This window comes from Barnesiella propionica (assembly GCF_025567045.1).
GTDB classification, from domain to species: Bacteria; Bacteroidota; Bacteroidia; order Bacteroidales; family Barnesiellaceae; genus Barnesiella_B; species Barnesiella_B propionica.
This window is the reverse complement of the sequence record NZ_JAOQJK010000003.1, coordinates 173,015-230,685: the sequence shown is the minus strand read 5'-3', so window position 1 is coordinate 230,685 and position 57,671 is coordinate 173,015. Positions and strand designations below refer to the sequence as shown.

Here is a 57,671-nt window from a genome sequence, read left to right as displayed (position 1 = left end):
TACTGTTTGCTGCTATGTCAGGGTCTTTGACCCGGCCGGAACCTTCTTCCGGTACATAGCCTAAATGGGAAAGCGCCACTATTATGTCGGCTCCTTCTTTTTTTAGTTTGGAAGCAGTGCGGTTTGCACTTTCAATGGGATCAATAAATTTAATGCCATCGTAATTCTTTTTTGAAATCAGGTTCTCCGGATCTACTGTAAGTGCTAAAATACCTATTTTTAATCCGCCTATTTCTTTTATAATATAAGGTTTGATTATTCCTTCCAACGGCGTCCCTGATACGTCATAGTTTGAGGAAATAATATCGTAATTTGCTTTTTTCAATAATGAAGCGAGGGAGTCGATACCGTTGTCGAATTCATGGTTTCCCAAAGTTCCCGCATCATATCCCATCCGGTTCATGGTCATCATTTCCACTTCTCCTTTATAAATAGTGAAATAGGGCGTTCCCTGTAATACATCACCGGCATCGACCAGCAAAACATTTTTTTCGGCTTGCCTTACGCTGTCTATCAATGCTTTTCTCCGTACGACGCCACCCATATCCGGTGCTTTTTTATCACTCGGCGGTAATGGTTCTATCTGGCTATGTGTGTCGTTGGTGTGCAGTATGACTATTTTGTCCGGATATTTTTGCGCGGCCAGCATACAGCTTGTTCCGTAGCAAAATAAAAGAAGAAGAGAAAGATAGATATTTTTCATAAGTCAATGTGTTTTTGGTATGATAATGCCCGTTTTCACCGTTATATTTACGCGAAAATAACGAATTTTGCCGGAATCGGGAAGTCGCTTTAGTTTATTAACGTTATTTTATTACAGGATTGTTGCAAGGAAGGTATTGTTGCATTTGTTATTAAAAATAAAAGTATTATGCTTGTTTATTACTGAAAAAAATTGTTACTTTGCACCGCTTTTCGTAATCTCTGGCAGGACAAGTTGCCTGTTATATTACGTTTCATTATGAACATTTTAAATAGCTATTAAAAATGGATTTAGTTAAGATTGCAGAAGAAGCATTCGCAACAGGTAAAGAACATCCCTCGTTTAAGAGTGGTGATACTGTTACTGTTGCATACCGTATCAAGGAGGGTAATAAAGAACGTATACAGCAGTATCGCGGTGTTGTTATCCGTATATCCGGACACGGTGATAAAAAGCGTTTTACGGTACGTAAGATGTCTGAGAATATCGGGGTGGAAAGAATTTTTCCCATCGAATCTCCTTTCATCGAAAGCATTACTGTAAATAAAGTTGGTAAAGTACGTCGTGCTAAATTGTACTATTTACGTGCGCTTACCGGTAAAAAAGCCCGTATCAAAGAAAAGAGAGTCTAATCTCTGCTCCGAAGGCTATATAAAAACCGTAACAGATTTTCTGTTGCGGTTTTTATTTTGTAAGAATGTTTTTTACTTCGGTAATTTTTTTCTGACTGGTATAAGAGCGGGAAACAGCTTTATACCATTTTTAAAGGCTTGCGGATTACTGGCTATAATGACAGTCGTTACGGCGACCAGTGTGATTGCAATACCTGTAAACTGCGGAATTCCACATGGTTCGTGCAAGAAGAGCACTCCCATACTTACGGCGGTTACCGGTTCCATGCATCCGAGTACGGCCGTTGTGGTGGAACCTATGCGCTGTACGGCCAGTATTAAAGTGAAATCGGATACGAGAGTGGGAATTAAAGCCAGCAGAATAATATCGGCCCATGCTTTTGCCGAAGGTATGCCCGATATAAATCCATCCCGTATGACTGCGTTGATGAGGAATATGACAGCACATGAAAAAAGAACATAAAAGGTCATTTTTAGTCCGTCCATTTTATTAACGCATGATTTATTAACCCCTATGATGTAAAATGCATACATGATAACGGTTATGAGTGCCAGGATAATTCCTGTCATATGGACAGAACCGCTTCCCTCTCCTCTACTTAACAGATAGACCCCTGTGACGGCTAATGCTGTTGCAATTATTACCGGGACGGAAGCCTTATCTTTAAAAAATAATATCATAATAAGGGTAACGACGACCGGATACAGAAAATGTATGGTGGTTGCTACTCCACTTGGTATGTAAAAATATGCTTCGGTCAGTAATAAGGCTGTGCCGGCGTAGAAAAATCCTAAAATAAATACCGTGATAAATTCTTTTAGTGTGATGCGTAAGTCGGTTTTTCTGAAAAGGAGGATTACGCCTACAACAGCGGCGGAAATAAAGAAACGATAGAATAAAACGGAATTGAGGGCTACGCCTGCCTGAATGGCGGGGATAGCGAATAAAGGAATGAGACCGAATGTGGCAGAGGAGACAATAGCAAACAATAATCCTTTGATAGATTTCATGTAATTATAATTTTCATTTTGGCCTGCAAAGATAGTTAATTCTATTTTTTTCTTTTACTTACGGTTTCCTGAATCAAGATATTTTATTACTTTTTTTCTTACCTTTGTGCCGTCAATGCTGAATGGTATTGATATGTTGAAGTAATATTTATGGAGAAGCTGTTTGTTAATGCCCACCCTTTTGAATGAAGAAGTTTATCGGGAATTTAGAAGGTTTCATTCTCGCCGGTGTAAGGTGATGAAAGGTTTATGGCTTGTGTATATTCTTCATTGTTAGTCTTGGTTGTTCTGTCTATCCTACAGGACGAAGGAAGTTTGTTGAACACAATGAGGCATTTTTTTCATTGTTGGTATTTTCTTTTCACGGGATGTGGAAATCACGAAGGCTTTCTCCTGAATATTTTTTGAAAATGTGTGAAGGCGGGGCTTTTCCTGTGTATAAGGAATATTATTTTTATGAAGGTTTTTAACGGTTTCCGGTGGCGGGGTTTTAGTACAAGAGAAGTACAAAAATCTGAGTAAGATATATGAAACAGGTAAATATTTTTATTTATATCTCAATAAAATGTTCGCTTATATTATTTTCAAAGAGGAATTTTTACGGGGAAACGTCAGGCCTCTTTAGCCTTTTTATTAAGGGGTAAACGGGTGATGATTTTATATGTAAAGTGAAACACAAAAAATAATGATATATTAAATTTAAAGATTATGGGTAAAAAAGCACTTTTAATGATTCTTGACGGATGGGGAATAGGTAACCATTCCGAATCGGATGTTATATTTAATACTTCTACTCCTTATTGGGATTACCTTTTGAAAACATATCCCAATTCCCAGCTACAGGCGAGTGGGGAGAATGTAGGATTGCCCGACGGCCAGATGGGAAACTCCGAAGTAGGTCACCTGAATATAGGTGCGGGACGTGTCGTATATCAGGACCTGGTTAAGATAAACAAGGCTTGTGCTGATAATTCGATTTTAAAAAATAAGGAGATTGTATCGGCTTTTTCCTATGCGAAAGAAAAGGGAAAGAACATACATTTTATGGGACTGACTTCGGACGGAGGGGTACACAGCTCTTTAGATCATTTGTTTAAATTATGTGATATTGCCAAGGAATATGGTCTGGAAAACGCTTTCATCCATTGTTTTATGGATGGTCGTGATACCGATCCGAAAAGTGGAAAAGGGTTTATAGAAGAATTGGAAGCCTATTGCGCCAAATCAACGGGTAAAATAGCTTCTATTATAGGCCGTTATTATGCAATGGACCGGGATAAACGCTGGGAACGTGTAAAAGAAGCTTATGACCTTCTTGTTAACGGTAAGGGTACTGCTGCTTCCGATATGGTAAAAGCTATGCAGGATTCTTATGATGCCGGGGTTACGGACGAGTTTGTGAAACCGATAGTCAATGCCGGCTTCGACGGAACTATCAAAGAAGGTGATGTAGTTATATTTTTTAATTACCGTAACGACAGGGCTAAAGAGCTGACTATTGTTCTTACGCAGCAGGATATGCCGGATGCGGGGATGCATACGATTCCCGGATTGCAATACTATTGTATGACTCCTTATGATGCATCTTTTAAAGGTGTTCATATTCTTTTCGATAAAGAGAATGTTCAAAATACATTAGGCGAATATCTTTCGAAAGAGAAAAAGTCACAGTTGCATATAGCAGAAACAGAAAAATATGCTCATGTGACCTTCTTCTTTAACGGTGGCCGTGAAACTCCTTATGAGGGAGAAGAACGTATTTTGGTTGCTTCTCCTAAAGTCGCTACGTATGATTTAAAACCGGAAATGAGTGCATACGAAGTAAAAGATAAATTAGTTGCTGCTATAAATGAGAATAAATATGACTTTATCGTAGTGAATTATGCTAATGGAGATATGGTAGGTCACACCGGAGTTTATGAAGCTATTGAGAAAGCAGTTGTTGCTGTAGATGCTTGTGTGAAAGATACGGTGGAAGCTGCGAAAGCAAACGGGTATGAAGTTATTATTATAGCTGATCATGGTAATGCGGACAATGCTGTAAATGCAGACGGTACGCCGAATACGGCTCACTCTTTGAATCCGGTTCCTTGTGTATATGTGACCGAAAATAAAGATGCCCGGATATCTGACGGCATCTTGGCAGATGTAGCCCCTTCGGTATTGCATATTATGGGAATGGATCAGCCTTCTGAAATGACAGGGAAGAATCTTATAAAATAGAAGACGGGCAGTATGCCGGAGATAACAAGGCTGTCGTTCGGCAGCCTTGTTTTTTCTTCTCATCATTGTATAATCTTTTTAGAAATGATATATTTGTGGAAACTACATCTGAAGAATTCATGTTGCAAATCAAAGATACTCTTGTGAGCTTGGACGTTATCGAACGTTTTTTTATCTGTAATCTGGAAAAATGTTTGGGTGCATGCTGTATCGAAGGGGATGCCGGTGCTCCTTTGGGAGAAGATGAGCGCAGAAAGATACAGGAGATACTTCCCGTTATTTGGGATGATCTTACACCGGCAGCAAAAGCTGTCATTGAAAAACAGGGCGTAGCCTATATTGATGAAGAAGGAGATCTGGTTACCTCTATCGTCAATGGTAAAGATTGTGTTTTTACTTGTTACGAACCGGATGGAGTGTGCAAATGTGCTATCGAAAAAGCTTATAAGGAAGGTAAAATAGATTTTTATAAACCTATATCCTGCCATCTTTATCCGATCCGTTGTAAACGTTATGCAGATTTTACAGCCGTTAATTATAACCGATGGAAAATATGTAAAGCTGCGGAAGTTCTCGGAAGACAGGAAAAGATAAGAGTATACGAGTTTTTGAAAGAGCCGCTTATTCGTAAGTTTGGTAAAAGCTGGTATGATGAATTGGCCGAAGCTGCTGATGTTTATTTAGAGGAATACGGTAAATAAACTGTCGTATCAGAGAAAATAATTCAACAATAAAAATATTAAGATATTTTTTAAATAAAAATGAGGCCCTTTGTTTCACAACAATAGGCCTCTTTGGGTATAAAATAAGTTGTGTGCATGACAGTCTCTGTCAGGCGTTTTTTCCTAATTCAGTAGGATTTCAGATATATAATTCATTCATTGGAATGAATTGCAAAGATATAAAAATATATCTTATAAATGCAAACAAATTTTGAAAATATTTGAATCGTATTCAGATAATCTGTGTTTTTACTCAACTTTTATCTCACTTATTTGTCGTATTTTTATATGATGGAATTGAGTAATATATATATAGGTGAGATTATAAAAAGAAAAATGATAGAAAGGCAGGTAACAAAAGCAGAACTTGCCAGAAGATTGTTTGTTAAACCTCAAAGTATTGATTATATGCTGACTCGCAAAAGTATAGATACCGATACTTTGTATAAAGTTTCTTTGGCTTTGGATTATGATTTTGCCCAGTTATATTCGATTCGTAAGAATCAGATAAATTCTGATAAGACAAATTTTGCTGGCAAGAAGGCTAAAACGAAGGTAATGATCGAGATGGAATTGGATGAGGAAGATATTGAACGGCTAAGATTAAAAGATAAAATAAAGCAGGCATTTACGAATAAAAAATGAGGTGTAAGATAAGATTCCGAAGTTCGAAAGTGTTTTTTTAATACATAATGTGTATATAGTAAATTGTCGTTATAAAATAATCATAATAAAAAACTCGTCTAATTTAGACGAGTTTTTTATGTACTAAATGTTCCTGATCGGTTTTTAACCGTGTTCTGGCATTTATATCGTTATCTTTATTTATAGTATGACTTTTATGGCTTTACCGTTTCCTTTAATCATATATATCTGATGGGCAGGCAATTTTATTTCTTCTTTTTCCCGAATTGCCGAGAATTTCTTTATCAATATACCTGACTCGTTGTAAATTGATATTTTATCATTGATGTGAAGATTCTCGATGATTAATTTACCGTAGGCAGAATAAACTTTCATATCGCTATATGCAGGAATATGAGCGGTTCCGCCGGTATTTTCAAATGTAACGTTTAAATATGAATTTTCGCTTATGGAAGGAGTTGTAAAAATATTGTCTTCAGTAAGTTCATCCGTAACGATATTTCCGTTAAAGGTAACGCTATGTATACGCCAGTTTTCGGCCGGGATGATTTGATAGGAATATGAATCTCCTTTTTGAACGATCTGTTTTATTTGTCCGTTATCGGCATGTTGAAAGAAAAGATAGACTGGGAGTTCCCTGAACATAATGTTGAATGCAAGATCTTCATTAATGGACGATAGGGTGTAAGTCTGATTTTTTATTTCGGCAGTAATATTTTTTCCGTTTAATATTACCCGGTCAATTTCATGCTCCTTGTCGGGGACGATTTTTATTGAAACGGCTTCTCCTTTTTTTATGTTTGCAGAGCTTACTGTCTGGTCACCAATCAGAATAGTGCCTCCGCGGTTTGTGGAAACAGATACACGGAAATGGATGTCATAATCTCCTTGTTCTTCTTCAACAATATCCATTTTTTCCCAACCTCTGGCAAGCCAATAGGATGGATATGATCCTTTAGGAACATAAAGTTTTATGTTCTGGGGAATTAAATAAAAATATTCATTTACGACGGGAGGTACAGAACTTAAACAATGTATCTCTTGCAGGCCTAAACAACCAGAAAAAGCGCTGTTACTGATTGTTTTTATGTTTTGAGGAATGATCAATGCAGTTAATTTTGCACAATTCCGGAAAAGATACTCTTTGAGGGAAGATATACTACTACCGAAAGTTACGGAAGCTAATTCTGAACAATTGTAAAAAGCGCCTTCTCCTAAATCCGATACGCTATTCGGGACATTTACCGAAGTTAAATTGGTACATCCGGAGAATGTATAATCTCCGATGGTCTTTACATGGTCCGGTATGTTTAACGTCACTAAACCGCTGCATTCCATAAATGCTTGATTCTGGATATTTTCAACACTGTTCGGAATCGTAACAGATTTTAGTTTAGAAGAGTTTAAAAAGGCTGTTTCGGCAATAGTTGTAACGCTGTTGGGAATAGTATATTCAGTAGAGTGTGCAGCAGGATAAGTTATAAGTGTTTTTTTGTCTTTTGAGAACAGAACACCATCTATGGAACAATAACTGGTGTTTCCTCCTTTTACGATAAATTGGGTCAGATTTTCTAACCCACAAAATTGATTGGCAGGTTCAATAGTCGTGACATTATTTCCTATTTCTATGGTTCTCAATGCTGAACAGTCATTGAAGACAGATGTTTCGAGCGTAATAATATTGTCGGGGATGGATATACTCTCCAAGCTGTTACAACCGCTGAATGTTTCTTTCTTCAAGATTTTAATTCCTCCCGGAATGGATATTGAGGTTAAACTATTACAGTAAGAAAAAGCACTTTCTCCCAGTTCTTCCAGATTTTGTGGCAGGGAAATTGTAGTCATATTTGAACAACGGGTGAAAACTGCTTTTTGTATTTTTTTTACTCCGGGAGGAATAATTATAGATTTTAGTCCTGTGCAGGATTCAAATGCGTGGGGTGCGATAGCTTTTATACTTTCCGGTAAAATCAGTTCGGTTAGTTGTTTGCAATAATAAAACATATATCCGCCGATGACGTCATCTGATGTCTCATAATACTCACCGTCACCGAAATTAAGCCCGAAAACAACGTAATAGTTTCCACCCTCTACTATTCGGGCGTTTGATAAGTTTAGCCTTGTGAGTTTTCCGGATGTATTATGGTCTTCTTTATCTTTACCGATCATTTCACGGATAAACCGAATGTCGGTTCCGTTTATGGGTCCTGTAATAGTGAGATCTGTGATCAGGTCCTTTTTATCCGCCGGGATTTTTGATGGTAATGTGCCGGCTTCATCCATTTGTATGGTTATTGCCGGAATTTCATTTGCATATATCTGTTGATGCATTGAGAAAAGAAGTATAAATATTATACCTGAAATTGATAATGTACGCATGATACCTGAATTAAAAAAATGAATAATTATTTGAATTTGTAAATTTAAAGATTCCGATATTATTTTTGTGTTAAAATACCCTTTTTATTAATTTGAAAATGAGATAAATATGTTTTAATTATATATATTATTCCCTGATTTTACGTTCTGGAGGTTATTTTACATTTGGATTCTTTGAAGGAAAAATGATAGAGATTATATATCTGGAATTTTATGTGTTTTTTAATATAACGTATATTGCGGGCTATACTTAAGCTGGCAATGCCGTTATAGATTGACAGAATAAATGAAAAGGATATACCTGATATTTTATTTACCAGTCTATCCTTTTCCGGAATTATAAAATTAATTATCGGGGTAAAATATTTATCTTTAATTTTTTGTAGGCTCTATCCGCCTTTGCCCGGGCGTTTTCTACTGTGTCTGCTAAAGCAAGAATAACACCGAATCTACGGTGTCCTGTTACTTCCGGCTTTCCAAATATACGAATTTGTACATCTTCTTCGCTCAAGACATTTTCCAGGTTATCAAACTCTACTTTATCCGTATCTCCTTCAATAACAATTGCCCGTGAAGCAGAGGGGCCGTAGAAACGTATTCCCGGTACTGGTAATCCGAGTATGGCTTTTGCATGTAATGCAAACTCTGATTGATCTTGTGAGATCATTGTAACCATTCCTGTATCATGGGGTCGTGGAGAAACTTCACTGAACAAGACATCTTCTCCTTGTATAAAAAGTTCGACTCCGAAAATTCCGAATCCTCCCAAGGCATCCGTTACTTTTTTTGCAATTTCCTGTGCTTTTTTTAATGCTATAGGAGACATCGCCTGCGGTTGCCAGGACTCCCGGTAATCTCCGTCAACCTGAATATGACCAATAGGTTTGAGAAATGAGGTTCCGGCAGAATGCCTTACTGTAAGTAACGTGATCTCGTAGTCGAATTTTACGAATCCTTCTACGATAACACGGCCGGCTCCGGCTCGTCCTCCTTCTTGTGCATAATGCCAGGAATTATCAATGTCTTCGGTAGAACGTATAACGCTTTGGCCGTGCCCCGATGAACTCATGATGGGCTTTACAACACATGGAATTCCTACGGTCCTGACGGCCTCTTCAAATTCTTCGCGTGTGGATGCGAAACGATAAGGGGATGTGGGTATTTTTAATTCTTCGGCAGCTAATCTGCGTATGCCTTCCCGGTTCATGGTGAGATATGCAGCCCGGGCTGTTGGTGATACAGAAAATCCTTCTTTTTCCAAGGCGACCAATGTGTCGGTAGCAATAGCTTCTACTTCCGGGATGATATGGTCCGGATGTTCTTTTTCAATAATTTCCCGTAATTTTTTACCGTCCAGCATAGAAATTACGTAATTGCGGTGGGCTATTTGCATAGCTGGTGCATGGGGGTATTTATCGAGGGCTATCACCTCTACTCCGTAACGTTGCAACTCGATAGCTACTTCTTTACCTAATTCGCCGGAACCGCATAACAGAGCTTTTTTTCCGACACTTGTCAAGACTGATCCTATTTTTGCCATATTTCGTTTGGGAAGAATTAATAATATCCAACAAATATACTTGAAAATATAAAAATTCGTATTGTTTATGCGGGAAAGTTTTTTTAGCTCTTTTTGTCAAAGAGCAATTTCGTTACACATAAGCCGATATTTGTTTTTTATGCCGGAGAAATATGATAAAGCGATGTCTAAAAATATGGTTATTCGAAATAGAAAGTAAGGACAACCATATTGGAGGCGGCCTTTTTTAAGGCATCTGTATATTTTATATTTAGCGGGTCTGTCAGGTCTTTCCGCTTATGATTGATCACATCGGTGAGGCCGAAACAAAATTTCAGTTCAGGAATAAGTTTAAAGAATGGAAGGTATAAGTCACATCCGAATCCTATGCTCAAATAAAAGTCAAATGTATTGAGCTTCAGGTATTCACTCCGTTTTTTCGAAACATCGAATGTTCCCATGATACCTCCTGTCAGGTAAGGTCTGTAATTGTTATATCGTTTGGAGCTGAATTTTATATCCACAGGTAAAACTACATAATTAGATTTTATGTCCTGAATAACATATTCGCCGGATGTTTCTTCTCTCATTTTGACGGTCTTGTTGCCGAAATACATACCTGGTGTAAACCGAAGGTTTAAATGATCACACAAATACAGGTCTCCGGTAAGGTTTACAGAAAATCCCGGAGAGAATTCGGGTACTTCCATGAACCAGACTTCTCCGTTCCCATTCATATTCCCGGAATGTGTGAATGTGAGGTCTTGTATGTGAGTTCCTACTGAAAATCCCAGATGAATGCGTTTTAAATCGGCGTATGGCAAATTCTGCACTTTCCTATTCTGGGCAAAAGTACAAAACGGCAATAGTACCGTCAGAATTAAAACAGTATATCGGGATACATTCATTGTATATAAGTTACTAACAATAGAACGGTTCGAAGTTTGAATTATTGCGCTTAATTTAAATGCTGCCAATAAAAAATGCCGTTCTTTAGAATTAACGGCATTTTTTAATCGGTTATTATTTTTTCCTTTTGAGAAAGGAAAATAATCCTTTTTTCTTATGTTGGTGTTCGTTTCCATATCCGTATCCATACCCGTAACCATATCCGTACCCATACCCGTAACCGTATCCATATCCCGTACGGCCGAATTTGATTCCGTTCAGTATGATGCACATATTGGTAAATTTGTGCTCAGTATATAATCTTTCTATTTCAGGAAGCTGACGTCGATCCATAAGTCCTTGACGAATAACATATATGGTCAGATCACTTACTCTATTTACTATAGCGGCATCGGCAACCATTGTAGATGGTACGTTATCCAGAATTATATATTCGAATTGCGTTTTGAGTTCGGCAATAAGATCTTCCAGTTTTTTACTTAGTAGAAGTTCTGCCGGATTCGGAGGCAAAGGCCCTGCGTTAATTACGTAAAGATTCTCGTGCTCGCCCTTATGGAGAATATCATTAATGCTGGCTTGTCCTGAAAGATAACTGGTTATACCGTTTTTACTGCTTTTTAAAGATTTACTCAGAGTCCTTTTACGTAAATCGAGGTCGATTATGACGACTTTTTTGGAAGATAAAGCTAATGTCATGGCTAGGTTCGACGCTACGAATGTTTTACCTGAACCCGGATTGGCCGAAGTAAACTGAATAACTTTCATATCATGGGACATCTTCATGAATTCCATATTGGTACGGATAATACGGAATGCTTCCGATGTACTGTCTATGCCGTTTTCTTTTACAACTATATTGTCATCGGAAGAACCATCTGCCATAGGTACTTCTCCCAGAAACGGTACGGATAGTTTATCTTCTATATCTTTTCGGGAACGGACTGTATTGTTGAGAATGATACGTAAATAGATAATAGCGGCAGGAATAATACATCCTATGATTAACGCAGCTAACAGAACAACAGCTTTTTTAGGGGCAATAGGCGTGTTACTGCCAGCGGCTTCGTCTATAATACGGGCGTTGTTCTCTGTAATAGCCATGCTCAGGGCATTTTCTTCCCGTTTATTTAACAGATAAAGGTATAATTCTTCTTTGATTTTTTGCTGACGCGTAATACTGATAACAGCTTTTTCCTGGGAAGGTACGGATGCGATACGGTTCATCGTACGGTTTTCTTGTTCCCGGATTTGTTCCATAGAAATTTTCAGTGATGCCAGTAGATTGTCTACAGACCGCAATAAGCTCTTGCGCATTGAAACCAATGAGCTATTTAAATCCTGAACGACAGGGCTGTTATTTCCGGAATTGGCTATCAGTCTGTCTCTGTTTAATAAAAGGGTGTTATATTCTTTTATTTGTTCGTTAATTCCCAAATCGGCAACACCCGTATTTGCAGGTAAAAGTTCTGAGACATGTTTTTCGTCGGACAGATACTCTTTTATAAATAAAGCCAGATTTATTTGATTTTCCAGACTAAGTCCCTCTTTCTTAAACGCGGAACTTTGTTGTAATTGAGATTGTGCCTCGGAGGAAATATCCGTAAGTTTGTTTGTACTTTTAAAGTTGGCTATCTCACTATCTACTTCTCCGAGTTCTTTGCCGATGATAAGCAAGCGCTCGTCAATGAAATTTGCCGTACTTTCAGCCACCTTTTTTTTGTCATTCGTGCCGTCCAGGTTGTAAACGTCTATGAGTGTGTTTATGACATCTTCAGCCCGCTTGGGATTCGGATCTTGTAAGGTAATGGAGACGGAGCTGGTCGTCTTGCCAATAAGGGAAACATTCATTCTTCCTTTGTAAGACGCGGCGACTGCTTTTACGGGGTTTTTGCTTATTCTTATTTCATTTTTCCAGGAGTCGAAGTAAGGAGTGGGTTTGATAACCAATTTTCCGATGGGAGTGGATATTGTATCATAAAGAGATGCTTTGATTGTTAAATCACGGTCTATGTCGGATACTTGTGCTGACGTACGGAGATCGGACAGATAGATTTCTTTTCCTTTCTTTTTGGCTGTGAATCCGGAGTAGCTTTTATCATCGTCATCTACAAAAGATACTTCAATAGGAGTATTACGGTATAAATCTATTGTCTGTAATCCCATATCTTCGGTATAATTGACGTCTAATTTTAATAGACGGACGACTTCTTCCATTAATCTTTTCGATTCGAAAAGAAGTATTTCGTTATCTACGTTGCTTTTGATATTAAATGCTCCCAACTCCTGAAATGCTGCAGATTCGGTGATAGCGCCTCCCCGTCGGTCGTCCTTAATCATTACAGAGGCTGTACGGGTATAAATGGGGGTGGCTTGCTTCAAATATAAAAAGGCTATTCCCAAACAAATACAGATCGACAGTGCAAACCATTTCCATTGGGAGATCAGCAGATCGAGTATGTCGCGCAGATTTATTTCTTCTTCAGCCGGTGCGTTTTGTTGAGGTTGATTTATATTTTGTTCGCTCATGGTTGGAAGTTATTTAAAAATGAGAATTCCTAGTGTTGTTAAGAATGAAAGTATGGATATCCATACCCCAATACTGTTATTTTGGTTGATGTTTTGTTGTTCTGCTTTTCTGCTATTCGGCTCTACGTATATAACGTCGTTTTGTTGTAAATAATAAGTGGGGGACTTAAACAGATCGGTATTTCTCAAATCGTTATAGGTAATGGACCGTTTGCCGTCAATTTCTCTTATTACTGCAACACGGTCGCGTTTCCCATAAATTGTTAGATCTCCTGCCATACTTAAGGCGTCGAGTATGGTTACTCTTTCATTGGAGATAGGGAAAGAGCCGGGTTGGTTTACTTCTCCAATTACCGATATTTTAAAATTGAGGAACTTTACAGTGACTACCGGGTCTTTTATGTAGTTCCCGTTTTTTAGCTTTTGTTCCAATAAATGCGTCAGCTGGCTACGGGTGAGACCTTCTACATGAATAGTGCCCAGTATCGGAAAATTTATATTTCCCTGTTCGTCTACCAGATACCCTTGTAGGGCCTGAGTCCCGGATACATTTCCGTTTGTGCCTGCCTGATAAGCAACAGTCGGCATATTGAAAGGAAGTGCCAATTCTGCATTTTTACTGTTTACTGTAATTCCTAACAGATCGTTTTGTTGTATGTGAATTTCTTGAGGAACTATTTCTTCAATTTTCATTGTATCCCCGTTTTGCAGGTATATTACTTTTTTTGAGGAATTGCATGCTGTCGTAATCAGCAAAAATAAACCGATTACATATAGGTATGATTTCATATCTTCGGCATTTTAATTTTAGTCATAACAAAGTTTCTTTTAACAATATCGCTAAAAGCTCATGAAATTAACGCATGTTTTTAAAATGATAGCAAGGTTAAGGGCAGTTTTTAATGATTATTCACAATTTCGGCCTTTTCTTCTTTTTTATCATATTGTTCATAGACTGAATTTCTTGATTTAAATTCGGGAACAATTTCTTTCATTTTGCGGACTGTTGCCGGAATATTGACTATTCTTGCATATTCTTCTACAATTTCTATTTCTTTTGAAACGATGGGATAATCATATTCACGTACGTGTGCAATCCGTATCTTAGGATGGCGCGTCGGTTTTGTATTTTCTTCATCGCTCAGTAATTCTTCATATAATTTTTCACCCGGGCGCAGTCCTGTATATTTTATTTTGATGTCGATATCGGGTTCGAATCCGGCCAGTTCTATCATACGGCGTGCCATATCGGCTATTTTAACGGGCTCTCCCATTTCAAAAATAAATATCTCCGCACCTTTTCCCATGGTGGCGGCTTCCATAACCAGGCGGCACGCTTCGGGAATGGTCATAAAATATCGAATAATATCAGGATGGGTTACAGTAACAGGGCCTCCTTCATTTATTTGTGCCCGGAAGCGAGGAATGACAGATCCGTTGCTTCCTAATACATTACCGAAACGTGTTGTAATGAATTTGGTCTCACCTTCGATTTTTCCTTCTCCTATTGCAATGCTAAGACTTTGTATATATATTTCAGCCAAACGTTTAGATGCTCCCATAATGTTGGACGGATTAACGGCTTTATCTGTGGAAACCATAATGAAGCGTTTTACTCCGTATTTTACAGCGAGGTCGGCTACGTTGCGTGTGCCATGAACATTTACCCGAATGGCTTCGCAGGGGTTTTCTTCCATTAAAGGGACGTGTTTATAGGCGGCAGCGTGAAATACGATGTCAGGACGATATTTACGGTAAGCAAAATCGACTCGTGCGAGGAGGCGTACGTCACCGATACAAGGGACAAAATTGAGCTCGGGATATTTTTCTTCCAATTCCAGGCGAAATGTATGCATTGGCGTTTCGGCTGAATCGAAGAGAATAAGTTTTTTTATGCCAAATGTGGCTAACTGACGGCATAATTCGCTTCCGATAGAACCTGCAGCTCCCGTTACCATGACGGTTTTATCTTTGAAATTGGAGATTATTTCCTCCATAGTGACTTTTATTTCTTCACGTCCCAGAAGGTCTTCGATACGTATTTCCCGAATGTTGTGAGTTACGTTTTTTCCCGTTTTAAGTTCGTCCAGTTCGGGAACAACCAATACCTGTATTTTGAGTTCTTTGCAATAGCTTAGAATATGTTCTTTTTCATTTCTTGCTACTTTGTTGCTTGAGAAAAGTATAGCTTGTATGTTTTGTCCTTTTATTAGCCGTTTGAAAGAGTCGGCGTCATTCGCTTGATAAACATTGAAGCCCGAGATGTTGAGAGCGGATGTTTTGCCGTCGGTATTCAAAAAACCGGCGATCGTATATCCCTGGATGGGAGAGTGTCTGAATCCTGAGGCTATGCTGGCGGCTTCATTGTCGGTCCCGAATATCAAAATCCTCTTTTGCCGCGGATGATTTGAAGAATGAGAAATGACGAAATCATATAGTGCTATAAGCCCTACCCGAAGTCCCAAAAGCAGGAACAGGGATATCATAAAATCTATTATAGCAAATAATATTATCCAATGATATGATATGCTGCTGACTGAATAAACGGCAACTATAAAAAAGAGCAGGTCTTTGGTGAATAAGGATATGGCTGTTTTCCATATCTCCTTAAAAGTGCTGTGCCTTATTATACTGCGATATGTTCTCCAGAAGAGAAAAGAAAGCAGGCTACATAATATAGACAATCCCATAATGCCGAAAATGTATTTATGCGGGATAATGTTTCCGGCAACATAAGTGATAAGCAGGTAAGCGGATAATGTACTTAATAACGATAGAAATATGTCTACGAATAAAATAATCCAACGATTTAAGTATCTGTGGGCAATAAACTTAGAGAAATAATTTTTAAGAGCCATGTTCTTATTTCTTTTAATTAATCAAAATTACTATATGTTACATTTTTCATCTTTACCAAGACTTATATGTAAACACTTTATACAGAATTCCTGTTTTAGTTTTGTATATATAAGAAAATCAATGTCGCCACTGATAATGCAACCTCTTTATAAAATAATAAAAAACGCTTTATAAACTTCGTTGCAAAAATAATGAAAATTCTAATACTATATATATTAAATGTATTTTTTTTTGGAGGTTGGTTTTTAAAGTTTACAGAACTTGCAAATTATAGCTTTTTTTTACATCTTGTTATATAGAAAAATATAAATATAAAGAATATGAAATAAAAAAGAAAAATAGTTTTGTATGGGATCAATAGAGTTATAATTTATGAGAAAATAGCAGCTTTTATTTCTTTGTAAAAAGAAAACTATTATTTTTGCGCTACAATATAAGAACTAAATATAACACTTAAAATTTTAAACAATGGCTTACGTAATTACAGATGACTGCGTTGCATGCGGATCATGCATCAGCGAATGTCCTCAGGATGCAATTTCTGAAGGCGATATTTATTCAATTGATCCTAACAAATGTATTGATTGCGGTTCTTGCGCATCGGTATGTCCTCAGGAAGCAATCCACGAAGCATAATCGGGTTGAAAAATAGAAAAGGCGCATTCATTGAATGCGCCTTTTTCATGTCCGTATAAGTTTACCCGATTCGGGATACCATATAATTCCTTCGACTTGCGGATAGCCTATTTTTTTTATCAGGTCTATATAATTGCGGATTTGTTTCATATATTTTGAATTTTCCGATTGACCGAATTTATAGTCAATGACTGTGACCTTATCATTCCCGATTATAACCCTGTCGGGCCGGTAGAAACTGCCTTCTTTCTGTAAGATGCCTGTTTCTGTCAATATTTCTTTTCGGGGATCGAACCATTCTGAAACTTCGGGAGATGATATCCATTGAAAAATTTGTTTTTTCACATTTATTGCTTGCTCTTTTGACAGGATTCCTGATAATGTGTACCGGTCTACAACTTCTCCGATATCTTCATGTGAATGAATGGAACTGAGTAATTCATGCATCAGCGTCCCGTATTCCCGGATATTTTGTCCCTGGAAAAGACTTTTTCCTTGTAATCTCAGGTGTAATCTTTTGCCGGGAAGAATTGTCAAGTATTCAGGAAGCTTATTTTCTTTTATTTGTTTTTCGGCAGGATGGGGAGCGAGAGATATTTTTTCTCCTAAAGTGAGGGTAATGACGTCATCTTCTTGTTCGGTTATATAGTCTTTTAGTGTTATCAGTGCTTGAGTTGCTTGTGAGCGGCAGTTGGTGTTGCCGGAAAAAATGCATTCGTATAATAAGTGCCCTATATTTATGGTTGTACTTTTGGGAGCAGGAAAAGGTGAGAATATAAATAATTCTTCTTGTGCCCTGGTGAAGGCTACGTAGGCCAGATTTAAATTGTCAATGTATGCATGGAGTTTTTCCAGATAATAATCTTCGGCGTATTGTGTTAAACTCAGATTATTTCCATATTTTAACGGGACTACCGGTAATTCGTTGAACGGAGCTTCATGTGTCCGGCACCATATCAGGTTCGTTTTGTTCGTATCGTGGTCAATACTCCAATCACAAAAAGGTATGATCACGGTTTTAAATTCCAGCCCTTTAGATTTATGTATCGTTATGACTTGTATCGCATCTTGGGACTCCGGCGTGCTGATGGCTCGTGAACTTCCGGTATGGTTCCACCATTGAAGAAAAGAGTAGAGATCGGCTGGATGGGATGACGTATATTCCAGTATCATATCTTGGAATGCTTGTATATATACGTTTTCTTCGGACTTTAAACTGTTTTTGGTGAATAATTCAATAATTTGTTCGCACATTTCGAATAGAGGTTCCTGGCTTATTACTATTAATCTGTCCGAAACTTCTTTATCGAAAACAGGTTCTTTATGTTCTTTTCTTCGGAAATAATTTTTTATAGCGGTTTCTGCTGTGCTCTTTTTTCTCGATATTTCATATTCGAAAAAGGCGAGAATGCAGTTTAATTCGTTATCTGGATTCTGAAGATATTGTAAAATCCCCGTAATTAATTTTATAACGGGTGCATTTTTTAATAGAAGAGACTCATTGGATATTACATCAAAACGGTATTTGTCATCGGTATTTTTTGCATTGAGATCCAACAGCAGGTCGACGATTTGTTTACCTTGATTTCCTGTTCGTACCAGGAATGCGATATCTTTGAGCTTTCTTCCTCGGTCCTGCAGTTCTTTTAATATATCCGGTATCCGTTGCAGTACATTTTCCTGATATGAATTTTCAGAGGAATCCGCGAGCATTTTCAGTTCTACATATCCTTCATTATTTCTTTTTTTAGAAGGAATATTTTGATAGATATCCGCATACGCGTCTGTTATGGCAGGAATTTTTTTTTCTTTAGGGTCAATAATTTCGGTTAAATTATTTTGCAATCTGGATGCTGCATTATAAAAAAATGCATTATTAAATCGTATAATATTCGCGCAGCTTCTCCAGTTTGTATCCATGACTTTATCAACCCGTTGAGAAGGCGAAAATTCCTGGGATAGTTCGTTGTTTAGTAATTTCCAGTCGGAGTTTCTCCATCGGTAAATACTTTGTTTTACATCACCTACTATCATGTTGTCGCGATTGTGACTTTGACTTTCATGAATGAGTGGTGCAAAATTTTTCCATTGAAGCCGTGAGGTGTCCTGGAATTCATCGATCATGAAATGGTCGATCTGAGTTCCGGTTTTTTCATATATAAACGGAGTATCGTTTTCATTGATTATACTGTTCAATATTTCAGATGTATCGGACAACAAGAGTATGTTATGTTCTTTTTCGTAATCCTCGATCCGTTTGTCTATATCGATCAGTATTCCCAGCGCATAAAGGTATTTGGATGTTTCAACGGCGGTCATGTATGTTTTATATTCTGTATTGAACAGGAGTAGGGTCTCTTTGACGAGGGGGTTCAATGAAGGATATATGGATAGTATTGCGGCTTTATGGGGAGATGTTTTGACGAACCAGTTGTTCTTTTCGTCTTCCAGGGACGTAAAACGTGCTTTGGGCGGTTCTACAATGTTTTTGTTCCATTTTTTTTCGGCCATTTTGTTGAAGAAATTACAACCAGAGGTCGCGCCGTTCTTGAAATCTGAGGTTTTTAAACCGGCATCGGATATGATGCCGATAGCAGTTGTTCCTATGTCCTGTAATCTTTTCTCGAAATCCAGCCGTATTTTTTTTAATTCTTTTAAATAGTTTCTGAATAAAGATTTGTCGGCGGTCACAGATAATATATATTCCCTGAACAGTTTATAATTCTCTTTTGTCAGTTCGCGTGCAAGTTCTTTAATATCACCTTTATCACTGTCTTTACCATATATATTCCAGCTCTTTCCTCCTTCTACTTTTTCTTCGGAGTATTTCAAAAGCCATTGCAGCAGTTCTTTATGCTCTTCTTCGTCCAATTCGGAGAACATTTTATCTATCGCCGCCGATGTAACGTAATTGTTGTCGAGTTCTATATCGAATCCTCCTTGTAATCCCACTTCCCGGGTAAAGGTCCGCAAGGTTTGCTGGAAGAATGTATCTATAGTGCTGATATTGAAGAAAGAGAAATCATGTAATAAGGTATATAGAGTTTCCTGTGCACAAAAGCGGATTTTTTCCTCATCGCAATGAAAAATGTTTATTAATTCATCGAGATATTCCGATTGGTTCGTATGATGAGCTAAAATGCTAAGTTGCGATATGATGCGGCGTTTCATCTCTTCTGTGGCCTTATTGGTGAAAGTAACGGCCAGGATGCGCCTGTGCGCATCTTTGTATTTATCATACAGAGACAGTTCTGTCGTTCCGTTATCGTTCTCTTTACGATATCCTAACAATAGTTTTATGTATTCCAGCGTTAACTGGTAGGTTTTACCCGAGCCGGCAGAAGCTCTGTAAATATTCAGCATATAGCATTTGTGTTGTGAATGTTATATAATGCGTGCTTTATAACCGGTATTTTGCAGTATTTCCAGAACCTTTTGCCTGAAATCACCTTGAATAAGAATTTCTCCGTCTTTGCTGGAACCTCCTACGCCGCATTTTGTTTTCAGCATTTTAGATAGTTCTTTCAGGTCGTCATCATTTCCCTGGAATCCTGTTATGAGTGTTACCGATTTTCCGTTTCGGTGGCGTTTGTCCAGTTGGATACGAAGTTGTTGTTTGCCCGGAGGCAATGTTTCTGGTATATTTTCTTGTTCACGTTCAAAAGAAAAATCAGGATTCGTAGAATATACGATGTTCAGCCGTTCTTTCCAGTCGTTCTTTTTCATTCTGATATATTAGTTTGTTTTACTCCGGTGGTTTAATTTTCAAATGTAGGACAGATTATACAATTATACAAATTATACGAGCAATGAGAATGTAAAATAATTACAATAAAAGATATATATTGTCCGTTATTTTCAATAATATAGTTTATTATGTCCTTATGCTTTTAGAATGAAAATTATATCTTTGTGGAAAATTGGAATAAATCATATATGAAAAAACATAGAGGTGAAGAAGAACCGGGAAGAAAGATATGTGTGTCTTTTATGTCCAGATTTATTGTATTATTGTTGTTCGTTTTATTTGTTTTTTGTCCGGCAAGGGCTTTAAATCCCGAGCATTATACAAACGAATCGGTATTAGCGACGGGACGTTGGGTGAAAATAAGCGTCACATCTACGGGCATACATGAAATAAGTTTCAAATTATTAAAAGATTGGGGGTTCGCCGATCCATATAAAGTACGGATATATGGATACGGGGGAGCGGATTTGCCTGAGAGTTTTTCTTCTGACGACATAGACGATCTGCCTCAAATCCCTTTTATATATGGAGATAGTAAGTTATTGTTTTATGCTCAGGGTACGATTTCGTGGAAATATGATTCTAAAGAATATGTTCATTCACAGAATACGTATACGAATGAAGGTTATTATTTTCTGACCGATAAAGATATTCCTCTGGTTGAGTTAAAATCCAAAACGTCCGGAAATGTAACGGGAAAAAAGGAGATAACAGAATATCCCGATTACCAGTTACATGAGAAAGAATTATACTCTCCCGGAAAAACAGGGCGTTTGTTTGTAGGAGAGGATTTCCGCTTTTCCGCAGTTCAGAATTTCCCGTTTTCCTTTCCTGGTATTGTAGATGATAGTTCACTGTCAATGACAGTTTCTTTCGGCGCACGTACTACAGCGTCCAGTAATATTAAATTGCATCAGAATGAAAAATTATTGTCTACGAATGTAATTGCGGCAACGAGCCCGGATAATCTGGCTTATAATTTTATAACGATGGTTACTGTCCGACATCAGTTTATAGTTGACAGTGAACAGCAAAATATAAAAGTGAATTTTATTGGAGGAGGTACCGTTTATTTAGCTCGCTTGGATTATATTCGTTTCAATTATAAACGTAAGCTTCAATTGTATGGGGGAAGTGTGGGCTTTCGTAATTCAGATGGTCTTCAGGCAGGCAGCGTGCAGTTTGTGGTGGACGGTGCTACCGAATCTACTAATGTGTGGGACGTAACGACTCCTTGTGCCCCGGTGAGTATAAAAGGAACACTTTCCGAAGGCAAAATGCGTTTTACTCCTGTGGAATCGGGACTTCGCGAATATGTAGCTTTCAATACTTCGTCTTCTTTTCCGTCTCCGGGATATGCCGGGACAGTGGCTAATCAAAACCTTCATGGCATGGATATACCGGAAATGGTGATCATTACTCCTGCCGAATTTCAGGAACAGGCGGAACGTGTAGCCGAACTTCACCGGACGGAAGATAATATGAAAGTTTCGGTAGTAGAGCAGGGGCTTATTTATAATGAGTTTTCTTCCGGAGCGGTGAATGCGACAGCTTACCGTAGGTTCATGAAGATGTTCTATGACCGTGCGGCGGATGAATCGCAGCAGCCGAAATATTTGTTGTTGTTCGGTAACGGTTCTTATGATAACCGGAAAATTACCGAAACGGTGAAACGAAATAATTATCCGGCGTTATGTACTTACCAGTCCGTAGAAGGAAAGTATGAGGAAAAATCATATGTTACAGACGATTATTTCGGATATCTGGATGATAGTTCGACGAACTCCCAGTTTGATCCGGTAGCCTCCCCGAATTATGTTCGTTTAGGAATCGGGCGTTTTCCGGTAAAAACGGTTGAAGAGGCAAAGAATACGGTTAATAAATTGTATTCTTATGTAAAAAATAAAAGTTATGGTGCTTGGAAAAATCAGGTTTGTTTTGTCGCTGATGATGGTAATAATTCAGATCATATGAGCCAGTCGGATATTGCCATAAAGCAATTATTGGAAGAAGATGACGGTTATTTTGCAAATAGAATATATATCGATGCATTTGAAAAGAAAGGGAGTGCTTATCCCGAGGCGAAGAAGAAAATGATGCAGTTGCTGAACGACGGTTTACTTTTGTATAATTATATAGGACATGGTAATACGACAGGTCTTACGGGGGAAGATATGCTGAATATGAGCGATATCAGGCAACTCTATTTAAAGCGTTTACCTTTTATGATAACGTCGACTTGCGATTTCAGCCGTTTTGATTCTGATGATGTGACTGCCGGAGAAGAGTTGTTTTTACATCCTAATGGCGGTGCGATCGCTCTTATCACTTCTACCCGGGTAGTTTGGATTTCTTCCAACCTCGCATGGAATCGCGTGTTGATCAAGTATCTTTTTACCAGAAAAGAAGACGGAACTCATTATCGTTTGGGCGATGTTATCCGGCTGGCTAAAAATGAGAGGAAAGGTAATTCGTTTCTGTTGGATACACGTAATAAGTTGAATTATTCCTTGCTGGGTGATCCCGCTCTGAAACTTGCCTATCCGGAATATCAGGTGAGACTTACAGAAATAAATGGTTCATCTATCGAGAATACGGAGGAAATATTGAGTGCCCGTGCACAGGTGACAATCAAAGGAGAAGTATTAACTCCGAAAAAAGAAAAGGCTACAGATTATACCGGTGTGATAAGTACTTCTCTGTATGATACAGAGAGGTCGGTTACTACGAACGGTAATGCCGATCAAGGTACTCCTTATACTTTTAATGAACGGGATAACCGTTTATACTTGGGACAGGATTCGGTTAAGAACGGGGAATTTACAGTGACATTCAGGATGCCGAAGGATATCAATTTTGCTGATGCTCCAGGTCTTTTTAACTTATATACTTACGATTCGCGGGGAAATGAAGGGAACGGCAGTGAAGACCGGTTTATTGTGGGTGGTATGGATGATACGGCAGAGGATGGAGAAGACGGTCCTTCCATTAATTATATGTATCTGAATTCAGAGAGCTTTCAAAATGGAGATAAGGTCAATGAATCCCCGATGTTGTTAGCGGAGGTGGAATCGCCTGTCGGAATAAATTTGTCTTCGGCGGCGATAGGTCATAATATGACAATAAAAATAGACGATAGCGACGTATATTCAGATGTTAGTAGTTATTTTACGCCGGCTTTGGGCGTATATGGAAAGGGGACGATTTCTTATCCGTTATCCGGGTTGAGTGAGGGCGATCATAAGTTGACCTTTAAAGTCTGGGACGCCGATAATGTATCTTCTGAAGCATCTATTGATTTTAAGGTTAAAAAAGGTCTTAAACCTACGATATACGATTTGTATGCCGATTGCAATCCGGCGCAAAGTTCTACGAATTTTTATTTGCGTCATAATCGTCCCGATGCTTTGCTGTATGTTAAAGTCTCCGTATATAATATGATGGGAGTAGAGGTATGGAGTAAGGAGGAACAAAACCGGGCGGATATGTTTAAGTCCACTCCTATGACTTGGGATTTGAATGATAAAAGTGGTACGCGGGTTCCAGCCGGAATTTATTTGTATAGGGCCTCTGTTTCTACAGACAAAGAACAGGAGACGACAAAATCGAAACGTCTTGTTGTATTGAAACCCTGATAATACCGTTTTTTCAGGTTGGCCAGATATGAACTAAAGTGTAGAAATAAAGACAGAATTATTTAAGAAAAAATTGTATTTTTGCACGTTGCTTAAATAAAAGACTTATGAGCGATCTGGAATCGAAATCAAATATCAAATTACCGGAACCTTCTTTACGGAGGCTTCCTTGGTACTTGGCATATGTGAAGCTGTTGAAAGACAGGGGGGAAGAATATGTTTCCTCTACGCAAATCGCAAAAGAAATCAATGTTGATGCTTCTCAGATCGCTAAGGATTTGTCTTTTATCAATATATCCGGTAAAACTCGTGTGGGGTATGAAGTGAATTCCCTGGTGGATGTCTTGGAAAATTTTCTGGGTTTTACGGCTGTGCATAAAGCTTTCATTTTTGGAGTCGGGAGTCTGGGTGCAGCTTTGTTACAAGATTCGGGATTGTCTCAGTACGGCTTGAAAGTAGTAGCCGGGTTTGATGTCAGATCCGATATTATAGGTAAGGAAGTGAATGGGATACCGGTCTTCCATATTTCCGAATTGTCACGGAAACAAAAGGAATACGGAGCCCAGATAGGAATTCTTACGGTTCCTGTAGATAAAGCTCAATCGACGACCGAGATGATGATTGACGGAGGGATGAAAGCTGTATGGAATTTTACTCCGTATCGTATCCGGGTTCCTAAAAATATCGTTATCCAGAACACTTCCATATATGCTCATTTGGCTGTAATGTTTAACCGGCTTAACAGTTTGAAGAAATAAGGTTCATGAAGATCATCGCCGTAGGTTGGAACTATAAAAATCATAATGAAGAGATGGGGCAGGGTATGCCTTCCGAACCTGTAATTTTTTTGAAACCCGAAACCGCTTTGTTAAAAGACGGAAAACCTTTCTTTTTACCTGATTTTTCACAACGGATCGAGTATGAGGCGGAATTAGTTGTCAAGGTTTGCCGTTTAGGTAAGAATATAGCGGCTCGGTTTGCTTACCGTTATTATAATGAAATAACAGTGGGGATAGATTTTACCGCCAGGGATATTCAGCAAAGACAAAGAGAACAAGGTTCCCCGTGGGAAATAGCCAAAGGTTTTGACGGTTCTGCGGTTATAGGTAATTTTATTCCCGTATCTTCGTTGGCCCCGCATACTCCGTTTTCTCTTCGGGTAAATGATGTAATCGTGCAACAGGGAAGTCCGGAGGATATGATTTTTTCAATAGATGAAATAATTGCGTATGTAAGTCGTTTTTTTACTCTTAAAATAGGCGATCTTATATATACCGGGACACCTTCGGGGGTAGGTCCGGTAAAAATTAATGATCATTTGACAGGCTATATCGGAGATGAAAAACTGCTTGATTTTCGGATAAAATGATTTCTTTCGGCCGATTCGGAAAAAAACAAAAGAGGAAAGACAATAAACAGGGGTTTATTTCTGTTTATTATAAGTATTCAGAGACAAAAAACAAAAATATGAGCAGAATAAGAATCAGTATAGTACTTTTGGTATGTATATTGTCGGCGGTGACGGTCGCTAATGCAAAAGAAAATGCAAATTCGACAAAAAATGAATTCAATCCTATCAGTACGGGGGTAACTTCTCTTAGCATCGCCCCGGACGCGCGTGCCGCAGCTATGGGTGATTTGGGTGCGGCTACCGACCCGGACGTTAATTCCCAATATTGGAATCCTGCCAAGTATGCTTTTGCCTATAGCCAGGCCGGTGTATCTCTTTCCTATACGCCTTGGTTACGTAAGTTGGTCAATGATATTTTCCTGGCCGATGTAGCCGGTTATTGGAAATTAGGCAGTAGTGATTTGCAGGCATTGAGTGCGTCACTTCGCTACTTCTCTTTAGGTGAAATAATAACAAACGATACGGAGGGTAATGCTACGGGTTCTATAAATCCCTATGAAATGGCATTTGACTTGGGATATTCCCGGAAATTGTCGGAGAAATTCTCTATGGGTGTGGTTTTTCGTTATATTTATTCCGATCTTGGTTTTCACTATGACGGGAGCAGTGCTTCAGATGCTTCGGGTGCTTCTGCCTTTTCGGCCGATATTGCCGGTTATTATACGACTTACCCTATAATAGGGAGAAACGAATGTCAATGGTCGTGGGGATTCAATATCTCCAATATAGGTACGAAAATTTCTTATGACAGTGGAAATAACAACGCTTTCCTTCCAACGAATTTGCGTTTAGGAACTTCGTTTCTTTTTCCAATAGCCGAATATAATACGATATCGTTGAATCTTGATTTGAATAAACTTCTGGTTCCGACTCGTCCTCAGAGATCGGACTATGAATCGGATGAAGCTTTTGATGTTGCAGAAGATGAATATCAGGCGATGTCCCCGATTAAGGGAATATTCAAATCTTTTTCCGACGCACCCGGCGGATTCAAAGAGGAACTCCGGGAAATTAATTTTTCTATAGGAGCCGAATATTCTTACAATCAACAGTTTTTTATACGTGCCGGTTATTTCAATGAGAACAAATTTAAAGGGAACCGTAAATTCTTTTCGTTCGGTGCCGGTTTTTCTTTGAATGTCTTAAGAATAGATGCAGCGTATATGGTAGCAACGGCACAGACAAGTCCGTTGGATCAGACCTTACGGTTTACTTTATCTTTCGATATGGACGGATTGAGAGATTTGATAGGACATAGAAGATGAAGATACGGGTAGGATTCGGATTTGACGTACACAAGCTGGTTCCGGGGCGCGAACTCTGGCTGGGAGGTATCCGGATAGAACATACCTCAGGCCTGCAGGGACATTCCGATGCCGACGTACTTATTCATGCTTTATGCGACGCTTTGCTGGGAGCTGCTAATCTGAGAGATATAGGGTATCACTTCCCCGATACATCCGACAAATATGAGAATATTGACAGTAAGATACTTTTACGTGAAACGATGGTTTTGGTGCGGGAGAAAGGATATGAGTTCGGAAATGCCGATATGACCGTTTGTGCCGAACGTCCTAAATTAAAGGCATATATTCCCCGGATGCAGAAAATACTGGCAGAGTGTATGCAGGTAGATGAAGAAGATATCTCTATAAAAGCGACGACAACAGAGAAACTGGGTTATACGGGACGTGAGGAAGGCATGTCGGCCTATGCCGTCGTCTTGTTGCAGAAAATATAACCCGAATGAAAACATTCGGTAAGAAGGGAATATTATTGTAATATTCCTTTTTTTATTTTATAATAGCGTGTTAAGTTATTATTTTTGTGAGAACTATTGATAAAAGATTAGGGATGCGGGAAATGAATAAACGTGTGTTGGTTGGTATGAGCGGTGGTATAGACAGTTCGGCTGTGTGTATGCTCTTGAAGGAGCAGGGTTGTGACGTAATAGGGCTTACCATGCGTATGTGGGATATCCCTTCTCATTTTTCTTTTACCGGCCAGGAAGAGCCTAATCATGTTCTTGAGGCACGTGAATTAGCTTCCCGTCTCGGGATAGAACATTATACGCTGGATGTGCGTTCGGAATTTCGTGCCGGTGTCGTGCAGGAGTTTATCGGTGAATATCTTCGTGGACGTACTCCCAATCCTTGTGTAATGTGTAATCTTCATTTCAAATGGCATTATTTATTGGATGAGGCAGATCGTCTCGGGTGTTCCCGGGTCGCTACCGGCCATTACGCCCGGATTGATTGCGAGAACGGTATTTATATGCTTAAGAGAGGTCTGGATGAAAAAAAAGACCAGTCTTATTTCTTGTGGAAACTGGGACAGCGCGAATTGTCCCGTACTCTGTTTCCTTTAGGGAACTGGACAAAAGAAGAGATCAAACAGTATGTATTGGACCGGGGATATAAGGAAAAGGTCGAGAAAAAAGAGAGTATGGAGGTCTGCTTTATCGAAAAGGATTATCGTGATTTTCTGCGAACAATGCTTCCTGATTTGCAGGAAAGGGTAGAAGGCGGATTTTTTGTAGATCACATAGGACGTAAACTGGGCCGGCATAAAGGTTTTCCTTTCTATACGATAGGTCAGCGTAAAGGATTAGAGATAGCTTTAGGAGAACCGGCTTATGTAACCCGTATCAATCCTGTAAAAAACACTATACGGCTGGGAAATAAAAAGGATCTGCTTGCATCGGAAATGTTGCTTGAAGATGTTCTGATTCACGACAAAAGTTTACTGAGTTCTGCAGAAGAACTGTCGGTACGCATTCGTTACAGGAGTCCGGCGATTGCTGCTGTAGCCAGTCCGGCAGAAGGAGATAAGTGGATCGTTTCTTTCTTAGAAGATGCTTCGGCGGTAACTCCGGGACAATCGGCTGTTTTTTATAAAGGAGATAAAGTTGCCGGCGGTGGAATTATTGCCGATCAGAAGTTTTTGAAGAAATATCATAAAGATACAATATGAAAAATCTGTTCGTTACATTTTTGTTCAGTATATTAATCTGTTTGTCCGGTCAATCGGCATTTAAGTATCGTATATGGTTATCGGATAAGGGAGACACCCCTTATTCACTGGAGTATCCCGAAGCGTATTTGTCGGAAAAAGCGATTGCGAGGCGGGAAAAACAAAATATTTCCGTTGACAGTACCGACTTTCCCGTCTCTCCTGTTTATATAGATCGTATTAAAGATACCGGACTGAAAATACTTGTTACCTCCCGTTGGCTCAATACGGTGACTGTTTATTCCGAAGAAGGAAAAGAAGCGGATGCATTACAAAAATTACCTTTTATAGATAAAGTTGAATGTGTATGGCGGGATGATCTGGAAAATCCGGTGCTACGGAAATCCCGGTATATGGAAAAAACGGAATCTTCCTCCTATGGAGTTTCTTATGAGCAAATAGCTTTACATAACGGGGATAAACTGCATACCGCCGGTTATACAGGTAGCGGCATGACAATCGCCGTTATCGATGCCGGATTCCAGAATGTAGATATGAACAGAACATTTGATCAGGCCCGTATCAAAGGGACGAGAGATTTCGTAACCGGAGTTTTTGATTACCGGAATTCCGATAAACACGGCGCCCAGGTTTTGTCCGCTATGTTAAGCTGCTGGGAAGGCATGTATATGGGTACTGCTCCCGGTGCCGATTACTGGTTGTTGCGTAGTGAGGATAACGATTCGGAATTTCCGGTCGAAGAAGATTATTGGACAGCCGCTATCGAATATGCCGATAGTGTGGGAGTAGATATAGTAACGAGTTCGTTAGGCTATTATACGTTCGATGACACTTCGATGAATCATTGTTGGGATGAATTGGACGGTCGTACGACCTATATCAGCAAGGCAGCCGGAATAGGAGCGTCGAAGGGGCTTCTTATCTTTTCCAGTGCGGGGAATGAAGGTTCTTCATTGTGGCGGAAAATTACATTTCCTGCAGATGTGGAATCTGTAATTACCGTGGGTGCGATCAGCAGAGATTTACGCCCTGCCTATTTTACCGGAGTAGGATTTTGCCAGGACGGCAGAGTGAAGCCCGATGTGACCGGTATCGGGGACCAGACTTTTTTAATAAGTCCGGGAGGGGCTATTGTTACTGAATCCGGGACATCTTTTTCCACTCCTATTATTGCCGGATTATCTGCTTGCCTCTGGCAAGCGCTTCCGCATCTTTCTGCCTCGGAAATGAGAGATGTTATAAGAAAAAGCGGTTCTACTTATTCTGCTCCCGATTCTTTGAGGGGGTATGGTGTTCCGGATTTTTATCAGGCGTATGTAGCTTCGGGTACGGAAGAGATAGGAATTAATATACCTGAGGTGCAGTGTTATGATTCCGGTAATAAACTGACCTTCGTATTAAAGAACTGGAAACACTCCGGGAATGTACGTTTAGGATTGTATTCTCCTGACGGAAGAAACCGGTGTGTGGCGCTTTTTCATGACAATAGTTTGTCTGTTTCGTCTGCAGTCGTTCCTCCGGGAATCTATGTGTGGGCCGTATGGGATGATCTTAATAAAGTACAGGGTAAAATAATAAAACGGTAGGGGGATATGACCGGTAAAATGTATTCTTTATTAGAGCTTAACAGCTTGGTGCGCAGTGTCTTGGCGGATTCTTTGCCGGAACGTTATTGGGTACATGCGGAATTGAGCGAAGTTCATGTCAATTATTCGGGGCATTGTTATGTGGAATTCGTAGAAAAGGATAGCCGCTCGGACCAGATTATTGCGAAAGCCAGGGGAATTATATGGGCTCCCGTTTTCCGGCTCATAAAGGAGGCTTTTGAACAGGAGACAGGTCAGGGTATTATGCCCGGATTGAAAGTTTTGGTGCAGGTGAGTGTCGTGTTTCATGAATTATACGGATATTCTCTTACTGTGCATGATATTGATCCTGTATATACTTTGGGTGATGTCGCCCGTCGCAGAAGAGAAGTCCTTCGTTCTTTGGAAGAAGATGGAGTGGCGGATATGAATAAAGAGCTGAAATGGGTGCCGCTTCCTCAGCGTATTGCGGTTATTTCGTCACCTACAGCCGCAGGGTACGGCGATTTTATGAATCAGTTACATCATAATAAATACGGTTATCGGTTCTATACGGTTTTATTCCCGGCCGTGATGCAGGGCACTCAGACCGAAGAATCGGTCATCGATGCATTGAACCGGATACACCGTCATTTGGAATTGTTCGACGGGGTAGTCATTATCCGGGGGGGAGGCGCTACTTCCGATCTGAGCAGTTTCGACAGTTACCTGTTAGCTTCTAATGTCGCTCAGTTCCCTCTTCCGGTTATAACGGGAATAGGTCATGAAAGAGACGATACCGTGATAGATTGTATATCGAATGTGCGAGTGAAAACTCCTACCGCCGCTGCAGAATGGCTGATAAACCAGGTGGACGAAACCGCAAGATATTTGAATGAATTGCAAATCTCCTGTCTGAAAGGAATCAATGATACGTTATCCCGGGAAAAGGCGTTCTTACAAAAAACGGCTTCAGCCATGCCTGTGCTTGTAGAACGCCGGATAAACGGAGAAAAGAACCGGTTAGTTTTGTTATACCGTGAAATACCGGAAAAGATGCAAGTTCTGTTGCGAAATGAAAAATACAGGCTGGAGCGGTCGGGCGAAAATATCAGGAACGCTGTAAAGTTCCGTATCGAAAAAGAGAAAAACCGGTTGGATATGATGCGGAACGTGATTGACCTGATTTCACCCGAATCGGTACTACGGCGAGGGTATAGCCTTACGTTGAAAGATGGCAAGGTAATAAACTCGGTAAAAGATGTATTGCCCGGTGATAAACTCGAAACCTGGCTGGCCGATGGCAGAATAGAATCTAATGTAGAAAAAATAAAAAAAGATAAGCGATGAAAAAGGACGATAAACCTACTTACGCCAAGGCGATAGCCGAACTGGAGCAGATTGTTTCGCGGTTACAGAACAACGAATGTGAAATAGACGAGCTGAAAGCTTATACGACACGTTCGCTCGAATTGCTTCGTTATTGTAAATCCAGATTATATGAGACCGATGAGGAACTCAAAAAGATGTTGGAAGAGTTGGAAGAATAGGGTCTGTCCCAAAGCTGTATTCTAAAGACCGGGTCCGGTTTTTGATCCCTGTAAGATATTCTGTTGAATCTAAATATATAAAAGGACTGAATATCAAAAAAAAACTATAATTTTGTGACGTTTTTCAAAAATAATCGAGTATGTCGGAAAGAAAAGTACGGGTGCGGTTCGCACCTAGTCCTACGGGAGCTTTACATATAGGTGGTGTGCGTACTGCCCTTTATAATTATTTGTTCGCCCGTCAGCATGGCGGTGATATGATCTTTCGTATAGAAGATACCGATTCCCAGCGTTTTGTTCCGGGAGCGGAAGCGTATATAATCGAATCGCTGGAATGGCTGGGCATCAAATTTGACGAGGGTGTCAGCTACGGAGGAGAATACGGTCCGTACCGCCAGAGCGAACGGAAAGAAATTTATCGTAAGTATGTAGACCGCCTTTTGGAGAACGGTAAAGCTTATATTGCTTTCGATACACCCGAAGAACTGGATGCAAAACGTCAGGAAGTTTCTAATTTTCAATATGATGCTTCTACCCGTATGCAAATGCGCAATTCTTTGACTTTATCGAAAGACGAAGTAAATGCACTTATCGCTGAGGGGAAACAGTATGTTGTACGTTTCAAAATAGAACCGGGAGAAGATATTCAGGTGAATGACCTTATCCGTGGGGAAGTCGTTATTAATTCGTCTGTACTGGACGATAAAGTTTTATATAAATCGGCCGATAATCTGCCGACCTATCATCTGGCTAATATTGTGGATGATCATCTGATGGAAGTTTCTCATGTGATCCGGGGGGAGGAATGGCTGCCTTCGGCTCCGTTGCATGTCTTGCTATACAGGGCTTTCGGGTGGGAGGATACGATGCCGAGATTCGCTCATTTGCCTTTGCTGCTGAAACCGGACGGGAAAGGAAAACTGAGTAAGCGCGACGGAGACCGTCTGGGATTTCCTGTTTTTCCTCTGGAGTGGCACGATCCTAAGACGGGAGAAGTTTCTTCCGGATATCGCGAGTCGGGATATTTGCCCGAAGCTGTCGTAAATTTCCTGGCACTGCTGGGCTGGAATCCCGGGAATGACCAGGAGATCATGTCGATGGATGAGCTCGTCCGGCTTTTCTCTTTGGAGAAATGCAGTAAAAGCGGTGCAAAGTTTGATTATGAAAAAGGAAAATGGTTTAATCATAAATATATACAGTTAAAAAGCGACGAGGAATTGGCGGATTTGTTCTTGCCCCTTCTTGCCGAAAAAGGGATCACGGCCGATAAATCGGTTGTTGCCCGTATTATTTCTCTGGTTAAAGGCCGGGTAAGTTTCGTAAAAGAATTATGGGACCAGACAGCGTTTTTCTTCATAGCTCCCGATACCTATGAGGAGAAGTCGGTAAAGAAGCGCTGGAAAGAGGAAACTCCTGCGCAAATGACGGAACTTATAGATATTCTGGAATCTCTTCCCGACTTTACTTCAGCTCCTGCAGAAAAAGAAGTATTAACCTGGATAGAAGGGAAAGGTTATCATCTGGGAAATGTAATGAATGCTTTCCGCTTGGCTGTAGTGGGGGAATGTAAAGGTCCGCATATGTTCGATATAACGGAGATCATGGGTAAAGATGAAACAATCTCCCGTATCAGAAAGGCAATAGAACGGCTGTCATGAAAAAGAAAATAGCAATCAGGTGTGCAATGATATTTGCTTGTCTTTTATGGACGGCGGTATCTCCGGCCCAGAAATTTTTGTGGGATGTCGATTTTGCCGGTTTTTTTGACAACCGGGAGTACGGTTATAAAGGCGTAATTCCTCAAACGATATTCGCTACCCGGCTGGCTCCTGAGGTCGGGCTGGCTTTGTCGGATGACACGCTCCACACTATTATGGGAGGTGTGAACTGGATACAGCCTATCGGGACGAAAAGCAAAGAGGCGAAGTTCGTACCTACGGTTTATTATCGTTACAGGGGTGACCGTTTTCGCATGTCATTCGGTTTCTTTCCCCGTACCCAGCTGATAGAAAATGCTCCTTCCTATTTACAATATGATTCGTTGACTTATTTCCGGCCGAATATACAGGGAGCTTTGTTCCAGTATGTGGCGCCGAAAGGATTTGTCGAAATGTATGTGGACTGGAGAAGAATGCAGACTAATACCGATCGCGAAGCTTTTATGGTAGCAGGTAACGGCCGTTGGCAGCCTGTCTCCTTGTTTTTTATGGGAGGCCGTGCCGTCATGAATCATCTGGCCCGTGCCCGTAAATCTCCCGAGTCGGAAACAGTTACCGATGATATTATATTTAATCCTTATGTAGGACTGGATTTATCCTGCCGTACCGGGCTGGATTCGCTTACTCTGAAATGCGGTTATTTGTTGAGTCTGGAACGCCGGAGAGGAACCGACGACGGATGGAAACGTCCGCAGGGAATATTGATAGACTTGTTGGCCGAATGGCGTTTTCTCGGACTCAAAAACACATTTTACCATGGCGGTGTGCAAATGCCTTATTATGAACAGTTCGGAACTCTTCTGAACCAGGGAGACCCTTTCTTCCAGTCCCGTACCTATAACCGCACCGATGTGTATGCTTATATATTCAGGAATGGTTTTGTAAACTGTATGGCCTCCCTTAATCTCCATTATACGCCCGGATATCTGGATTTCCAGCAGCAGTTGATTGTCCGTGTCAATATAGGCAATTACGGTAATAAAGACCGCAGAAAAGGGAAATATCTGAAAAATATACTATAACCCGTATTATTTGCCATATGGACGGGAAAAGAATTCTGTGTACATGAGACTATTATATAATTTTGGTATTTATTGTTACAAACAAGCTGTTTCATTAGTAGCAGCGCGTAATCCCAAAGCCCGTAAATTATCCGACGGGCAGAAAAACATTTTTGCTTATCTGGAAAAAAATGTCGATCTTCAGGGAGGATACTTGTGGATACACGCATCTTCTTTGGGGGAATTCGAACAGGGACGTCCGATGATCGAAGCGGTGAAGAAAGCCTATCCCGAAAAAAAAATACTGATTACATTTTTTTCCCCTTCGGGTTATGAAGTAAGGAAAGATTATCGAGGAGCCGACCTTATTTGTTATCTGCCTTTTGACCTGCCCGGGAATGTGGAACGTTTCCTCGATCTGGTAAAACCTTCCCAGGCTATCTTTATCAAATATGAATTCTGGGCGAATTATCTCAATGCGCTTAAGAGACGGGGTGTCCCCACATATATAATCTCTGCGATATTCCGTCCTTCCCAGATATTCTTTCGTCCTTACGGAGGATATTTCCGCCGGATATTGCGGAATTTTACACATCTTTATGTTCAGGACGAAGCATCCCGTACGCTGCTTTCGGGTATAGGTGTGAATGCTGTGTCGGTAGTCGGGGATACCCGGTTCGACCGGGTAATGGATATCCGTTTGCAGGCAAAGAAACTTCCTGTAGTGGAGGCTTTTGTGAAAGGGTGTGATAAAGTTCTGGTGGCCGGTAGTTCATGGCCTAAGGACGAGGATATATTTATCGATTATTTCAACCGCCATCCCGAAATGAAGTTGATATTGGCTCCTCACGAGATACATGAAGCTCATCTTCATTCCATCCGGACCAAGCTTAAACGCCCATACGTTCTTTATAGTCAGGCGACCGAACAGAGTGCAGTAAATGCCGATTGTCTTATTATCGATTGTTTCGGGTTGTTATCGTCGATGTATCCTTACGGCCGGATGGCTTATGTAGGGGGAGGATTCGGTGCCGGAATACATAATATCGCGGAGGCTGCGGTTTATGGAGTTCCTGTTATTTTCGGCCCTAATTATCACCGCTTTAAGGAAGCCCGGGATCTTATTTCCCTGCGCGGAGGCTTTACGGTTTCGGAACCTCAGACTTTTAAACGGCTGATGGATAAATTTTTACTGGATAGTGCTTACCTGAAATCGTCCGGGGATATTGCCGTGCGTTATATAGAATCTCATGCAGGTGCTACGAAAAAGATACTGGCACATTTGTTCGATATAAAATAAACTATAGTTGTTGCCGGAATAAACGTTAGAAAACTCCGGTTGCGTATGATTATTTTTTTATAGTTGCATAAATGATATGAGAAAAATAATATTTGTGTAGGTCGCTGTGTTCTTATCCGTCGGTCTTCCGGGACAAAATTCCGTTAAACAGTGGGATTTCAGCGGACGGTGGAATTGGGAATATGTACCCGATTCGACAGAATCTGTTTTTTCTATGACTTTATTACCGCCGGAGAAAAGTGGAAAAATCATCGGCGATTATACCTATGTGTTCTATTATGGAAGGCTATCGACCAGGGTTCCGTAAAAATGTTGTCCCGTAAAGGGAATAAGGCGGTATTGAGGATCGGTAACTGTAATCAGGACAGGAGAACGATCAAGAGTTATCGTATAGCTTTGTTAAACGACACGATGATGTATTTTATGTGTCGGCGTCGGAATTGTATTGGTTGCCGGACAGTATCGTGCTGGTTCGTACACAAAGGGGGGGACGAAGTGAGGTTGTTTGAATGGTGAATCCGTAAATTATAAGGATCGCAGGATTCTTTTGAAATATAGCGAACCAGATAAATTTCCGGATTTCTGTTTGTTTTATTAAAAATAATTTAGAACTTTGCTCCCATCGAACAGAAAAAAATAATAAAAAGAATATGACAGTTTTGTTTGCAAATATAGCATGGTGGTGGCGTTCATCGATTTATACCGGTGTGACGCAGCTTTGTTATGTATGTAAGTAATACAGGAGTAGATTTTACAATATACGAGAAAAGGCTATCGGATCACCGGTAGCCTTTTCTCGTTTTTGGTATCTGGAAAATTGATAAACTAAAATGATATGAAAGACTTTAATGTAAATGAAGATGGGTTGTATGGCCGGTTCGGCGGCGCTTATGTTCCGGAAATATTATATGCTCAGGTGGAAATGCTTCGCAATGAGTATTTGAAGGTGATGAATGAAGATTCTTTCCGGGCGGAATACCGGAATTTATTGCGGGATTATGTGGGACGTCCCAGTCCTCTTTATCCGGCGCGTCGTCTGAGCGAACGCTATGGAACAAAAATATATTTGAAACGGGAAGACCTGAATCATACGGGAGCCCATAAAATTAATAATACGATAGGTCAGATATTGCTGGCCCGCCAGATGGGCAAGAGCAGGATCATTGCGGAAACAGGAGCCGGGCAGCACGGAGTCGCTACTGCTACCGTATGTGCTTTGATGAATATGGAATGTATCGTGTATATGGGTGCCGTAGATATAGAGCGCCAACGTCCGAATGTAGAAAAGATGGAAATGCTGGGAGCCAGGGTGATTCCGGTGTATAGCGGAAATAAGACATTGAAAGATGCTACGAATGAGGCTATACGCGACTGGTGCTGCCATCCTTCGGACACTTATTATATAATAGGTTCTACGGTGGGTCCTCATCCTTATCCCGATATGGTCGCCCGTTTTCAGTCGGTGATAAGTGAAGAGATAAAATACCAGTTAAAGGAGAAAGAGGGCCGGGAGAATCCCGATTATGTAATTGCTTGCGTGGGTGGAGGAAGTAATGCGGCCGGAGCTTTCTTCCATTTTCTGCATACGCCTGCGGTAAAGCTGATTGTCGCAGAAGCTGCAGGTGAAGGATTGGAGACGGACCGGTCTGCGGCAACTATCCATTTGGGGCGGGAAGGCATTATACATGGTGCCCGTACGCTCGTTATGCAGACTCCGGACGGACAAATTACGGAACCCTATTCTATTTCGGCCGGTTTGGATTATCCCGGAATAGGTCCCATGCATGCATTCCTAGCGGAGGAGGGGCGTTCGGAAGTATTGGCTGTTACAGATGACGAAGCCTTGAGTGCGGCGTTTCGCCTGACCCGTCTGGAGGGTATTATTCCTGCTTTGGAATCGGCTCATGCACTGGCTGTCCTGGAACGGAAAAAATTTGCTCCCGACGATATTGTGGTAGTCAATCTTTCAGGACGCGGAGATAAGGATATGCAGACGTATATGCGGGAAAAGGAACGGATGTCAAATGTTTGATAAGAGGCGGATATGAAAAAATATAAGCTGAATACTTTAATTAAAACTATCCCGGCCGATTTACAGACGCCCGTCGGAATTTATCTTAAAGTAAGGGATATGTATCCCGAGTCGGTGCTGCTCGAAAGTTCCGATTATCATACCACACAGAATAGTTATTCTTTTATAGGAGTGGAACCTGTTGCCCGTTTTGAAGTGTCCGAGGGAAAGATATCTTATACTTATCCCGACGGTACGGCTGCTACGGAGTTTATAACGGAGAATTACGGTGTGGTGGAAAGTCTGAAGAATTATACAGAAAGTTATGAGGTGGGAAAAAATGAAATGGGAATCAACGGTCTTTTCGGATATACCGCTTATGATGCCGTACGTTATTTCGAGAGTGTGACGATCCGCTCCCGGGAAGAAAGGTTCCGGGAAATTCCGGACATGCTCTATATGCTGTTCCGGTTTATTATTGTGGTGAATCATTATAAAAATGAATTGACTGTCATAGAGAATTCGTCACCGGGGGAAACCTCCCGTATCGGAGAGCTGGAAGGGGTTATGCGGAATAATAATGTGGCGGTCTATACATTCGGGGCGGAAAATGATGTGGAGTCTCCTATAACCGATGCAGAATATATGAACATGGTAAAAGAAGGAATCCGGCATACTTGCCTGGGAGATGTTTTTCAGGTGGTACTTTCCCGGCGTTTCAGCCGGGGCTTTCATGGAGACGATTTCAATGTGTACAGGGCTTTGCGTTGTATCAATCCTTCTCCTTACCTCTTTTATTTCGATTTCGGAAGTTTCAGGATATTCGGTTCTTCTCCCGAGACTCATTTAAGGGTAAAAGGAGGGAAAGCATATATAGACCCGATAGCGGGTACATTCAAGCGTACCGGGAACGACAGCCGGGATTCTGAACTTGCCCGGAAATTATTGGAGGATGAAAAAGAAAATGCCGAACATATTATGCTCGTAGACCTTGCCCGTAACGATCTGAGCCGGGGAGCCGGACAAGTGAAGATCGAATTCCTGAGGCAGATACAGTATTATTCTCATGTTATACACATGGTTTCCCGTGTCGGTGCTGCGGTTAGCGATGAAACGGATATTATCCGGTTGTTCGCCGATACTTTCCCGGCGGGAACGCTGAGCGGAGCTCCTAAGGTAAGGGCCATGAAAATTATCGATACGCTGGAACCCCATAGCCGGGTTACTTACGGCGGATGTATCGGTTATATGGGTTTTGACCGTACATTGAATCAGGCTATAACCATCCGCAGTTTTTTGAGTTACGGAAACCGGCTGTACTCCCAGGCAGGAGCAGGGATTGTGGCTCACTCCGATCCGGAGGGAGAATTACAGGAGTTGAATAATAAACTGGGTGCATTGATGAAGGCTGTGGAATATGCCGCCCGGTTTTAATGAGTCTTGAAAAGAAATATGAATATGAAAAAGATATTGGTTTTTGATAATTACGATTCGTTCACTTATAATATTGTTCATCTGGTGCGGGAACTGGGATATGAGACAGAGGTCTACCGTAACGATAAGATAACGCTGGATGAAATAGGACGGTATGATAAGATCATTCTTTCTCCGGGACCGGGATTACCTTGCGAGTCGGGGCTACTTCCCGAACTGCTGTACCGGTATGCTGCGGAAAAGAGCATTCTGGGAATATGTCTGGGAGAACAGGCTATCGGAGAGTGTTTCGGAGCTCATTTGCGAAATCTCGATAAAGTCTATCACGGAATAGCCACTCCGGTACGTATTATTGCTCCAGACCCTTTATTCGAAGGATTGGGAGATCGTATGGATGTGGGACGTTATCATTCGTGGGTAGTGGAACGGGACGGTTTACCCGATTGTCTCGCGGTGACAGCTGAAGATGACAAGGGAGAAATTATGGCTCTGGCCCATCGTTTTTATGATGTCCGCGGTGTACAATTCCATCCGGAATCGGTGTTGACCCCGAAAGGAGCCGGAATGATGAAGAACTGGCTAACGATAACTAAATAGAACTGAGATGAAAGATTTATTATATAAAATGTTCGAACATAAGAATCTTACCCGGGAAGAGGCCAGGCATATTCTGCTTCATATATCGGATGGTGAGTATAATGAATGCCAGTTGTCGGCGTTTATGACGGTGTTTCTTATGAGGAGCATTACAACCGAAGAATTGGCTGGGTTCCGGGAGGCCATACTGGAAAGGCGTGTACCTGTGGATTTGGGAGTGGAAAATGCGATAGATATCGTAGGAACGGGAGGAGATGGAAAAAATACGTTCAATATTTCTACGGCGGCTTGTTTTACTGTTGCGGGTGCGGGTTATAAAGTCATCAAGCATGGTAATTACGGAGCTAGTTCGGTGAGCGGTGCTTCGAATGTTCTGGAGTATCACGGAGTGAAATTTACCGACAGGACAGATGTTCTCCGTAAATCTCTGGACGTGTGTAATATCAGTTATTTGCATGCGCCCTTTTTCAGCCCTGCGCTTAAGAGCGTAGGAAATGTCCGGCGTCAGCTGGGAGTACGGACTTTTTTTAATATGCTGGGACCTCTTGTGAATCCGGTTATGCCTCGTTATCAGTTATTAGGGGTATATAATCTTAAGCTGTTGCGTCTGTATAATTACATCTGTCAGGAAAACGGAATAAATTGTACGATCGTACATTCTTTGGATGGTTATGACGAAATATCGCTCACGTCTCCTTTTAAAGTGTCTAACGGATCGGGAGACCGTATATATGCTCCTGAAGAGCTGGGTTTCCGGACCTGCCGACCTGAAGAATTATCGGGTGGAGAGAGCATAGCGACAGCTGCCAGGGTCTTTGATCGTGTTCTGAACGGAGATGCTGCACCGGGACAAATGGATTGTGTTATTGCCAATGCGGCTTTTGCCATAAAGACCTTATGTCCCCGGCTGGATTTTGAAGATGCCAGGATGCAGGCTTCTGATTCTTTGTACGGGGGAAAAGCTAAGGAGGCGTTCTCGAAATTTCTGAAAATCAATAATTAAAGATATGAATGTACTGGATAAGATATTGGAGAACAAAAGGGATGAAATAAAGCGGAGGAAGTCTCTGGTGCCTTCCCTTCTGTTACAAAATTCTCCGAACTATAGCAGGAAAAAATATTCCCTGAAGGATAGTTTGACGGTTTCTTCCTGCGGGATTATCGCCGAATTCAAACGTAAGTCTCCTTCCCGGGGATTCATTCAGGAGAAAGCCAGTGCGGATGTGGTCATACCAAGCTATGTCCGTGCCGGAGCTGCAGCATGCTCGGTACTCACCGATACTTCTTTTTTCGGAGGAAGTTGTGACGATTTGATGATGGCTCGTGAATGTGCCGATATACCTTTATTACGGAAAGATTTTATAATAGATTCTTATCAGGTGGAAGAAGCGGCAGCCTGGGGAGCCGATGCTATACTGCTTATTGCTGCAGCTCTGGAATACGGGTGTTGCAGGGAGCTCGTAGCATGTGCTCATGAGCTGGGACTGGAAGTGTTGCTGGAAGTTCATGGATCAACTGAGCTGGATTATTTGTTTTCCGGGGTAGACGTAGTCGGGGTGAATAACCGGGATTTGGGCTCTTTCGTGACGGATGTGAATATTTCGTTCGAATTGGCCCGGGAGATTCCGGAAGATTTTGTGAAGATTTCGGAAAGCGGTATTACCTCTATGCAGGTGGTAAAAGAATTGAGAAAGGTCGGATATAACGGATTTCTGATCGGAGAACGGTTTATGAAAGAAGCAGATCCGGCAGTTGCACTCGGTGAATTCCTGAGAGATGAAAATTAAAGTTTGCGGTATGTGCCATGCCGGGAATATCCTGGATGTTGCCCGGTTGAAACCGGATATGATGGGTTTCATTTTTTATCCGTTCTCTCCGCGTTATGCCGGTAGTATATCTCCGGAAGTAGTGGAAATGTTGCCGGACGAAATAGAAAGAACTGGTGTATTCGTTAATGAGGATCGGAAAGAGATATTGCGTATAGTTTCCCTGTATAATCTGCATACACTTCAATTACATGGTGATGAGTCGCCTGAAGAATGTTTCCGGCTGAGGAATTCCGGTTGTCGCGTTATCAAGGCGATACGAGTGGGTGGGAGTGAAGATATTGGGAATGCGGTTTTGTATGAAAATGCGTGCGACGGACTTTTGTTCGATGCCTCCGGTACTAAGCGGGGAGGTACGGGTGTACCGTTCGACTGGGCGTTATTGAATCATTATACAGGAAAACTCCCTTTTTTGCTAAGTGGCGGTATATCGGCAAAAGATATTGAAAAGATAGGTTATTTTAGCCGTACCGGATTCGTTGGTATAGACCTGAACAGTCGTTTTGAAATAGTTCCCGGAGTGAAAGATATACGAATGTTGGGAACCTTTATAAAAAAAATTAGAATGATGAACGATAAATAGAAAACATATGAACAGATTGAAATTATTATTCGGGAATAAAGACCGGAATATATTGTCGGTTTATTTTACCGCCGGGTTTCCCGAAAAAGAGAGTACGGTGGAAATTATTTGTGAATTAGAAAAACAGGGTGTGGATATGATAGAGGTCGGTGTGCCTTTTTCAGATCCTATGGCGGATGGTGAAGTGATACAACGGAGCAGTTCCCGGGCATTGAACAACGGTATGACCTTATCGTTGCTACTTGATCAGGTTGCAGAAGCGCGTAAGGTGTGCCGTTTACCTTTGGTATTGATGGGGTATCTGAATCCTATGATGCAATATGGGATGGAAGCTCTTTTTGAGCGTTGCCGGGAAACTGGAATCGATGCGCTGATTATTCCGGATTTGCCGTTTAACGAATATATGAAACATTATAAGATGCTTTGCGACCGGTACGATATACCTGTGATCATGCTCGTCACTCCCGAAACGTCCCTGGAGCGTGTAATGCTGATAGATGAAAATTGCGGAGGTTTTATTTATATGGTTTCTTCCGCATCCACAACAGGAACTAAAGAACGGTTCAGCAAGGAACAGGAGGATTATTTTAAAAAGATGGATTCTGTTTCCTTCAGGAATCGCAGACTCATAGGATTTGGTATTTCCAATCCCGAAACCTATGAGACAGTTTGCCGTTACAGCAGTGGCGGTATTGTAGGCAGTATGTTTATTAAATGTCTGGAACGGAACGGATCGGTGAAAGATGCGGTATCGGAATTGATGTCTGTACTGGATAAATGAGAATATTCCGTGAAATATTATTCCGATAATTTCCGCAGCAGCCCTTCACAAGAATCTTCCAGTATGTTCAAAACATTCTCAAAGCCGTCGGCTCCGTCATAATAAGGGTCGGGTACATGGTCTGCCGGGTAGTGTTCACAAAAATCGGTCATACGGTATATCTTTCCGGCGGTTTCGGGAGTGGGTGACAGCGAACGCAAGGTATCGATATTATAATCGTCCATACCTATAATCAGGTCGAATGTATCGAAATCTTCGGGCCGTATTTTCCGGGATTTGTGAAGAAGGTTATAACCACGCCGGGCCGCATGTGCCCGCATACGGCGATCGGGTAATTCTCCTGCATGCCCTCCGTATGTTCCAGCCGAATCCACGTCGAAGCGTTCTTCTATGCCGTTCTTTTTCAATAGTTGTTTGAAGATGCCTTCTGCTGCCGGAGAACGGCATATATTACCCAGACAAACGAAAAGTATTTTGGTATGAGGTTTCATTATCATTTTTAGTTTTAAGAATAAGAGTCCAATATTTTTTATAAACAGCATATCCCGTTAAAGGGAAATATATTTGCAAAATTACATAAATCTTTTAAATCCTGTTTCTTGTGTCATTCTTTGTTTTATCCCGTACGATAGTTTAAATCATCGGGTGAAACCGGGGGGCAATATGGAAATCTGTTAATTATAATTGTTGTATTTACTTAATATACAAAACATATTTTTGTTTTACACCTTTTAATATAAGTGTTTGTTATATTTGTTGTGAACACGTAAAACGGTATGGTTATGAAAAAGGTATTATTGTTGATTTTATTGTTTTGTAGTGTTGCCGTGTGTCAGTCACGAGCGGTAACGAATGGTTCCCGACAGATGCAAAAAGAGGTCCGGCAGTTGAAAAAAGAGAGTGAAAAACGGTTGCAGGATCTTCAGGACTCTATTTTGTACCATAACGCTGCCGTATCTATCGCCGATAGTACATTCGTTCTGGAAGCGGACCGGCTCACTTTTAAGTGGGGTAAAGTTGCCTATGTAAATGCCAATACTAACTTTATTTCTATGAATAAAGAAAAAGCAGTGGTTCAGGTCGCATTTCATCCTATGCTTGCCGGTCCCAACGGTATTGGAGGTGTTACGGTTGAAGGACAACCATCGAATGTAAAGATGAAGACCGATAAGAAAGGGAATGTTATTTTTTCGATGAATATCATGGGAACGGTTACATCCGTACAGGTGCAGATTACTCTTTGGGGCGGAAGTAACAAAGCAACGGCTACCGTAACTCCTAACTTTAATTCAAGGACGATTTCGCTGGACGGATATATTGTTCCTTATTCCCAGTCGGGAATTTTTCAGGGGCAGTCCTTGTAAGTTGATGAAAAGATTGTAACTGTACGGATAAATGTTCGTTTTGAGATCGGATGTACAGACCGATATGACAGACGTTTATCAGAAATATCTGCAAATCTTTGATAAAGCGGTGTAAATAAGTTATATTTGCTAAAAACGACCTGTGTTGTTAAATTTAAATATATGGAACTGACCCGAAATATTGTGGCATTGCGTTACGGATGGATCATCCTTTCCGAAGGGGGAAGGAATGAACGTCTGGCTCCGGTTATCCAGATGGAATTAATGCGTCTGGGCTATATGCTGGATGCCGATGCGTATCGGCGGGTAAAGGAGGCCGACGAGCAGCAGGTTCTTCGTTTCTATACCGAGGTGATGCCTTTTCTGAAGGAAAGTATGGGAGACGGGGATTATCGTCCGTTATACGATGGTTTTCCTCAACAGGTCATGTCCATGAGCGAAGAAGATTTGCTGATGAATCAGCTGGTTCATTATTGGAGCCAGGGAACATTTATCCCGGATAGCTGGACGGAGCAGAGAGCCGCAGCATTCGAATTTCCGTCTTATCGCATGATAAAATGCGGAACCCGTGAGGATTTTATGAATATATTTACGGATCTTTCTGGGGCTAATCAGTCTTTGACTTCTGATGATAAACAGACTTTAGAATGGTTCATGGAGAATGAACCGGACTGTGCGAAATGGCTGCCTGCCGAGATTCCTTTCAAGGAAACCTTGTGTATGCTTGCGGCTCATGATATGCCTGTGAAATTAAAAACAGCTACCGATGTGTTGCGTTTTGCCGTATATTTATCCGGCGGGGATGTTATGCTTCCTCCGGTACCCCCCGTACAGGTACGTGCAAATGCCTGGACCGATGAGATGAAGCCTAACCCCAGACGCGAATTATTTCGTTTTCGTTCATATTCCCGTCGGGAAAGAAAGAAAATATTGCAATACCTGGAAGATTCTACCTGTGATGCGGGAGAGATGGTTTTGAAAGCGGAACGGTGGAAACGGTTAGGAGAAAGATTACATCCGGGTGAATATCGTAAGATATATCCCCGTGCCGTTGCTGCTTTTGATTCGATACGGCACAATAGTGCAAGAAGCTGGTATGCCCGGCTGAATGGGGTAACGGATGAAAAGGAATATCTTAGTATGCTGGCTGAACGTCCGGGTGAGTTTGCGCGTCGTTTAGATTCGCTTTTAAGGAATACGGATACTACGGATATCGTCCTGTCTGTTTTTATGAAGGATGTGGCGGGAAAAGTTTCAGGAAAAGTATTGTATGAGTTATATATACATTTCGGGCGGCGCAACGAGCCGGACAAAATCAGGAGCATTTATATAAAAGGACATCGCCGCCCTGTGGAACTTCCTGTACTGCCCCCCTTGGAAAAGGATTTGACTGTGCGTGTACAGAATATTGTTCATGATGAATTGTTAAATCGTTTCTCCCGTCTCCCGTCTTTGGGTAAAGTTTATATAGACGAAAAGCTGCGGGATATTCCGTTGCCTTCTAATATGAGAAGTATGTCTTCCGGTTTGCGGGTAGCTGTAAGGGGAACCCGGATTCCGGTTACGAATGAACAAGCGAAGGTGCTGCGTTTTTATGTGCATTGGAAAGATGCCGAAGGGAAAGAAGATCTGGATCTTTCAGCTACATTTGTGGGAAAAACGATAGAGCATATTAGCTGGAATCGCTCGCAGAGTACCGATTATGCCGTGCATTCGGGTGATGTTCGTTTTCGTCAGGGAGATTGTGCCGAATATGTGGACGTAATAATAGATAAGGCCCGGGAATGTTTTCGCTATGTGATAATAGACGTGCGCAACTATGAAGGACGTTCCATGCAGTCGGCGCATCCCGTATTCGGTTATATGGAACGTGAATATCCCGAAGCGAATGATATATGGATACCCTCGGCTGTTAAGAACAGTTTTAAACTTTCGTCCGAAGAATCGAATGTCATAGCTATGGCTGTAGATCTTGAAACGATGGAATATATCATTCTGGATATAGATAGCCGCTCTATACCGGTAAGTACGCAGGATGTTTCTGGCGTAACCGGTGCGTTGCGGTTATATATGGATGCTCCGGTGCTTTCGGTTTATGATCTGCTTTCATGGCATGTGAAAGCGAGGGGAGAGCAGGTATTTGTCCAGGAAGAAAATGTGCGTGGATTTATGTATGACGATTTTGTAAAAAGTTATACCGAAATTTTGAAATATATGATTTGAAATACAGACTGGCTATCGGTGAAGTTACTTCTACTTACGATTGTAATTTACTTCCCGGCTCTCCAGTCTTTCATATTGATCAGATAGTAGTGTGAATTAAGCAGGCTATCGGCGGAGTTACTTCTATTTACGATTGTAATTTTACTCCCCGGCTTTCCTGCTTTTTTCATATTTGCATGATTCTGGATTTGATGTCATTCAATGATAAAAAGAAACGGCGCAGATATTAGTTATCCGCGCCGTTTATAACGTTGTATTAATGTATACTCACATTAGTTCATAGGTTCCACAGAAACATAAGAACGATTGTCTTTTTTCTTACGGAATACCACTGTGCCGTTTACTAATGCAAACAATGTGTGGTCTTTGCCTATACCTACGTTTTCACCCGGATGGTGAACTGTCCCTCTTTGACGAACCAGAATATTGCCTGCTTTAGCAACCTGACCGCCAAAAATCTTAACTCCTAATCGTTTACTTTCCGATTCACGGCCGTTCTTCGAACTACCTACACCTTTCTTATGTGCCATTTTCTTAGAATTTTACTGGGGATTAAGCAACAACTTCTTTAACTAACACTTCGGTAAATTGTTGGCGGTGGCCATTACGTTTTCTGTAACCTTTTCTTCTTTTTTTCTTGAAAACGATAATTCTTTCACCTTTTACGAGCGGGCTTTTAACTTCGCAAACAACCTTGGCTCCTTCTACGGTAGGTACTCCTACGGTGATAGCACCGTCTTTGTCTACCAGTAATACTTTGTCGAATTCAACAGTAGCGTTAGCTTCTGTTTCAAAGTGGTGAACGAACAATTTTTTACCGGCTTCGGCTTTGAATTGTTGTCCTAAAATTTCTACAATTACGTACATCTGTTTTTATTATTTTACAGGTTATCTCTGCCGGGTGGGACATCTTTCAGTACCTCTTACACTACCCGATTCAGAATCAGCGCACAAAATTAAGTCTTTGTTTTCTTTTATGCAAGCTTTTGAGGCTTTTTCTCGGGAATATTTAATATGCTGCTTTTTGACTATAGGTTTCTGAGTTTGGGCGGATACAGGTTCATCGTATCGTTTGGATGTCTATATTCTATGGCAGGTGTTAAAGTATTTATGATTTATGTTTTCGGGTTGTATAAGTTTTTTTTCTTTTTATAAAAAGAAAAAACGGTAAATGAACTTCATTTACCGTTTTTCTGTCGGGGTGAGATGACTCGAACATCCGACCTCCACGTCCCGAACGTGGCGCGCTAGCCAACTGTGCTACACCCCGGTTGCGTTTTGCGGGTACAAAGATATATAAACTTTGGAAAACAAAAAAAGAAAGAAGAAAAAAACGTTACTTTTCATGTAAAATAGTTTGGTATTAATTTTTTTGGAAAAAAGTAGACTTAAAATTAGGCAAATTCAAAAAACTGTTTTACATTTGCACTCGCAAAAATGATGGTGCCATAGCTCAGTTGGTAGAGCAAAGGACTGAAAATCCTTGTGTCCCCGGTTCGATTCCTGGTGGCACCACTTCAAAAGAACGAAAATCAACGCAAATCCCTGAACTTCACAGTAGTTCAGGGATTTTTTATTTCAGGAATGAGCGGAATAGTGGGATTAAAGCAAACTATAAATCTTTATCCGGTTTATTCAGGGAACGGTTTTAGAAAGTCCTGGATGTTTCGCTATATAGTATCTAATTCATTATTTACGTGTGCTATGTTGTTCTGCATAACAGAGCTACCGGTGTGGTTTCCTGACTTTGTATCATTAAGAATTGAGCCGTAGGGAGAGAAAAAGATTCAGCGAGCTGTTCTTCTTAAATAACTTGTTAAAAACGAGGAAGTGAGCATCTCACTTATGACCGTTTATATGTCGAACTTTAATTAAAGTGAAGTGTAACGTTCCTCATTGACTGCAAGAAAAAGAGAAATCAACAAACCGAGACATCATTCGGCAGAAGGAAGCCATTGTATTGATATCTTGTGTGTGAAATTCTATCAGATTTATCAAGACTTCGAACCGGAGTGGAAAAAGCTATCGTAACCCGTTTTTATTGTTCCATCAAAATCAATTAATGTATCATAGTTCTACACTTAAATGGTCGCTTGGTTTCGAATAAAATTAAGCGACCATTTTTGTTGACATTATTTCGTGAATTTGAAAAAAATAACGAATGGGATGAGTCTAATCATGAAAATATATAGATAAATATTATAGAGTGTGTGATAAATATCATATATTTGAAGTGGCAATTTTTTGGTAAAAATTTAACGGGCGTATTGCACAGGAAGGAACAAGAAAGAGGTCCCTTCCCTGAGTGCGGTACGCCTTGCGTATTTGCCAAAAATTGCCAATACCGGGGAAGGGCTCTTTCTATTATTTTATTTTTTAATGATATTTGATGGAAAATATAGAAATTGAAAGTGAGTTTAAACGATTAGCCCCTTCTTTGCAATTATATGCCATTTATCTGACTAAAGATCAGGAATCAGCGAAAGATTTACTCCAAGAAACTTATTTAAAAGCCATTGAGAATCTGGATAAATTTATTAAGAAAACAAATTTCAAGGCTTGGCTGTTCACTATAATGAGAAATACGTTCATCAATGAGTACCGGAGATTTATGAAGATGAATATGACTCCCTTAGAAAATCAGTCCGATGTTCTTTTCTCAGAAGAGTTATCGGACGAATTATATGATATAAACCTTATCGAATTACTGATAAAGCATTTGTCGAAACAGGAACATTTGACTTTTGAAATGTTCCTGCAGGGGTATAAATATGAAGAAATAGCCGAGACGTTGAATATCTCTATCGGAACGGTAAGAAGTAGGATTCATACGATCCGGGGGAAATTAAGGAAAACGTTAGAGTAGTTTTTTATTCTTCTCGCGGATATATTACAGTATTATTTATCTGTGTTATATAATGATAAGTTGGGCTGAGCCGTTCTGTTACGAACTGCAGATGAAGATTATAGAATTCTTTCCCGGATTGAAAATTGTGTAATATATTTTTTTTGTTTGGGTTAATGGATTTGAGTTGAACGAATGAGGAAACTTTATTTTTTTAATTAATATGATATAGAAAGTTTTAAAATGAAATAAAAAGGAGGATTTGTGTTCTCTGATACTTTTTACGGACGATTATAACCAGTATTTGTGTTGTAAAGAAATACTAAAAAAGACTCTTTTAATTAGGAATTTATTTCTAATTTCACACCCGAAAAGAACAGGGAATGGAGAAGCCATTTCTGAAAAAACAGTATCGTGTTATTTGAATGAAAAATATACTTGTAATAGGTGCTACCGGACAGATTGGTTCGGAACTGATGGTGAGCTTACGTTCTTTATATGGGGCCGAACATGTAGTGGGAGGATATATTGCCGGAGTGCAAATCCCTGATTGTTTACGTGATTCCGGTCCGATGGAAGAAGCAGATGTGACCAATTCCCAACAGATAGCTGGCATTGTGGACCGTTATCATATCGATACGATATTCAATCTTGCTGCTATTTTGTCGGCTCAGGCCGAAAAAAAGCCTTTATTGGCCTGGAATATCCAGATTAACGGGGTTTTGAATCTTCTTGAAATTAGTCGTGAGAAAGGTTGTTCTTTGTTTACCCCCAGTTCTATAGGAGCGTTCGGAGATTCCTCTCCTAAAATAAAAACGCCGCAAGATACGATTCAGCGTCCCCGGACGATTTATGGCGTCAGTAAAGTGAGTTGCGAGCTGCTGAGCGATTACTATTATTATAAATATGGGGTTGACACCCGTTCGGTACGTTTCCCCGGACTTATTTCGTATGTGACTCCTCCGGGAGGGGGTACTACCGATTATGCTGTGGAAATTTATTATGCAGCTGTAGCCGGTGAGAAGTTTTATACACCGGTAAGTGCCGGAACTTATATGGATATGATGTATATGCCGGATGCTTTGCATGCGATCGTCATGCTGATGGAGGCCGATCCGGATAAACTTATTCACCGGAATTCTTTCAATATCGCTTCCATGAGTTTCGATCCGGAAATGATATATGCTGAGATACGGAAACATTATCCTGATTTTGAAATGGAGTATCGTATCGATGAGTTGAGACAGAAGATTGCCGATTCATGGCCTGATTCCCTGGACGATACCTGTGCGCGTGAGGAATGGGGATGGAAACCGCGGTATGATTTGTCGTCCATGACGACCGATATGATTGTGCATTTGAAACAGAAACTCCATAAATAACAAGCCTATGTTCTCCAAGATGAAAGAGTTCCTTACTGAGGAACTGACTACTATTCGTAATAACGGATTATATAAGGAGGAGCGTACGATTACGACTCCTCAGAGTGCGTCTATCAAGGTTAAGGAACGGGATGGACGGGTATTGAATTTTTGTGCAAACAATTATTTGGGATTATCCAATAATCCCAGGCTCATAGAGGCAGCCAAGCACGCAATGGATACGCATGGATATGGTATGTCCTCGGTTCGTTTTATATGCGGGGCACAGGACATACACCGGGAACTGGAAAAAAGTATCGCTCGTTATTTCAAAACGGAAGATACGATTTTATATGCAGCCTGTTTCGATGCTAACGGCGGTGTGTTCGAACCGTTATTTTCCGAAGAAGATGCGATTATTTCCGATTCGCTGAACCATGCTTCTATCATAGATGGCGTCAGGCTTTGTAAAGCGAAAAGATATAGGTATGCCAATGCTGATATGGGCGAACTTGAAAAATGTCTTCGGGAGGCCCAGACACAACGATTCCGGATTATTGTTACGGATGGTGTTTTCTCTATGGACGGAAATGTAGCTCCTATGGATAAAATATGCGATCTGGCAGAGAAGTATGATGCGTTGGTTATGGTAGATGAATGTCATTCGGCCGGTGTGGTCGGAAAAACCGGACATGGTGTGAGTGAATTATATAATTTGTACGGCCGTATCGATATATATACGGGAACTTTGGGCAAGGCTTTTGGAGGGGCTATCGGCGGTTTTACTACGGGCCGGAAAGAGATTATTGATATGTTGCGTCAGCGTTCCCGTCCTTATTTGTTTTCTAATTCTTTGCCTCCTGCCGTGGTAGGAGCCGGTATAGAAGTTTTTAAGATGCTGGACGAGAGTGATGAGTTACATACACGTCTGATGGAAAATGTGGAATATTTCAGAAGTAGAATGCTGGAGGCCGGTTTCGATATCAAGCCTACCCAATCGGCTATATGCGCCGTTATGTTGTACGATGCGAAACTATCTCAGACATTTGCTGCCCGGATGCTGGAAGAAGGTATCTATGTAACGGGATTTTATTATCCGGTAGTTCCTCAGGGACAGGCCCGAATACGAGTACAATTATCTGCAGCCCATAACCGGGAAGAGCTGGATGCATGTATCGATGCATTTAGTTGCGTAGGAAAACAATTGGGAGTTATATCTTAGAGCATTTTTAATATATTTATATGAACCTGTGGCTTTTTCTTATTTAGAAAAGCCACAGGTTTTATTTAAATAAAAGTTTTTTGCAGGAAAATATGACGGGTATTCTAATAGATGTTCGGAATTATTATTACTTTGCAATAAATAAAATTTTTATGTTTAAGTCTAAGTCTAAGTAAGGTTTTGGTGGGGTAAATAATCTGTTTTTTCATAGATTATTCTTTTTGTTCCTTTCCGGGCCTTTTCTTATCCGCAGTATTTTTTGTTTCACTTTTTATCATATGAACAATTCAACGACGGCAATATGATACAATGGATTAAAAAGTTGTTGGGCTTGACTCGTCCAGAGCGAATAACAAAGGAACTTATAGAGCGGCTTCCAGCGGCTAAACTGTGTCGGAAATTCATAGACGGAGAGTTGGCAAGTAACATGGAGATTGAGATATTCGACGACATAATGTGTGCAGTAGAGCTGCATGCTGAAGTTTTTAATGGTGGTTTCAATCAATATTATTACAATTCCGGCGGCGAACGTGCCGAGCGAGCAGGAAATATGTTTGCCGAACTTGGCGCAAACCGGATAGCGGATGTAGTGAAACGAGCCGATGGGTATTATACGGATTGTCGGGATGAACTATGTTCCGTATGGGACGGAACAATAAAAGGTTTCAGCGACAGTTATAAAAAATTTTCTTTTGATGCTTTCGATAGTGAATATTATGCTTTGGTGAAAAATGAAAAACAGCTTTATACATTGATAGGTACATACATCAAACAATATCCGCAAAAGTTTTTAACTGGGGGAACAGAATAAGTGATTAATAAGCCGAGAAAACGACTAACGCAGTTCTTTGACAAACCATTAAATTTTTATAAAGATATTATTCTTTTATATGAATATTAATAACAAAACGATTAAGATGAATTTAAATGATATAAAAATAAGAGAAACTACATCTGAAGATTTCGACGATATCATGGATGTTGAAAGGCAGGCGTTCGGCAGTGAAAATGAAGCAACATTGGTATCCCGTCTTTTAGCTGATAAGAGTGCGGAACCTATAGTCTCCCTTTTAGCTTTTCATAAGGGACAGGCGATAGGACATATTTTCTTTACCCGGGTTTATTTTAATGATGGGAAAGAGCAGCCTATGATGCATATTCTTGCTCCTGTGGCGGTGAAACCTGAATACCAGAGGCAAGGTCTCGGTGGAATGCTGATAAGAACAGGAATCAGGTTATTACAGGAGATGGGTTCCAATCTCGTTTTCGTTCTGGGGCATAAAGAGTATTATCCCAGATACGGGTTTTTACCTCGGGCAGCATGTTTGGGTTATCCCGCACCTTATCCTATTTCGGATCAATATGCAGATTTTTGGATGGTTCGGCCTGTTAGTGAAAAAGGATTTGATATCGGCCGGGGGCAAATACGATGTTCCGATGTCCTTAACCGTCCTGAATATTGGGGAAAGGAATAATTTGCCGAATAGTACAAAGATTTAAATTGGAACTTTGAGAAGATTCCGGAATAAACTTATATTCCGGAATTCCGGATTAATATTGTCGTGAAAGTTCCGGTGAAGCAGGTTCCGGGTCATATACATGCAAATGCAGAAAATTTCTGGTGAAAACACCGTTGTAGGCTTGTTTAATGGCTTAGTTGGGCTTTGTAAGTATTAATTATTTAAATCTAATTGAAAAAGGAATAACATAATTAAATTATTAGGCTATTCCTTTTTATATTTTGAAGGGACTAACGACAAAATAGGATGGAAAGGTTTCTTGAATTATTTAATTATTTCTGTTAAAGTCAAATTCAGTTGATGGTGTTTTCCATAGCTTATGTCGTTTGGCTCCCAAAAAATTTGGTTGTTGTTTAAATCCAGTAAGAAATAAAAAGTCTCTTTACCATCATTGGAAATACACTTCCATTGTGTCGTTTCGTTTTCTCCTTTTAAGGTATATACTGTTCCGTTTGTTGTAAACAACTCCTTGTTTGCATTGATAATACTGATTGAAAATATACCGTCGCCGCTGTGTTTATAGTTGTATATAATAAGGCTGCAATACGAATTATCGGTAATCGTTCCCTCAAAATAGCGTGCTGTCAAATCTCCCAAGCCAGATGCTATCTTTAGCTTTGTTTTTAGGTTGTCTTCTGTAATGGAATGATTAACTATATTATTGTCTCTTTTTTTTGCTTTTGGATCATTGTTTTCAACGTTTAACACTGTAACCACTTTATATACCCCAGCATATTCGGCAGCAAATCCATCATTTGATTTGCCCATATTGATAACTTTCAATTCTGCATATACCGGAGTTCCGTTTTTCGTGCCTTTTGTTACTTCATCGTACTTCTGTGTGAGTTCCCCCGTTTCATCAACAATCCAATAATCGATCGAATCTCCCTTTTGCATAAAAGAACGTACCTCATGTCCGATAATTAATTCTCCGTTTACGTAGAATGGTGTTGCCGAAGCGGGTATGATGTCCCTTGCTTCTTCTTTGCCCGCTTTGGAATATTTCAAGAGGTTATATCCGTTGTTAAGAATCAAACAATCCTGTGTCAGTTTCTCTATTGTTAATGTATCGGAAAAAGACAAAGTTTGATGATTTCCTATACTCTTTCCTGTCAGAATTAATTTGTCCCCTTTCTTTTCCCATGTTTCATATTGGAGTGTCGTCATGTTGATAGAAGAAGCTTTCCCGCCAGCTTCTATTTTAATGCCTTGAAACATGTGGTCCATATCCGGTACAGGTTCTACCCACGATCCCTCGATGCTTGTTCCACTGCAGGCTGTAAATATTGAAGCAATTATAATTTCGCTTACTCTTTTAAATATTGATTTTATTGCCATCGTAATAATATTAAATTTATTTTTTTATGTAATGTATATTTTCCCGAATATCTTTTTTGTTATTCATATACACTATTTGTCGTACCACTGTAAATATAAAAAATTAATCCAAAAAATAAAAGACTGGATTGTAAATAAATATATTTTACTGGGCTTTACTAAGGATTAAAGGGATTCCTTTTGTTTGACCGGAAATTTTTATCCGGTATCTACACTGTGTAGAGGAAACGCCCTGTTGAGTCTATGATCTTTTTATGAATGTCGTGCAGGGACTGCCGGATAGGATAGTTATTCAGTCTGTTTGGTCCATACGGAGTCCCCAAAGGACATATCATACCGGTAGACAAAAGTGTGCATTCGGGGTATATTGATATACATAATCTTGCTGCTCTTAAAACCGGATATGCCGGGAAAGAGCTGGTTCCCTGAAAAGTTTTGTGGCTTAATAACTACAGAACCGGCCTTAGAGTCAGAACTGTATGGCTTCTATATTAAACGGATGAAATCAGATACCTTTTTTATCCCGGTAACGGGTGATAAGTTTTTCCCCTGTTTTACTGATAACTCTCGCGACAGGTTCTGTTATGGCCATACGTATTTTATCGATGAGAATACAGCCGATAAATATTGTTATTAAAAGCAGGGTTAAAAGAAGAATTCCTGTAAAGTAATTATCCGCATTACAGGCAATTTTTTGAATAAAGGGACGCAGGTGAGGCCAGTATACCTGCGGATGCAGGTGGATAAGGTAAATCGCAAAAGCGGAAGTGCTTATCCAGTTGATAGCCTTGCTTTTTATGTGCAAGTTCCGGAAATACATAAAAAATGCTATGGCTGCTATGATAGTGAGCGGATTGTGATAATGTAACGTACCGAAATATTTTCCGACAGAGTAAGGTATGAAACTTAGTTTGCCGAAATAGATACCGGCGTTTAATAAAATACAGAATATGAAGACAGCAAGGTATCTGTTTTTATTTTTACCCGGTTGATACCAGAATTTCAGATACCGGCCTGCCATATAAATAAAAATGAAATGATATAAGGTATAGCCTTCGGGGTTATAGGGAGATTGCAGGAAAAATCCCCAGAATATATCGACAACGGCAAGCAGAAACAAAGCATTGACAAATTCTTTCCGGGAAGCGTGTTCGGCAAATTTGTTCAGCATGGGACTTATCATGTACAATACTACATATACCGATACGAACCACCATCTGTCCTGGGAGAATACGAGCAGGGCCGATGTCGTTTCCTGACTGTTGAACGGGAGATATCCCAGCCATCCCAGAATGATGTAGATGCCTAACGAGTAAAAAACACATTGAAGGAAAAGAGATACGAAACTGTGTATGCGCGGCCGTATGCCGAAATAACCGGATATCAGGACAAAGCAGTTAACCCCTATCAGTGCGGCACATTCCAGTATAACCTTGAGCGAGTCGATGGGTAAACGTTCTGTTTCCAGACGGGTGGGAAGTCCTATGCTTCCGATAAAATGCAGGATAAGTACGAAGAGCATCGATACGATACGTAATAATTCTATGCCGGACTCTCTTTCTTTTGCCATGATTTTATTAATTATAATAACAGGGACGGTTCTTTTCTTTCCCGGAAATAAGTAGAGAGTGCCGGAGCAAAGGGTGTTTCGTACCGGCGTGCTTTATATGTGCATACTTTCACGCAGGCGCAGCAGCGTGTACAGAGTCGTGCGTCGGTCCATGTTTCATTTCCTGCAGGAATAGCATTGACAGGGCACGCTTTCGTGCAAGCTCCGCAATGTTTACACAAAGTAATATCGGTGTCCGGAGCTTTAGGAACGGGTATTTTGGAATGACGCAGTTTTAGTACGAAGAAGATAAACTGTAGCTTGGAAAGCAACGGACTTTTTGCTTTTTTCATATGGCTGACATCTATTCTTAATTCTTCCGGGGCCTTTGCTGCTTCCAGTTTCCGGCATATTTTCCGACCGAATTCATGTGCTGTTTGTAAATCTTCTTTATCGGGTCTTCCCATCGCTATAGGATTCTTTTCACTGCTGTACGAATGTTCTCCGATGAAAGCCGCGGCTGCTATCGTTTTAAATCCTTGAGATACAGCCAGCTCGTCAAGTTGGAGAACCGCTCTTTCGTAATCTCTGTTTCCGTAAGTGGCAATGAGGACTGCCGGTATACCGTTAACCTGTATCTGCTTTAATCTTTCTGCTGCAACAGGTGCTATTTTACCTCCATATACGGGCGCTGCGATTATTGCAATGGAATTATCTTCAAAGGAAATATTCCCGGGTATCTTGTGAGTAATATCCAGAGGGATGATCTCTGTTCCTATTCCTTCTGCTACGGCAGTCGCTATTTTAAAAGAGGTACGTGTGGGTGAGTAAGAGATGGTATAGACTTTTTGTATTTTCATATATGGAGTATTGGTATTATCTGTTACAAAGATATAGTGTAGAAGTGAGAGTAGCAAATATAAAAAGAGTCGTTTAACGAGAAATAAAATAGAGTGTAGTACGGGTTATAATTTTAAAAATCAAGCTATTTATAAAAGAAAAAAAAGAAAATGTCATTGAAAAATAATACAGAAATACTTATTTTTACACCGTAGAATTAAGAGTACTCATTATGGAAAGATCAAAAGTATATTTTACGAATCTTCGTACTACTCCTTCGAGTAATTTGCTGGATAAAATGGAAAGACTGGTTAAAAAGGCCGGAATAGAATCGATCGATTTTAAGCAGCAATTTGTGGCTATTAAGATTCATTTCGGAGAACCGGGGAATCTGGCGTATCTTCGTCCTAATTATGCAGCCCGTCTGGCGGGCTTGTTGCGTTCTCTGGGGGCAAAACCTTTTCTGACAGATTCTAATACACTATATTCGGGACGCAGGGCGAATGCGGTCG

General features: G+C 40.5%; 50 protein-coding genes, 2 tRNA genes and 2 pseudogenes (2 of these 54 running past the window's edge). 36 read left to right on the top strand and 18 right to left on the bottom strand.

Annotated elements, in window-relative coordinates; all coding sequences use genetic code 11:
* Positions 1 to 703: the 5' portion of a bifunctional metallophosphatase/5'-nucleotidase gene (locus OCV73_RS05680; protein WP_262512883.1), read on the bottom strand. It extends 176 nt beyond the left edge of the window; 703 of the gene's 879 nt are visible here — the first part of the coding sequence; its start codon is at positions 701 to 703; the stop codon falls past the left edge of the window.
* 284 nt (positions 704 to 987) lie between these two features.
* Between OCV73_RS05680 and rplS the strand changes: the two genes are divergently transcribed.
* Positions 988 to 1,335 (top strand): 50S ribosomal protein L19, encoded by a 348-nt coding sequence (gene rplS / locus OCV73_RS05675; RefSeq protein WP_147550170.1) that lies wholly within the window; start codon positions 988 to 990, stop codon positions 1,333 to 1,335.
* Positions 1,336 to 1,407: 72 nt separating this feature from the next.
* Here the strand turns inward: rplS and OCV73_RS05670 are convergent, their stop codons facing one another.
* A complete protein-coding gene (locus OCV73_RS05670) occupies positions 1,408 to 2,346 on the bottom strand; it encodes an EamA family transporter (RefSeq protein WP_147550167.1) in 939 nt (312 codons plus the stop codon).
* Between the two features lie 505 nt (positions 2,347 to 2,851).
* Between OCV73_RS05670 and OCV73_RS14545 the strand changes: the two are divergent.
* From OCV73_RS14545 to OCV73_RS05655, 4 genes and pseudogenes are all read left to right on the top strand, one after another.
* Positions 2,852 to 2,971: pseudogene (locus OCV73_RS14545) on the top strand (YcxB family protein); the annotation flags it as partial.
* 83 nt (positions 2,972 to 3,054) lie between these two features.
* Positions 3,055 to 4,569 (top strand): 2,3-bisphosphoglycerate-independent phosphoglycerate mutase, encoded by a 1,515-nt coding sequence (gpmI, locus tag OCV73_RS05665; protein ID WP_147550165.1) that lies wholly within the window; start codon positions 3,055 to 3,057, stop codon positions 4,567 to 4,569.
* A 119-nt stretch (positions 4,570 to 4,688) separates the two neighbouring features.
* Positions 4,689 to 5,270 (top strand): DUF3109 family protein, encoded by a 582-nt coding sequence (locus OCV73_RS05660; protein ID WP_147550511.1) that lies wholly within the window; start codon positions 4,689 to 4,691, stop codon positions 5,268 to 5,270.
* Positions 5,271 to 5,582: 312 nt separating this feature from the next.
* Positions 5,583 to 5,936 carry a helix-turn-helix domain-containing protein gene (locus OCV73_RS05655; RefSeq protein ID WP_147550509.1) on the top strand — a complete coding sequence of 118 codons (354 nt, stop codon included), beginning with the start codon at positions 5,583 to 5,585 and terminating at the stop codon, positions 5,934 to 5,936.
* A 180-nt stretch (positions 5,937 to 6,116) separates the two neighbouring features.
* Here the strand turns inward: OCV73_RS05655 and OCV73_RS05650 are convergent, their stop codons facing one another.
* From OCV73_RS05650 to OCV73_RS05625, 6 genes are all read right to left on the bottom strand, one after another.
* Positions 6,117 to 8,267 (bottom strand): leucine-rich repeat domain-containing protein, encoded by a 2,151-nt coding sequence (locus tag OCV73_RS05650; RefSeq protein ID WP_167551214.1) that lies wholly within the window; start codon positions 8,265 to 8,267, stop codon positions 6,117 to 6,119.
* Positions 8,268 to 8,664: 397 nt separating this feature from the next.
* The gene (purT, locus tag OCV73_RS05645) at positions 8,665 to 9,855 is read right to left on the bottom strand and encodes a formate-dependent phosphoribosylglycinamide formyltransferase (protein WP_147550159.1); all 1,191 of its coding nucleotides are present in this window, start codon (positions 9,853 to 9,855) and stop codon (positions 8,665 to 8,667) included.
* Positions 9,856 to 10,034: 179 nt separating this feature from the next.
* On the bottom strand, positions 10,035 to 10,742 hold the full coding sequence (porT, locus tag OCV73_RS05640; RefSeq protein WP_147550156.1) for a type IX secretion/gliding motility protein PorT/SprT: 708 nt from the start codon (positions 10,740 to 10,742) through the stop codon (positions 10,035 to 10,037).
* Between the two features lie 115 nt (positions 10,743 to 10,857).
* Entirely contained in the window at positions 10,858 to 13,269 is a 2,412-nt protein-coding gene (locus tag OCV73_RS05635; RefSeq protein ID WP_147550153.1) for a GumC family protein, read from the bottom strand.
* A 9-nt stretch (positions 13,270 to 13,278) separates the two neighbouring features.
* Positions 13,279 to 14,058, bottom strand: a complete 780-nt coding sequence (locus OCV73_RS05630; RefSeq protein ID WP_147550151.1) for a polysaccharide biosynthesis/export family protein — start codon at positions 14,056 to 14,058, stop codon at positions 13,279 to 13,281.
* A 110-nt stretch (positions 14,059 to 14,168) separates the two neighbouring features.
* Positions 14,169 to 16,127 (bottom strand): nucleoside-diphosphate sugar epimerase/dehydratase, encoded by a 1,959-nt coding sequence (locus tag OCV73_RS05625; RefSeq protein ID WP_147550148.1) that lies wholly within the window; start codon positions 16,125 to 16,127, stop codon positions 14,169 to 14,171.
* Between the two features lie 469 nt (positions 16,128 to 16,596).
* Between OCV73_RS05625 and OCV73_RS05620 the strand changes: the two genes are divergently transcribed.
* The gene (locus tag OCV73_RS05620) at positions 16,597 to 16,764 is read left to right on the top strand and encodes a DUF362 domain-containing protein (RefSeq protein WP_147550145.1); all 168 of its coding nucleotides are present in this window, start codon (positions 16,597 to 16,599) and stop codon (positions 16,762 to 16,764) included.
* 45 nt (positions 16,765 to 16,809) lie between these two features.
* Here the strand turns inward: OCV73_RS05620 and OCV73_RS05615 are convergent, their stop codons facing one another.
* Both OCV73_RS05615 and OCV73_RS05610 read right to left on the bottom strand, forming a co-directional pair.
* Complete coding sequence (locus tag OCV73_RS05615) at positions 16,810 to 20,127, bottom strand: UvrD-helicase domain-containing protein (protein WP_147550142.1); 3,318 nt, start codon at positions 20,125 to 20,127, stop codon at positions 16,810 to 16,812.
* A 21-nt stretch (positions 20,128 to 20,148) separates the two neighbouring features.
* Entirely contained in the window at positions 20,149 to 20,490 is a 342-nt protein-coding gene (locus tag OCV73_RS05610; RefSeq protein ID WP_147550140.1) for a translation initiation factor, read from the bottom strand.
* A 210-nt stretch (positions 20,491 to 20,700) separates the two neighbouring features.
* Between OCV73_RS05610 and porU the strand changes: the two genes are divergently transcribed.
* The 20 genes from porU (at position 20,701) to trpA (ending at position 42,897) form a co-directional block, all read left to right on the top strand.
* Positions 20,701 to 24,147: a type IX secretion system sortase PorU gene (gene porU / locus OCV73_RS05605; RefSeq protein ID WP_147550138.1), complete on the top strand. Its 3,447-nt coding sequence runs from the start codon at positions 20,701 to 20,703 to the stop codon at positions 24,145 to 24,147.
* A gap of 107 nt (positions 24,148 to 24,254) precedes the next feature.
* Positions 24,255 to 24,905 (top strand): redox-sensing transcriptional repressor Rex, encoded by a 651-nt coding sequence (locus OCV73_RS05600; RefSeq protein WP_147550136.1) that lies wholly within the window; start codon positions 24,255 to 24,257, stop codon positions 24,903 to 24,905.
* 5 nt (positions 24,906 to 24,910) lie between these two features.
* Positions 24,911 to 25,516 carry a fumarylacetoacetate hydrolase family protein gene (locus OCV73_RS05595; protein WP_147550134.1) on the top strand — a complete coding sequence of 202 codons (606 nt, stop codon included), beginning with the start codon at positions 24,911 to 24,913 and terminating at the stop codon, positions 25,514 to 25,516.
* A 98-nt stretch (positions 25,517 to 25,614) separates the two neighbouring features.
* Positions 25,615 to 26,823 carry a type IX secretion system outer membrane channel protein PorV gene (gene porV / locus OCV73_RS05590; RefSeq protein WP_147550132.1) on the top strand — a complete coding sequence of 403 codons (1,209 nt, stop codon included), beginning with the start codon at positions 25,615 to 25,617 and terminating at the stop codon, positions 26,821 to 26,823.
* Complete coding sequence (gene ispF / locus OCV73_RS05585; RefSeq protein WP_147550130.1) at positions 26,820 to 27,299, top strand: 2-C-methyl-D-erythritol 2,4-cyclodiphosphate synthase; 480 nt, start codon at positions 26,820 to 26,822, stop codon at positions 27,297 to 27,299. The genes porV and ispF overlap by 4 nt, the downstream gene beginning before the upstream one ends.
* A 113-nt stretch (positions 27,300 to 27,412) precedes the next feature.
* On the top strand, positions 27,413 to 28,531 hold the full coding sequence (mnmA, locus tag OCV73_RS05580; RefSeq protein WP_147550506.1) for a tRNA 2-thiouridine(34) synthase MnmA: 1,119 nt from the start codon (positions 27,413 to 27,415) through the stop codon (positions 28,529 to 28,531).
* Positions 28,528 to 30,117 (top strand): S8 family serine peptidase, encoded by a 1,590-nt coding sequence (locus OCV73_RS05575; protein ID WP_147550129.1) that lies wholly within the window; start codon positions 28,528 to 28,530, stop codon positions 30,115 to 30,117. Before mnmA ends, OCV73_RS05575 begins: the two co-directional genes overlap by 4 nt.
* A gap of 6 nt (positions 30,118 to 30,123) precedes the next feature.
* A complete protein-coding gene (xseA, locus tag OCV73_RS05570) occupies positions 30,124 to 31,446 on the top strand; it encodes an exodeoxyribonuclease VII large subunit (protein WP_147550128.1) in 1,323 nt (440 codons plus the stop codon).
* Positions 31,443 to 31,646 (top strand): exodeoxyribonuclease VII small subunit, encoded by a 204-nt coding sequence (gene xseB / locus OCV73_RS05565; RefSeq protein ID WP_147550127.1) that lies wholly within the window; start codon positions 31,443 to 31,445, stop codon positions 31,644 to 31,646. Before xseA ends, xseB begins: the two co-directional genes overlap by 4 nt.
* Positions 31,647 to 31,786: 140 nt before the next feature.
* Complete coding sequence (gene gltX / locus OCV73_RS05560) at positions 31,787 to 33,304, top strand: glutamate--tRNA ligase (RefSeq protein ID WP_147550126.1); 1,518 nt, start codon at positions 31,787 to 31,789, stop codon at positions 33,302 to 33,304.
* The gene (locus OCV73_RS05555; RefSeq protein ID WP_147550124.1) at positions 33,301 to 34,386 is read left to right on the top strand and encodes a hypothetical protein; all 1,086 of its coding nucleotides are present in this window, start codon (positions 33,301 to 33,303) and stop codon (positions 34,384 to 34,386) included. The genes gltX and OCV73_RS05555 overlap by 4 nt, the downstream gene beginning before the upstream one ends.
* Before the next feature lie 43 nt (positions 34,387 to 34,429).
* A complete protein-coding gene (locus OCV73_RS05550) occupies positions 34,430 to 35,665 on the top strand; it encodes a 3-deoxy-D-manno-octulosonic acid transferase (protein ID WP_147550121.1) in 1,236 nt (411 codons plus the stop codon).
* A 150-nt stretch (positions 35,666 to 35,815) separates the two neighbouring features.
* Positions 35,816 to 36,181, top strand: coding sequence for a hypothetical protein (locus tag OCV73_RS05545; RefSeq protein ID WP_147550118.1), 366 nt, complete (start codon positions 35,816 to 35,818; stop codon positions 36,179 to 36,181).
* Positions 36,182 to 36,500: 319 nt separating this feature from the next.
* On the top strand, positions 36,501 to 37,697 hold the full coding sequence (gene trpB / locus OCV73_RS05540; RefSeq protein WP_147550115.1) for a tryptophan synthase subunit beta: 1,197 nt from the start codon (positions 36,501 to 36,503) through the stop codon (positions 37,695 to 37,697).
* Between the two features lie 12 nt (positions 37,698 to 37,709).
* A complete protein-coding gene (locus OCV73_RS05535; RefSeq protein ID WP_147550111.1) occupies positions 37,710 to 39,110 on the top strand; it encodes an anthranilate synthase component I family protein in 1,401 nt (466 codons plus the stop codon).
* Positions 39,111 to 39,134: 24 nt separating this feature from the next.
* Positions 39,135 to 39,707 (top strand): anthranilate synthase component II, encoded by a 573-nt coding sequence (locus OCV73_RS05530; protein ID WP_147550108.1) that lies wholly within the window; start codon positions 39,135 to 39,137, stop codon positions 39,705 to 39,707.
* 7 nt (positions 39,708 to 39,714) lie between these two features.
* The gene (trpD, locus tag OCV73_RS05525) at positions 39,715 to 40,710 is read left to right on the top strand and encodes an anthranilate phosphoribosyltransferase (RefSeq protein ID WP_147550106.1); all 996 of its coding nucleotides are present in this window, start codon (positions 39,715 to 39,717) and stop codon (positions 40,708 to 40,710) included.
* Entirely contained in the window at positions 40,706 to 41,494 is a 789-nt protein-coding gene (gene trpC, locus OCV73_RS05520) for an indole-3-glycerol phosphate synthase TrpC (protein ID WP_167551221.1), read from the top strand. Before trpD ends, trpC begins: the two co-directional genes overlap by 5 nt.
* Entirely contained in the window at positions 41,484 to 42,116 is a 633-nt protein-coding gene (locus tag OCV73_RS05515; RefSeq protein WP_147550100.1) for a phosphoribosylanthranilate isomerase, read from the top strand. Before trpC ends, OCV73_RS05515 begins: the two co-directional genes overlap by 11 nt.
* A 7-nt stretch (positions 42,117 to 42,123) precedes the next feature.
* The gene (gene trpA / locus OCV73_RS05510; protein WP_147550096.1) at positions 42,124 to 42,897 is read left to right on the top strand and encodes a tryptophan synthase subunit alpha; all 774 of its coding nucleotides are present in this window, start codon (positions 42,124 to 42,126) and stop codon (positions 42,895 to 42,897) included.
* Positions 42,898 to 42,914: 17 nt separating this feature from the next.
* On the opposite strand, the gene OCV73_RS05505 is transcribed toward trpA, so the two are convergent.
* On the bottom strand, positions 42,915 to 43,388 hold the full coding sequence (locus OCV73_RS05505) for a low molecular weight protein-tyrosine-phosphatase (protein ID WP_147550093.1): 474 nt from the start codon (positions 43,386 to 43,388) through the stop codon (positions 42,915 to 42,917).
* Between the two features lie 291 nt (positions 43,389 to 43,679).
* On the opposite strand from OCV73_RS05505, the gene OCV73_RS05500 reads away from it, so the two are divergent.
* On the top strand, positions 43,680 to 44,261 hold the full coding sequence (locus tag OCV73_RS05500) for a DUF4251 domain-containing protein (protein WP_262512882.1): 582 nt from the start codon (positions 43,680 to 43,682) through the stop codon (positions 44,259 to 44,261).
* A gap of 162 nt (positions 44,262 to 44,423) precedes the next feature.
* Entirely contained in the window at positions 44,424 to 46,484 is a 2,061-nt protein-coding gene (locus OCV73_RS05495; RefSeq protein ID WP_147550090.1) for a hypothetical protein, read from the top strand.
* Positions 46,485 to 46,531: 47 nt separating this feature from the next.
* Here the strand turns inward: OCV73_RS05495 and OCV73_RS05490 are convergent, their stop codons facing one another.
* The 4 genes from OCV73_RS05490 to OCV73_RS05475 form a co-directional block, all read right to left on the bottom strand.
* Positions 46,532 to 46,654: a hypothetical protein gene (locus tag OCV73_RS05490; RefSeq protein ID WP_256435671.1), complete on the bottom strand. Its 123-nt coding sequence runs from the start codon at positions 46,652 to 46,654 to the stop codon at positions 46,532 to 46,534.
* A 102-nt stretch (positions 46,655 to 46,756) separates the two neighbouring features.
* Positions 46,757 to 47,014 carry a 50S ribosomal protein L27 gene (gene rpmA, locus OCV73_RS05485; protein ID WP_147550087.1) on the bottom strand — a complete coding sequence of 86 codons (258 nt, stop codon included), beginning with the start codon at positions 47,012 to 47,014 and terminating at the stop codon, positions 46,757 to 46,759.
* 22 nt (positions 47,015 to 47,036) lie between these two features.
* Positions 47,037 to 47,351, bottom strand: a complete 315-nt coding sequence (rplU, locus tag OCV73_RS05480) for a 50S ribosomal protein L21 (RefSeq protein WP_147550084.1) — start codon at positions 47,349 to 47,351, stop codon at positions 47,037 to 47,039.
* A gap of 329 nt (positions 47,352 to 47,680) precedes the next feature.
* Positions 47,681 to 47,754: transfer RNA gene (locus OCV73_RS05475), tRNA-Pro, on the bottom strand.
* Positions 47,755 to 47,926: 172 nt separating this feature from the next.
* Between OCV73_RS05475 and OCV73_RS05470 the strand changes: the two genes are divergently transcribed.
* The 7 genes and pseudogenes from OCV73_RS05470 to OCV73_RS05445 all read left to right on the top strand — a co-directional run bounded on the left by OCV73_RS05470 (position 47,927) and on the right by OCV73_RS05445 (position 53,387).
* Positions 47,927 to 47,999, top strand: a tRNA-Phe gene (locus OCV73_RS05470).
* 247 nt (positions 48,000 to 48,246) lie between these two features.
* Positions 48,247 to 48,512, top strand: a pseudogene (locus tag OCV73_RS14540) (site-specific integrase); the annotation flags it as partial.
* A gap of 361 nt (positions 48,513 to 48,873) precedes the next feature.
* Complete coding sequence (locus OCV73_RS05465) at positions 48,874 to 49,350, top strand: RNA polymerase sigma factor (protein WP_147550080.1); 477 nt, start codon at positions 48,874 to 48,876, stop codon at positions 49,348 to 49,350.
* Between the two features lie 404 nt (positions 49,351 to 49,754).
* Positions 49,755 to 50,711, top strand: coding sequence for an NAD-dependent epimerase/dehydratase family protein (locus OCV73_RS05460; protein WP_147550077.1), 957 nt, complete (start codon positions 49,755 to 49,757; stop codon positions 50,709 to 50,711).
* A gap of 7 nt (positions 50,712 to 50,718) precedes the next feature.
* Positions 50,719 to 51,912, top strand: a complete 1,194-nt coding sequence (gene kbl / locus OCV73_RS05455; RefSeq protein WP_147550074.1) for a glycine C-acetyltransferase — start codon at positions 50,719 to 50,721, stop codon at positions 51,910 to 51,912.
* 301 nt (positions 51,913 to 52,213) lie between these two features.
* Positions 52,214 to 52,723, top strand: coding sequence for a DMP19 family protein (locus OCV73_RS05450; protein ID WP_147550071.1), 510 nt, complete (start codon positions 52,214 to 52,216; stop codon positions 52,721 to 52,723).
* 106 nt (positions 52,724 to 52,829) lie between these two features.
* A complete protein-coding gene (locus tag OCV73_RS05445) occupies positions 52,830 to 53,387 on the top strand; it encodes a GNAT family N-acetyltransferase (protein ID WP_147550068.1) in 558 nt (185 codons plus the stop codon).
* 309 nt (positions 53,388 to 53,696) lie between these two features.
* On the opposite strand, the gene OCV73_RS05440 is transcribed toward OCV73_RS05445, so the two are convergent.
* The 3 genes from OCV73_RS05440 to OCV73_RS05430 all read right to left on the bottom strand — a co-directional run bounded on the left by OCV73_RS05440 (position 53,697) and on the right by OCV73_RS05430 (position 57,179).
* Positions 53,697 to 54,770, bottom strand: a complete 1,074-nt coding sequence (locus OCV73_RS05440) for a lipocalin-like domain-containing protein (RefSeq protein ID WP_147550065.1) — start codon at positions 54,768 to 54,770, stop codon at positions 53,697 to 53,699.
* Positions 54,771 to 55,275: 505 nt separating this feature from the next.
* Positions 55,276 to 56,340, bottom strand: coding sequence for an acyltransferase (locus OCV73_RS05435; protein ID WP_147550062.1), 1,065 nt, complete (start codon positions 56,338 to 56,340; stop codon positions 55,276 to 55,278).
* Positions 56,341 to 56,351: 11 nt separating this feature from the next.
* Positions 56,352 to 57,179 (bottom strand): 4Fe-4S binding protein, encoded by an 828-nt coding sequence (locus OCV73_RS05430; protein ID WP_147550059.1) that lies wholly within the window; start codon positions 57,177 to 57,179, stop codon positions 56,352 to 56,354.
* Positions 57,180 to 57,391: 212 nt separating this feature from the next.
* Here OCV73_RS05430 and OCV73_RS05425 point away from each other — a divergent pair, with 212 nt between their 5' ends.
* Positions 57,392 to 57,671 carry the 5' portion of a DUF362 domain-containing protein gene (locus OCV73_RS05425; protein WP_147550056.1) on the top strand. Its footprint extends 839 nt past the window's final position, so only the first 280 of its 1,119 coding nucleotides appear in the window; it begins with the start codon at positions 57,392 to 57,394; its stop codon lies off the right edge, out of view.

What these genes read in the sequence shown, in the direction of transcription:
- rplS (WP_147550170.1), top strand. Translation starts at nt 988, where the DNA reads ATGGATTTAGTTAAGATTGCAGAAGAAGCATTCGCAACAGGTAAAGAA.
- OCV73_RS05670 (WP_147550167.1), bottom strand. Translation starts at nt 2,346, where the DNA reads ATGAAATCTATCAAAGGATTATTGTTTGCTATTGTCTCCTCTGCCACA.
- gpmI (WP_147550165.1), top strand. Translation starts at nt 3,055, where the DNA reads ATGGGTAAAAAAGCACTTTTAATGATTCTTGACGGATGGGGAATAGGT.
- OCV73_RS05660 (WP_147550511.1), top strand. Translation starts at nt 4,689, where the DNA reads ATGTTGCAAATCAAAGATACTCTTGTGAGCTTGGACGTTATCGAACGT.
- OCV73_RS05655 (WP_147550509.1), top strand. Translation starts at nt 5,583, where the DNA reads ATGGAATTGAGTAATATATATATAGGTGAGATTATAAAAAGAAAAATG.
- OCV73_RS05650 (WP_167551214.1), bottom strand. Translation starts at nt 8,267, where the DNA reads ATGCATCAACAGATATATGCAAATGAAATTCCGGCAATAACCATACAA.
- purT (WP_147550159.1), bottom strand. Translation starts at nt 9,855, where the DNA reads ATGGCAAAAATAGGATCAGTCTTGACAAGTGTCGGAAAAAAAGCTCTG.
- porT (WP_147550156.1), bottom strand. Translation starts at nt 10,742, where the DNA reads ATGAATGTATCCCGATATACTGTTTTAATTCTGACGGTACTATTGCCG.
- OCV73_RS05635 (WP_147550153.1), bottom strand. Translation starts at nt 13,269, where the DNA reads ATGAGCGAACAAAATATAAATCAACCTCAACAAAACGCACCGGCTGAA.
- OCV73_RS05630 (WP_147550151.1), bottom strand. Translation starts at nt 14,058, where the DNA reads ATGAAATCATACCTATATGTAATCGGTTTATTTTTGCTGATTACGACA.
- OCV73_RS05625 (WP_147550148.1), bottom strand. Translation starts at nt 16,127, where the DNA reads ATGGCTCTTAAAAATTATTTCTCTAAGTTTATTGCCCACAGATACTTA.
- OCV73_RS05620 (WP_147550145.1), top strand. Translation starts at nt 16,597, where the DNA reads ATGGCTTACGTAATTACAGATGACTGCGTTGCATGCGGATCATGCATC.
- OCV73_RS05615 (WP_147550142.1), bottom strand. Translation starts at nt 20,127, where the DNA reads ATGCTGAATATTTACAGAGCTTCTGCCGGCTCGGGTAAAACCTACCAG.
- OCV73_RS05610 (WP_147550140.1), bottom strand. Translation starts at nt 20,490, where the DNA reads ATGAAAAAGAACGACTGGAAAGAACGGCTGAACATCGTATATTCTACG.
- porU (WP_147550138.1), top strand. Translation starts at nt 20,701, where the DNA reads ATGAAAAAACATAGAGGTGAAGAAGAACCGGGAAGAAAGATATGTGTG.
- OCV73_RS05600 (WP_147550136.1), top strand. Translation starts at nt 24,255, where the DNA reads ATGAGCGATCTGGAATCGAAATCAAATATCAAATTACCGGAACCTTCT.
- OCV73_RS05595 (WP_147550134.1), top strand. Translation starts at nt 24,911, where the DNA reads ATGAAGATCATCGCCGTAGGTTGGAACTATAAAAATCATAATGAAGAG.
- porV (WP_147550132.1), top strand. Translation starts at nt 25,615, where the DNA reads ATGAGCAGAATAAGAATCAGTATAGTACTTTTGGTATGTATATTGTCG.
- ispF (WP_147550130.1), top strand. Translation starts at nt 26,820, where the DNA reads ATGAAGATACGGGTAGGATTCGGATTTGACGTACACAAGCTGGTTCCG.
- mnmA (WP_147550506.1), top strand. Translation starts at nt 27,413, where the DNA reads ATGCGGGAAATGAATAAACGTGTGTTGGTTGGTATGAGCGGTGGTATA.
- OCV73_RS05575 (WP_147550129.1), top strand. Translation starts at nt 28,528, where the DNA reads ATGAAAAATCTGTTCGTTACATTTTTGTTCAGTATATTAATCTGTTTG.
- xseA (WP_147550128.1), top strand. Translation starts at nt 30,124, where the DNA reads ATGACCGGTAAAATGTATTCTTTATTAGAGCTTAACAGCTTGGTGCGC.
- xseB (WP_147550127.1), top strand. Translation starts at nt 31,443, where the DNA reads ATGAAAAAGGACGATAAACCTACTTACGCCAAGGCGATAGCCGAACTG.
- gltX (WP_147550126.1), top strand. Translation starts at nt 31,787, where the DNA reads ATGTCGGAAAGAAAAGTACGGGTGCGGTTCGCACCTAGTCCTACGGGA.
- OCV73_RS05555 (WP_147550124.1), top strand. Translation starts at nt 33,301, where the DNA reads ATGAAAAAGAAAATAGCAATCAGGTGTGCAATGATATTTGCTTGTCTT.
- OCV73_RS05550 (WP_147550121.1), top strand. Translation starts at nt 34,430, where the DNA reads ATGAGACTATTATATAATTTTGGTATTTATTGTTACAAACAAGCTGTT.
- trpB (WP_147550115.1), top strand. Translation starts at nt 36,501, where the DNA reads ATGAAAGACTTTAATGTAAATGAAGATGGGTTGTATGGCCGGTTCGGC.
- OCV73_RS05535 (WP_147550111.1), top strand. Translation starts at nt 37,710, where the DNA reads ATGAAAAAATATAAGCTGAATACTTTAATTAAAACTATCCCGGCCGAT.
- OCV73_RS05530 (WP_147550108.1), top strand. Translation starts at nt 39,135, where the DNA reads ATGAAAAAGATATTGGTTTTTGATAATTACGATTCGTTCACTTATAAT.
- trpD (WP_147550106.1), top strand. Translation starts at nt 39,715, where the DNA reads ATGAAAGATTTATTATATAAAATGTTCGAACATAAGAATCTTACCCGG.
- OCV73_RS05515 (WP_147550100.1), top strand. Translation starts at nt 41,484, where the DNA reads ATGAAAATTAAAGTTTGCGGTATGTGCCATGCCGGGAATATCCTGGAT.
- trpA (WP_147550096.1), top strand. Translation starts at nt 42,124, where the DNA reads ATGAACAGATTGAAATTATTATTCGGGAATAAAGACCGGAATATATTG.
- OCV73_RS05505 (WP_147550093.1), bottom strand. Translation starts at nt 43,388, where the DNA reads ATGAAACCTCATACCAAAATACTTTTCGTTTGTCTGGGTAATATATGC.
- OCV73_RS05500 (WP_262512882.1), top strand. Translation starts at nt 43,680, where the DNA reads ATGAAAAAGGTATTATTGTTGATTTTATTGTTTTGTAGTGTTGCCGTG.
- OCV73_RS05495 (WP_147550090.1), top strand. Translation starts at nt 44,424, where the DNA reads ATGGAACTGACCCGAAATATTGTGGCATTGCGTTACGGATGGATCATC.
- OCV73_RS05490 (WP_256435671.1), bottom strand. Translation starts at nt 46,654, where the DNA reads ATGAAAAAAGCAGGAAAGCCGGGGAGTAAAATTACAATCGTAAATAGA.
- rpmA (WP_147550087.1), bottom strand. Translation starts at nt 47,014, where the DNA reads ATGGCACATAAGAAAGGTGTAGGTAGTTCGAAGAACGGCCGTGAATCG.
- rplU (WP_147550084.1), bottom strand. Translation starts at nt 47,351, where the DNA reads ATGTACGTAATTGTAGAAATTTTAGGACAACAATTCAAAGCCGAAGCC.
- OCV73_RS05465 (WP_147550080.1), top strand. Translation starts at nt 48,874, where the DNA reads ATGGAAAATATAGAAATTGAAAGTGAGTTTAAACGATTAGCCCCTTCT.
- OCV73_RS05460 (WP_147550077.1), top strand. Translation starts at nt 49,755, where the DNA reads ATGAAAAATATACTTGTAATAGGTGCTACCGGACAGATTGGTTCGGAA.
- kbl (WP_147550074.1), top strand. Translation starts at nt 50,719, where the DNA reads ATGTTCTCCAAGATGAAAGAGTTCCTTACTGAGGAACTGACTACTATT.
- OCV73_RS05450 (WP_147550071.1), top strand. Translation starts at nt 52,214, where the DNA reads ATGATACAATGGATTAAAAAGTTGTTGGGCTTGACTCGTCCAGAGCGA.
- OCV73_RS05445 (WP_147550068.1), top strand. Translation starts at nt 52,830, where the DNA reads ATGAATTTAAATGATATAAAAATAAGAGAAACTACATCTGAAGATTTC.
- OCV73_RS05440 (WP_147550065.1), bottom strand. Translation starts at nt 54,770, where the DNA reads ATGGCAATAAAATCAATATTTAAAAGAGTAAGCGAAATTATAATTGCT.
- OCV73_RS05435 (WP_147550062.1), bottom strand. Translation starts at nt 56,340, where the DNA reads ATGGCAAAAGAAAGAGAGTCCGGCATAGAATTATTACGTATCGTATCG.
- OCV73_RS05430 (WP_147550059.1), bottom strand. Translation starts at nt 57,179, where the DNA reads ATGAAAATACAAAAAGTCTATACCATCTCTTACTCACCCACACGTACC.